This is a genomic window from Streptomyces sp. CS113, from assembly GCF_002188365.1.
Lineage (GTDB): Bacteria > Actinomycetota > Actinomycetes > Streptomycetales > Streptomycetaceae > Streptomyces > Streptomyces tendae.
Genome location: NZ_KZ195574.1, coordinates 2,607,837 through 2,664,951, shown reverse-complemented (window position 1 = coordinate 2,664,951; position 57,115 = coordinate 2,607,837). Strand labels below are relative to the sequence as shown.

Here is a 57,115-nt window from a genome sequence, read left to right as displayed (position 1 = left end):
GGCGGAACGCCCCGATCGACGTCCACCGCGCGACCGGCCCGAACCGCTCCTCCGCCCGCGCCGCCCGGGCCGCGGCCGAGGCCTCCGACCAGGCCGCCCCCAGGTCGGCGAGACCCGTGCGCGGCGCCGAGACACCGGCCGCGGCGCCCCCCGCCGCGCCCGAAGGCCCGTCCACGCCCAGGGCTCCCGCCCGCTCCAGCAGCCGCCCCGCCGCCGACGTCGCCGGGGTCTGCACCTCCACCGAGCGCAACCGGACCAGCAGCGCCAGCGACACGGCGGCGACCCCCCACGGCACCGTGCACAGCGCCGTCGCGCCCGGCACCGTACGGACCGAGGGCGCGTCGTCCGGGTCGGCCGAGGGCCAGGGCGCCACGCAGACCACCGCGTGCGGGGTGTCCGCCCGCGGTCCCAGGGCGCTGCGCAGTTCCGCCACGGCCATGTCCCGCTGCCAGTCCCGCTCGGCGGTCAGCACCGCCCGCAGCTCCCGGCTCAGGTCCGCGCCGTGCTGCGCCTCGTCGGCGAGCAGCGCGCCGATCCGCGCCGTGACCGCCATGGCCGCCGCCAGCTGCCGCTCGGTCGGCCCCGGGTCGGTGTCCAGGAGCCAGACATAGCCGAGGACCACCCCCCGATGGCGTACCGGCAGGCAGGTGCGTCCCCGGTACACGCCCGCCTCGGGGGTCGGCGGGATGCGGACCGGGCCGGTCGCCCGGGTGATGCCGAAGCTCTCGAACCAGGCCCGGACCGCCGCCGTGGAGCGCCGGGTGAGGATCGAGCGGGTGCGCACCGGGTCCAGGACGGAGGGATCGAGGTCGCCCTCGCTGTCGTAGGCGCCGAAGGCGATCAGCTCGAAGTCGCGGTTCTCCAGGGTGGCGGGCGCGCCCAGCAGCTCGGAGAGCTCGTCGATCAGCTCCTGGTAGTCACCGCGCGTACCACCGGCGCCTGCGGAACCTCGGGAATCGGACGTCACCCGGGCATTCTGCCGCATATGCGAGCGCCCTTCATACATGTGTCTGAGATCCGCGGCACGGATGCGTGACAGCTGTCGATGGCCGACGATCGGGTGGATCCTTAGATTTCACGGTGGTTCTCCGTGCCGTTCCCCCTTCGTCGGGCAGCGGCCCCTGTGTTGGTTGGTAAGTGGAGGTGCCCCGTGCTGGGTCCCGTGATTCTCGCCGCGTCGCGCAGCGACCGGATGCGTCGTCTGGTTTCGGCCGCGCCCGTGACCAAGCCGGTCGTCGACCGGTTCATCCCCGGCGAGACGGTCGACCAGATCGTGCCGATCGTCCGGGAGCTGACCGATCAGGGCCTGGAACTGACGATGGACGTCGTCGGCGAGGACATCACGACCCCCGCGCAGGCCGAGGCCGCCCGCGACGCGTACCTGGAGCTGATCGACCGGCTGAAGCCGCTCGAGCTCGGTACCCGCGCCGAGATGTCCGTGAAGCTCTCCATGTTCGGGCAGGCCCTCCCGTCGCCCACCACCGCCCTCAACGGAGGGTCCTCCGGACCCGCAGCCGCATTCCACGGCGGCCACGAGCTGGCCCTGAAGAACGTCCGCCCGGTCGTCGAGGCCGCCGCCGAGATCGGCACCACCGTCACGCTCGACGCCGAGGACCACACCACCCTCGACTCGATGTTCGCCATCCACGAGGAGCTGCGGAAGGACTTCCCGCAGACCGGCTGCGTCATCCAGGCGTACCTCTTCCGCACCGAGGCCGACGCGCGCCGGCTCGCCGACAGCGGCTCTCGCGTACGGTTGGTGAAGGGCGCCTACAAGGAGCCCGCCGAGGTCGCGTACCAGCAGCGCCACGAGATCGACAAGGCGTACGTCCGCATCCTGCGCACGCTGATGGAGGGCGAGGGCTACCCGATGATCGGGTCGCACGACCCGCGCCTGATCTCCATCGGCCAGGAGCTGGCCCGCACGGCCGGACGCAAGCTCGACGAGTACGAGTTCCAGATGCTGTACGGCATCCGGGGCGACGAGCACCTGCGACTGGCCGCCGAGGGCCACCGCATGCGCGTGTACACCGCGTACGGCACCGACTGGTACGGCTACTTCATGCGCCGTCTGGCGGAGAAGCCGGCGAACCTCCGGTTCTTCGCGCGGAGCGTGATCGGCCGTGGCTGATACGACCGGGCTGTGCCGCGGCTACTGCCGGGGGTCCGGGGGTCGCCCCCCGGGAAAGCACAGCATGCGCCGTCTGGCGGAGAAGCCGGCCAACCTCCGGTTCTTCGCCCGCTCGATGGTCAGCAAGGGCTGAGCCCACCCGCTCGCAAGACCGCTCAGTTAAAGGAGTTACGGAACCCATGGACGCTGTGACCCAGGTCCCCACCCCCGTCAACGAGCCGGTGCACGGCTACGCCCCCGGCTCGCCCGAGCGCGCCCGTCTGGAGGCCAAGCTCAAGGAGCTGGCCGACAACCCCGTCGACCTGCCCTGCACCATCGGCGGTGTGAAGCGGATGGGCGGCGGTGAGCGCTTCGACGTCGTGCAGCCGCACAACCACAAGGCGCGCCTGGGCACCTACGCCAACGCCACGCAGCAGGACGCCCAGGACGCGATCGACGCCGCCCTGGCCGCCGCCCCCGCGTGGCGCGCGATGTCCTTCGACGACCGCGCGGCGATCATCCTGCGCGCCGCCGAGCTGCTGTCCGGCCCGTGGCGCGAGACCATCGCGGCCTCCACCATGCTCGGCCAGTCCAAGACCGCCCAGCAGGCCGAGATCGACAGCCCCTGCGAGTTGATCGACTTCTGGCGCTTCAACGTGCACTACGCCCGCAACATCCTGGCCGAGCAGCCCCCGGCCAACTCCCAGGGCGTGTGGAACCGCATGGACCACCGCCCGCTGGAGGGCTTCGTCTACGCGATCACGCCGTTCAACTTCAGCGCGATCGCGGCCAACCTGCCCACCGCCCCGGCCCTCATGGGCAACGTGGTGGTCTGGAAGCCGTCCCCGACGCAGACCCACGCCGCCGTGCTGCTGATGCAGCTCCTGGAGGAGGCCGGGCTGCCCAAGGGCGTCATCAACCTGGTCACCGGCGACGGCATCGCGGTCTCCGAGGTCGCCCTGGAGCACCGGGACCTCGCGGGCATCCACTTCACCGGCTCGACCAAGACCTTCCAGCACCTGTGGAAGACGGTCGGCAACAACATCGAGAAGTACCGCACCTACCCGCGCCTGGTCGGCGAGACCGGCGGCAAGGACTTCCTCGTCGCCCACCCGTCGGCCGACCGCGCCGTCCTCAAGACGGCCCTGACCCGCGGTGCCTTCGAGTACCAGGGCCAGAAGTGCAGCGCCACCTCCCGCGCGTACATCCCGGCGTCCATCTGGAACGACGGGTTCAAGGAGGAGTTCGCCGCCGAGGTCGACTACCTCACCATGGGCGACGTCACCGACCTGTCGAACTTCCTCGGCGCCGTCATCGACGAGCGGTCCTTCGCCAAGAACAAGGCCGCCATCGACCGCGCCAAGGAGGACGAGACCTGCACCATCGTCGCGGGCGGCTCCTACGACGACTCGGTCGGCTACTTCGTCCGCCCGACCGTCGTCGAGTGCACCGACCCGGAGAACGAGGTCTTCCGCACCGAGTACTTCGGTCCCTTCCTCGCCGTGCACGTGTACGACGACAGCGCCGACGGCGCGTACGACGCGATGCTGACCCAGATGGAGTCGGTGTCGGACTACGCGCTCACCGGCTCGGTCATCTCCAACGACCGCGCGGCGGCCGCGTACACGATGGAGAAGCTGCGCTACGCGGCCGGCAACTTCTACATCAACGACAAGTCGACCGGCGCCGTGGTCGGCCAGCAGCCCTTCGGCGGCGGCCGTGCCTCCGGCACCAACGACAAGGCCGGCGCCCCGCAGAACCTGATGCGCTGGACGCTGACCCGCGCCATCAAGGAGACGCTGGTCGCGCCGACCGACTACACGTACCCGCACATGGGCTGACGCCCGCGCGCAAAGCGCCCGGCGGGCCAGGTCGACCGACCTGGCCCGCCGGGCGTTTTCGCAGGTGGGGGACGTGCGAGTCGAGGCGCCGTCTCAGATAGTAGGAAGTCCGAGTAATTGTGGAGACAGACGCTCCGCGCTCCCTTAACTTTGTAGGAGCCGAACGTCCCGCTCGATCGAGCGAATGGCGGTCGTGAGCCGTGCCCGCGCAGGCAACCCCTGCGGCATCGCGCTCCCCGTCCCTTCCGGCGTCGCTCCCCACCCTCGCTTTCCGCGCTCCCTTTGTGCCGAAGGAGTCGATTCCCATGGCCGAGACGACCGTCCGCCGCCGAGTCCGCCACCTCTCCCGTACCAGCGACTCCGACCGCAAGAACGCCGCGGCCGCCCTCCAGCGCTCCCTCGACCGCCGGGACAACGGCGGCGCCTCCGGCCACTGAGCCGCGCGGACGACAGGGCGTCCGCATGGCGGACGCCTCATGTCATCCCGTGGGACGAGCGATAGGGTGCCGTCATGTCTCGCAGCCTCAATCTCGCAGTGATTCCCGGTGACGGCATCGGCCAGGAGGTCGTGGCCGAGGGTCTCAAGGTCCTCTCCGCCGTCCTCCCGCAGGATGTGAAGCTGGAGACCAAGGAATTCGACTTCGGCGCCCGGCGCTACCACGCCACCGGTGAGACCCTCACCGACGCCGACCTCGACGCCCTCAAGGCGCACGACGCCATCCTGCTCGGCGCGATCGGCGACCCGTCCGTGCCGTCCGGCGTGCTGGAGCGCGGCTTCCTGCTCAAGCTCCGCTTCGCCTTCGACCACCACGTCAACCTGCGGCCGAGCAAGCTCCTGCCCGGCGTCGCCACCCCGCTCGCCGGTCAGCCCGAGATCGACTTCGTCGTCGTCCGCGAGGGCACCGAGGGCCCCTACACGGGCAACGGCGGCACCATCCGCAAGGGCACCGAGCACGAGGTCGCCACCGAGGTCTCCGTCAACACGGCCTACGGCGTCGAGCGCGTCGTCCGCGACGCCTTCGCCCGCGCCCAGGCCCGCCCCCGCAAGAAGCTCACGCTGGTCCACAAGAACAACGTGCTGACCTTCGCGGGCCACCTGTGGACCAACATCTTCAACAAGGTCGCGGCGGACTTCCCCGAGGTCACCACCGACTACATCCACGTCGACGCCGCGACCATCTTCCTGGTCACCGACCCGGCCCGGTTCGACGTGATCGTCACCGACAACCTCTTCGGCGACATCATCACCGACCTCGCCGCGGCCGTCTCCGGCGGCATCGGCGTCGCCGCCAGCGGGAACATCAACCCGTCCGGCGACTTCCCGTCGATGTTCGAGCCGGTGCACGGCTCCGCGCCGGACATCGCCGGCCAGGGCAAGGCCGACCCCACCGCCACGGTCCTGTCCGTCGCCCTGCTGCTGCGCCACCTCGGCCACGAGGACGAGGCCGCCCGGATCGAGGACGCCGTCTCCGCCGACCTCGGCGAGCGCGGCGGTCTGCCCGCCCGGAGCACCTCCGAGATCGGCGACGCGCTCGCCGTACGAGTAGCCGGCTGACCCCGGCGCACTCGAAATCCAATCTTTCGAAGCCGCCGGGTCCGAAAAACAAGGCACCCGGCGGCTTTCTCCTGCGTCCGCCAGGTGCGACCATCGAACCCTGGACCGCATTCACCCCGTTTCACCCGTCGCGGGCCGCGCGCGATAATCGAACGCGAAAGCCGCGACTTGAGGGAATGCTCGGACGTCCTAGCACCGGCCACCGGCCGTACGGGCGTGACCGCGGCCCGTCACAACACACACCGGTGAAGGACAGCCACCCATGACGACGCCCACGATCGAGCTCAAGCCCTCCGCCAACCCGCTCTCGGACTCCGAGCGCGCGGCGATTCTGGCCAACCCCGGGTTCGGCCGCCACTTCACCGACCACATGGTGACGATCAAGTGGACCGAGGGCCGCGGCTGGCACGACGGCCAGCTCGTGCCGTACGCCCCGCTCTCCCTCGACCCGGCCACCATGGTCCTGCACTACGCCCAGGAGATCTTCGAGGGACTCAAGGCCTACCGGCGGCCCGACGGCTCCGTCGCCACCTTCCGCCCGGAGAAGAACGGCGCCCGCTTCCAGGCGTCCGCGCGCCGCCTGGGCATGCCCGAGCTTCCGGTGGACACCTTCATCGAGGCCTGCGACGCGCTGGTCGCGCAGGACGAGAAGTGGGTCCCGGCGCACGGCGGCGAGGAGTCGCTCTATCTGCGCCCCTTCATGATCGCGACCGAGGTCGGCCTGGGCGTCAAGCCCGCCAACGAGTACCTCTTCCTCGTCATCGCCTCCCCGGCCGGCGCCTACTTCCCGGGCGGCGTCAAGCCCGTCTCCATCTGGGTCTCCGAGGACCGGGTCCGCGCCGTCCCCGGCGGCATGGGCGACGCCAAGACCGGCGGGAACTACGCGGCCTCGCTGCTGGCGCAGGCCGAGGCCGCCACCAAGGGCTGCGACCAGGTCTGCTACCTCGACGCCATCGAGCGCAAGTGGGTCGAGGAACTGGGCGGCATGAACCTGTACTTCGTGTACGGCAACAAGATCATCACGCCGACCCTCACCGGCTCCATCCTGGAGGGCGTCACCCGCGACTCCCTGCTCACCGTCGCCCGCGACCTCGGCTACGAGGCCGAGGAGGGCCGGGTCTCGGTCGACCAGTGGCAGCGCGACTCGGAGAACGGCACCCTCACCGAGGTCTTCGCCTGCGGGACCGCGGCCGTGATCACCCCGGTCGGCACGGTCAAGCGCACCGGGGCCCAGTGGCAGCAGAGCGGGGGCGAGCCGGGCGAGGTGACGCAGCGGCTGCGGGACGCGCTGCTCGACATCCAGCGGGGGACGGTCGCGGACGTGCACGGGTGGATGCACACGCTGGTCTGAGGCGCCCGGCGTGGGGGCGGACCTCGCCGGGGGCTCCGCCCCCGGACCCCCGGCCTATATCCGCCCACCACCCGTCTCGGTCGGACAAGAAGTGAGCAGCCCCTCCTCGGGAACCTCCGCCCCAGCGGCTCCCGGCGTGCACAGCACGTACACCACCCCGCCCACCAGCCCCGACAGCAGGAAGCTGCAATCCACCCCGCCGGTGAGGGACAGCAGCGGGCCCTCGTACGACGGCAGGGACACCGCGAGCACGCCGACCGCCGCGCCCACCGCCCAGGCCGCCGTCGCGGGGACGTTCCAGCCGGAGCGGTACCAGTAGATCCCGCCCCGGGCCCGGCGGTTGAAGACCTGGAGGGCGTCGGCGTCGTACACCCCGCCGCAGCGCACCGAGCCGATCATCGTGATGACCGCCCACGGGGTGCCGATCGCCGTCAGCAGCAGCACGAAGGACGTCATCGCCGACTGCGCCTCCCAGGCGTAGTGCCCGGCGAAGACGCAGGCCGTGGCGACGACGGCGACCGCGCAGGTGGCGCGGGCCCGGGAGGCGCGCGGCAGGATGGCGTCCAGGTCCAGGCCCATCGAGTAGAGCATCAGCCCCGCGTTGCCCACCGAGCCGGCCGAGGCGGCCAGCAGCAGCGGGACCAGGTACCAGGCGGGGGCGGCGTCGACCAGCGGCCCCGCGTAGTCCAGGGCGGCGCGGGCGGCGTACGCCGTGAAGGTGCCGAAGAGCTGCGGGACCAGCAGCCCCAGCGTCAGGCCCAGCCAGGTCGCGTGCAGCACCCGGCGGGAGGAGAAGCGGACCGGGGAGATGTAGCGGGTGTAGTCGCCGAGCAGCGTGATGAAGGCGATCGGCCCGGACAGTCCCGCGGCCACCGCGGCCAGCAGCCACGTCGGCCAGAACCCGCCCAGCAGATACCCGCCCGCCTCCGGCAGCGCGGCGGTCGTGAAGTCGGGCGCGTAGGCGATCACGCCCAGCGCCAGCAGCGCGGTCATGCCGTAGGCCAGCACCCGGGACATGGCGAGCAGCACCCGGTAGCCGTAGACCGCGCCCGCGACGGTCGCGGCGGCCAGCAGGCCGTAGACGACGGCGTACGTGGCACCGCCCTGCGGCACGCCGAGCAGCCGTCCGAGCACGCCCGTCATCACGTCCCCGCCGATCCACACGGTCAGCGCGGTGTAGCCGAGGGCCAGCAGCAGTCCGACCACCGAGCCCACCAGCCGCCCGCGCACGCCGAACTGGGCTCCGGAGGACGTGGACAGGTTGGTGCCGGTGCGCAGGGAGATCAGCGCCAGCGGGGCCGTGAACAGCGTGCCGACGACCGTCCCCGCGACCACCGAACTCACCGACGCCCACCAGCCGAGGCCGAAGGACGGCGGCAGCCAGCCGAAGACGATCACGCCCAGGCAGAGGTTGGACCCGAGCAGGATCGAGACGAGGTCCCGGGGCCCGCTGGTGCGTTCCGCTTCCGGGATGGTGTCGACTCCGCGCTGTTCTATCGGCATGGCTGGTCTCCTTCGACGGCCGCCAGAGGGGTGGAGCGATGTTAGAGCGACGTTCAATGTGACGTCTGCCCCTGCCGTCCGTCAACGGTTCCGTTGCTTGTAATTCCCGTCTAGGGTGAGGTTCTCGTTTAGAGCGACGCTCTAATGTCGGACAAGTGAGGAGGTGCCGTGACGTGCGACTGACCCCCACGGAACGGGACCGGCTGCTGCTGTTCGGGGCGGCGGAGCTGGCCCGCGCCCGCCGGGCCCGCGGGCTCAGGCTGAACGTGCCGGAGGCGACCGCGCTGATCGCGGACACCGTGTGCGAGGCCGCCCGCGACGGAGCCCGCCTCGCCGAGGCCGTCGAGCGCGCCCGGTCCGTCCTCGGCCCGGACGACGTCCTGCCCGGCGTCGCCGACGTGGTCACCGAGGTGCACGTGGAGGCCGTCTTCGACGACGGCTCCCGCCTCGCGGTCGTCACCGACCCCGTCGCGGGCGGCGGGCTCGGCGCCGACGCCCCCGGTGCTCTGCTGCCGGGACGCGCGCACGCCGAACCGGTGGCGGCGCTGCGGCTCCCGGTCACCAACACCGCGACCGTGCCCGTCTCCGTGACCTCCCACTTCCACTTCTTCGAGGCCAACCCGCGCCTGGACTTCGACCGTGAGCGGGCCTACGGCATGCGCCTGGCCGTGCCCGCCGGGTCCTCGGTCCGCTTCGGCCCCGGCGAGCGCGTCGAGGTGGGGCTCGTGCCGATCGGCGGCGCGCGCGTCGCCATCGGCTTCGCCGGGCTGGTCGACGGCCCGCTGGACGCACCGGGCGCCAGGGAAGAGGCCCTGCGGAGGGCCGCCGCCTGCGGATATCTGGGAGCAGACCGATGAGCACGGACATCGACCCGTACGCCTACGCCGCCACCCACGGCCCGCGCGCCGGTGACCGGTTCCGCCTCGGCGACTCGGGCCTGGTGGTCCGCGTCGAGTCCGACGCCCAGCGGTACGGCGACGAGTTCCTCGCCGGTTTCGGCAAGACGGCCCGCGACGGACTGCACCTCAAGGCCGCCGCCGTCCGCGACACCTGCGACGTCGTGATCAGCAACGTGGTCGTGATCGACGCCGTGCAGGGCATCCGGAAGGTGTCGATCGGCATCCGCGAGGGGCGCATCCACGCCATCGGCCGGGCCGGTAACCCCGACACCCTCGACGGCGTCGACGTCGTGGTCGGCACCGGCACCTCGATCGTGTCCGGCGAGGGCCTGGTCGCCACCGCCGGGGCCGTGGACACCCACGTCCACCTGCTCTCCCCGCGCATCATGGAGGCCTCGCTCGCGTCCGGCGTGACGACGATCATCGGCCAGGAGTTCGGCCCGGTGTGGGGCGTCGGCGTCAACTCGCCCTGGGCGCTGAAGCACGCGTTCGGCGCCTTCGACGCCTGGCCGGTCAACATCGGCTTCCTGGGCCGGGGTTCCTCCTCCCACGACGCCCCGCTGGTCGAGGCGCTGGCCGAGGGCGGGGCGTCCGGCTTCAAGGTGCACGAGGACATGGGCGCCCACACCCGCGCCCTCGACACCGCGCTGCGCGTCGCCGAGGAGCACGACGTCCAGGTCGCCCTGCACAGCGACGGCCTCAACGAGTGCCTCTCCGTGGAGGACACCCTGCGGGTCCTGGAGGGCCGCACCATCCACGCCTTCCACATCGAGGGCTGCGGCGGCGGACACGTCCCCAACGTGCTGAAGATGGCCGGCGTCCCGAACGTCATCGGCTCGTCCACCAACCCCACCCTGCCCTTCGGCCGGGACGCGGTCGCCGAGCACTACGGCATGATCGTCTCCGTCCACGACCTGAAGACCGACCTGCCGGGCGACGCCGCCATGGCCCGCGACCGCATCCGCGCCGGGACCATGGGCGCCGAGGACGTGCTGCACGACCTGGGTGCCATCGGCATCACCTCCTCCGACGCGCAGGGCATGGGCCGGGCCGGCGAGACCGTCCGCCGCACCTTCGCCATGGCCGGCAAGATGAAGGCCCAGTTCGGCGCGGACGGGGACGACGACAACGAGCGCGTCCTGCGGTACATCGCCAAGCTGACCGTCAACCCGGCCATCGCCCACGGCCTGTCCCACGAGGTCGGCTCCCTCGAGGTCGGCAAGCTCGCCGACATCGTGCTGTGGCGCCCGGAGTACTTCGGGGCCAAGCCGCAGCTGGTCCTCAAGTCGGGCTTCCCGGCGTACGGGGTGGTCGGCGACCCGAACGCGGCCACCGACACCTGCGAACCCCTGGTCCTCGGCCCCCAGTTCGGCGCGCACGGTGCCACGCCCGCCGAGATATCCGTGGCCTTCGTGGCGCAGGCCGCCGTCGACCAGGGGCACGACACGATGCCGACCCGCCGCCGCCGGGTCGCCGTACGCGGCACCCGCGGCATCGGCCCGGCCGACCTGCGCCGGAACTCCCGGACCGGCGCGGTCGACGTCGACCAGCGCACCGGCCTGGTCACCCTCGACGGCGACCCGCTGTGCTCCGAACCCGCCGAGTCGGTCCCGCTCAACCGCCTCTACTTCCTCTGACCTGTTCCTGACCCTTCCTGGCTCTCTCCTGGCCTTCGCCCGGCCTCCCTCCGACCTCCCCTCCGACCTCCTGGGACACCTCCATGACCTTCCGCATGCCTCCCGAGTGGGCTCCCCACGAACGCACCTGGATGGCCTGGCCCGGCCCCAACTCGACGTTCACCGACGACGAGGAGCTGGCCGGGGCCCGTGCGGCCTGGGCCCGCGTCGCCCGCGCGGTGCGTCGTTTCGAGCCGGTGACGATGGTGCACGGACCCGGCCAGGGCGCCACGGCGCGTGAGCTGCTCGGCCCGGACGTCGACCTGGTGGAGCGCGAGCTGGACGACGCCTGGATGCGGGACATCGGCCCGACCTTCGTGACGGACGGGCGGGGCCAACTGGTTGCCGTGGACTGGGTGTTCAACGGCTGGGGCGCCCAGGACTGGGCCCGCTGGGAGCACGACGCCAAGATCGCCCGCCACGTCGCGGACCTCGCCGGCGCCCCCGTGCTGAGCAGCACCCTCGTCAACGAGGGCGGCGCGATCCACGTCGACGGCGAGGGCACGGTCCTGCTGACCGACACCGTCCAGCTCGGGTCCGGCCGCAACCCCGGCCGGACCCGCGAGGAGGTCGAGGCGGAGATCCACGCCAGGCTCGGCACCACCAAGGCGATCTGGCTCCCGCACGGGCTGAGCGGCGACTACGGCAGGTACGGCACCCAGGGGCACGTCGACATCGTCGCGGCCTTCGCGCGGCCGGGCACCGTCCTCGTGCACAGCCAGCGCGACCCCCGGCACCCCGACCACGAGCGCTCACAGCTGTACCTGGAGCTCCTCCGCGGCCAGACCGACGCCAAGGGCCGCCGGCTCGAGGTGGTCGAGGTCCCCGCCCCGACGGTCCTCAAGGACGAGGAGGGCGACTGGGTCGACTACTCGTACATCAACCACTACCTGTGCAACGACGGCGTCGTCCTGTGCGCCTTCGGCGACCCGAACGACGAACGGGCGGCGGGCATCCTCCGCCGCCTGTTCCCCGACCGGACGGTGACCCTGGTGGACGCGCGTACGATCTTCGCGGGTGGCGGGGGCATCCACTGCATCACGCAGCAGCAGCCGAAGACCTAGGAGTGGAGATGGCCGGTGGTGGGCGCAGGCAGGCCCCGCCGCGCGAGGACGTGCTCGCCGCCGCCATGGAGATGATCGCCGAGCGCGGCCTGGAGAAGCTCACCATGGCGGCGCTCGGCCGCGAGGTCGGCATGAGCAGCGGCCACCTCCTGTACTACTTCGGTTCCAAGGACGAACTGCTGCTGCGCACCCTGGAGTGGAGCGAGGGCCGGCTCGGCGCCGAGCGCGGCCGCCTGCTCACCCGGCCCGGCACCGCCCGGGAACGCCTCGACGCCTACGTCGACCTGTACGTCCCGGACGGCCACCGCGACCCGCACTGGACGCTGTGGCTGGAGGTGTGGAACCGCTCGCAGAACGCCCCCGACGAGGCCCGCGACCGGCAGGCCGCCATCGAGGGCGCCTGGCACCGCGACCTGGTCGCCCTGCTCGCGGAGGGCATCTCGCGCGGCGAGTTCCGGCCGGTCGACCCCGACCGCTTCGCGTCGCGGCTGCGGGCCCTGCTCGACGGCTTCGCCATCCACGTGGCGATCGGCCTGCGCGGGACCGACCGGGCGCAGGTACTGGGCCACGCACGGGAGTTCCTCGCCGAGGGGCTCCTGGCGCGGTCCTGATCCGGACGCCCGTCGCTCGCATCCTGAGACGGGCGGTGGACAGGGGGACGGAATGTGCCAGACTGCCCCCGTGCTCTCGTTCGCCATGATTATTGGCAGCAGGCGCGCCGGTCCGCAGTGACCACCACGTACGACCAGGTACGGGTGGACACCGTCGTCCTCGACCCGCGCGCAGACCTCTCGCACCCGCGAGAGGTTTTTCGCTTTCCTGGCCCACCCCGAGCCGGGAAGAGAGCGCGAGGGATCATAGACGGACGGTGGAACCGGTCATTCCGGTAGACCGAGATCCCCAACAGGAGCCTTCAGATCATGACCGCAACCAGCGAACTCGACGATTCGTTCCACGTCTTCGACACCACCCTGCGCGACGGCGCGCAGCGCGAGGGCATCAACCTCACGGTCGCGGACAAGCTGGCCATCGCACGGCACCTGGACGACTTCGGCGTGGGCTTCATCGAGGGCGGCTGGCCCGGCGCCAACCCGCGGGACACCGAGTTCTTCGCCCGCGCCCGGGAGGAGATCGACTTCCGGCACGCCCGCCTGGTCGCCTTCGGCTCCACCCGCCGCGCGGGTGCCACCGCCGCCGAGGACCACCAGGTCAAGGCGCTGCTCGACTCCGGCGCCGAGGTGATCACCCTGGTCGCCAAGTCGCACGACCGGCACGTCGAACTGGCCCTGCGCACCACGCTGGACGAGAACCTGGCGATGGTCGCCGACACCGTCTCCCACCTCAAGGCGCAGGGGCGCCGGGTCTTCGTCGACTGCGAGCACTTCTTCGACGGCTACCGCGCCAACCCCGAGTACGCGAAGTCGGTCGTGCGCACCGCCGCCGAGGCCGGTGCCGACGTCGTCATCCTGTGCGACACCAACGGCGGCATGCTCCCGGCGCAGATCCAGGCCGTGGTCGCCACGGTGCTCGCCGACACCGGCGCCCGGCTCGGCATCCACGCCCAGGACGACACCGGCTGCGCGGTCGCCAACACCCTCGCCGCGGTCGACGCGGGCGCCACCCACGTCCAGTGCACGGCCAACGGCTACGGCGAGCGGGTCGGCAACGCCAACCTGTTCCCGGTCGTGGCCGCGCTGGAGCTGAAGTACGGCAAGCAGGTGCTGCCCGAGGGCCGGCTGCGGGAGATGACCCGCATCTCCCATGCCGTCGCCGAGGTCGTCAACCTCACCCCCTCCACCCACCAGCCCTACGTGGGTGTCTCCGCCTTCGCGCACAAGGCCGGCCTGCACGCCTCCGCGATCAAGGTCGACCCGGACCTCTACCAGCACATCGACCCCGAGCTGGTCGGCAACACCATGCGCATGCTGGTCTCCGACATGGCCGGACGCGCCTCCATCGAGCTGAAGGGCAAGGAACTCGGCATCGACCTCGGCGGCGACCGCGAACTGGTCGGCCGGGTCGTCGAGCGGGTCAAGGAGCGCGAGCTGGCGGGCTACACCTACGAGGCCGCCGACGCCAGCTTCGAACTGCTGCTGCGCGCCGAGGCGGAGGGCAGGCCGCTCAAGTACTTCGAGGTCGAGTCCTGGCGCGCGATCACCGAGGACCGCCCCGACGGCAGCCACGCCAACGAGGCCACCGTCAAGCTCTGGGCCAAGGGCGAGCGCATCGTCGCCACCGCCGAGGGCAACGGCCCGGTCAACGCCCTGGACCGGACGCTGCGCGTCGCCCTGGAGAAGATCTACCCCGAGCTGGCCAAGCTCGACCTGGTCGACTACAAGGTCCGCATCCTGGAGGGCGTGCACGGCACCCAGTCCACGACCAGGGTCCTCATCTCCACCTCGGACGGCACGGGGGAGTGGGCCACGGTGGGCGTCGCGGAGAACGTCATCGCCGCCTCCTGGCAGGCCCTGGAGGACGCCTACACGTACGGGCTGCTGCGGGCGGGGGTCACGCCCGCCGAGTGAGTCCGGCACATATGGCTTCACTCTTTATGTCTGATTGAGGCCCGTTCGGGTACGTTCGAACGTATGAAGGGCGTTCGTGCTCGGTTCCTCATACGCCTCCTGGTCGCGCCGGTCGTCGCCGCGCTGGCGGTGCTGCTCGCCGGTGCGCCCGGCGCACAGGCGGAGACCGGCGTCTCCGAGATCGGCGCGGCCCTGCGCGAGAGTCCGGTGTACGTCGACCCGGCCGCCTCCGACCTGCTGTCCGAGTCGGACGCGGACGCCCTCGCCGACAAGATCGAGGACGCGGGCGAGCCGGTCTTCGTGGCGGTCCTCCCGGCGGGCTACCCGACCGAGAACCTCTTCCAGAACCTGCGCACCCAGACCGGCATCACCGGCCTGTACGGCGTCCGCCTCGGCGACCGCTTCGACGCCCGGGCCGACAGCAGCGTGCTGAGCCGCCAGGGCGTGCAGAACCTGGTCACCGCCGTCCAGGGCGCGGGCGACCCCAAGGCCCAGCTGAACGACTTCGTCGACGACGCGCTGCGCAGCGTGCGCGGCTCCGCCCCCTCGTCCTGGGACTCCGGCGGCGGCTCCGCGCCCACGGGCGCCCTGATCACCGCGGGCGCGGTGGTGGTCATCGGCGGCGCGGGCGTCTACGCGGTCTCCCGGCGCAGCCGCCACCGCCGCGAGGCGGAGCAGCGGGCGGCGCTGGAGCGGCTGCGGGTGGTGGTCGACGAGGACATCACGGCGTTCGGCGAGGAGCTGGACCGCCTGGACTTCCACCCGGGGGAACCGGGTGCCGACGACGCGATGCGGGCGGACTACGAGCGCGCCCTCGACGCCTACGAGCAGGCGAAGACGTTCATGGCCGACGCCCGCAAACCCGAGGACGTGCGTGCCGTCACCCAGGCGGTGGAGGACGGCCGTTTCTCGCTCGCGCAGCTCGCCGCCCGCCGCGAGGGCAGGCCGCTGCCCGACCGCAGGCCGCCCTGCTTCTTCGACCCGCGACACGGCCCCTCCGTCGCCGACGCCACCTGGACCCCGCCGGGTGGCAGCACGCGCCAGGTCCCGGTCTGCGCGGCCGACCAGGCCCGGCTGTCCGACGGCCGGGACCCGATGATCCGCGAGGTGGACACCGACTACGGCCGCCGGCCCTACTGGGACGCGGGCCCGGCCTACGGCCCCTGGGCGGGCGGCTACTTCGGCGGCGGCATCCTGCCCGGGCTGCTGGTCGGCACCATGCTCGGCAGCATGATGGCGGGCCCCGCCTACGGAGCCGGGTACGGCGACTTCGGCGGCCATGAGGGCGGCGACGTGTCGGGCGGCGACTTCGACCCCGGGGACTTCGGGGGCGGCTTCGGCGGCGGTGACTTCGGCGGGGGCGGCGGCTTCGGCGGCGGAGGGGACTTCGGCGGTGGCTTCTGAGGCGCGCGGCCCGGGTCAGCGCCCGGCGGCCGTCCGTCCGGCCGCCGCCCGCCTCGGGTCCGCCGGACGGTCCGCGCCGGACCGCACGGGCCGCCGCCTCCGGTCCGCGCCGCCGCGCCGGACGACGACCACGGCCGCGAGGCCGACCGCCAGTCCGAGAGCGGTCTGCACGCCGAAGGGCTCACCGAACATGAGGGCACCCCACACCGCCGTGACCGGCGCCATGAGGAACATGAGGGTGTTGACCTCGGTGATGCCGGACCGGCGCAGGATCAGCCAGTACAGCCCGTAGCCGCCGAAGGTCGGCAGCACCACCAGCCAGGCGGTCGCCAGCCAGAACGAGGACCCGGCCGGCGGCGTCGCCGCCCCGGCGGCCAGGGCCAGGCCGGAGAAGAGGACGGCGCTGGTCGCACAGTGGATCGTCAGGCCGACCCGGGGCGCGACCGGCTCCCGCGTGCGGCTCTCCAGGAAGGTGGCCGCCACCAGCGACAGCATGCCGAGGAACGGGACCAGATACGCCCACCAGGCCACTCCCGCCCCCGCCGCCGCGGCGTCGGCGAGGGTCACCGTGACCACGCCCGAGAGTCCGAGCCACAGTCCGAGCCACTGCCTGCGGGAGACGTACTGCCGCAGCAGGGGACCCGCGAGCGCGCCGGCGACCAGGGGCTGGACGCCGTCGATCAGGGCGGTGGTGCCGCTGGAGACCCCCAGCTCGATGGCGTAGTAGACGCTGAGCAGATAGCCGCTCTGCGACAGGGTGCCGATGGCGATCTGCCGGCCGGCGCCGCGCAGGGTCAGGCCGCGCCAGGCCGTCCGGGAGACGGCCGCGGCGGCGATCAGGGCCACGGCGAGCGGCACAAAGCGCCACATCAGGAGGGTGGGCGTGGCCGCGGTCTCCGCACCGAGCTTGGCGCCGATGAAGCCGGAGCTCCAGCACAGCACGAAGGCGGCCGAGAGCAGGACGTTCATGTCGTCGACTCCGTCCAGAGTAGACAGATCGGTTTACTAGTCTCGGGTGCCCACTATACAGACCGGTATACTTGGTGACATGGGTCAGGAAGAGAAACCGCGCCGCGTCCGGCTGACGCCCGGCGCGCGACGGGTGCTGGAGGCCGCCGAGCGGCTGTTCTACGAGCACGGCATCCACGCCGTGGGGGTGGACCTCATCGCCGCCGAGGCCGGGGTGACCAAGAAGACGCTGTACGACCGGTTCGGCTCGAAGGAGCAGATCGTCGTGGAGTACCTGGCCGGGCGCGACGAGCGCTGGCGGGACCTGCTCGCCGGACGGCTGGAGGTGGCGGGGGAGGGGGCGGCCGGCCGGATCGAGGCGGTCTTCGAGGCCTCGCGCGCGTGGTCGGCGCGGTACGGCGCCAAGGGATGCAGCATGATCAACGCGCATGCGGAGATCAGCGACCCGGCCCATCCGGCCCACCCGGTCATCACCGGCCAGAAGCGGTGGATGCTCGACCTCTTCACCGGCCTGGCCCGGGAGATCGACGCGGCCGGCGCGGAGCGGCTGGCCCGGACCCTGATGCTGCTGCACGAGGGGGCGCTGGTCGCCCACGGGGTGGGCGTGGTCCCCGACCCCTTCGACACCGCCCTCGACCACGTGCGGGAGCTGCTGCGCGGGTGAAAACGGGCGGCGCACGGGCCGGACGCCCCGCTACGGTGGGCCCGTGCCGCCCACCACCGCGCTCCTCGTCATCGACATGCAGAACACCACGGTCGCCATGGCGCACCGGGCCGCCGAGACGGTCGCGGCGATCGCCGGACTGGGCGAGCGGGCCCGAGCGGCCGGGGTGCCGGTGGTGACCGTGCGGCAGCAGGACGCGGGCATGGTCCCCGGGACCGAGGGCTGGCGGGTCGTGCCCGAGCTGGCGCCGCGGGAGGGGGAGCCGGTCGTGGACAAGACCACCCCGGACAGCTTCCTGGGCACCGACCTCGACGCGGTCCTGACGGCGCGCGGTGTCACCGAGGTGATCGTGACCGGGTTCGCCACGGAGGTCTGCGTGGACACCACGGCGCGGCAGGCGCTGAGCCGGGGCTACGACCTGGTCGTCGTCGCCGACGGGCACACCACGTCGGTGCGGACCGGGGCGGACACCGACCTCGTCCCGGCGGACCGCTCGATCGCGCAGTACAACGCGGTCTACCGCACGATCGGCTGGCCCGGCCGCCGTATCCGGGTCCGGGCCGCCGCCGACGTGGACTTCGGTGCCCCCGAGGGGGCGCGGGGCGTCAGGCCTGCCTGATCGCCGAGATGTCGAAGTTCAGCTTGATCTTGTCGGAGACCAGTACGCCGCCCGTCTCCAGGGCCGCGTTCCAGGTCAGCCCCCACTCCGAGCGCTTGATCTCCGCCTTGCCCTCGAAGCCGACGCGCTCGGCGCCGAACGGGTCCTTGGCGGCGCCGTTGAACTCCAGGTCGATGGTGATCGGCCTGGTCGTGCCGAGGATCGACAGGTCACCGGTGATGCGGTAGTCGTCGCCGCCCAGGGACTCCGCCTTGGTGGAGCGGAAGGTCATCGTCGGGTGCTCGTCCGTGTTGAAGAAGTCCGAGCCCTTCAGGTGCCCGTCACGGTCGGCGGAGCCCGTGTCGATGCTGTCCATCGTGATGTCCAGGGACGCCGTGGAACGGGACGGGTCGGTGCCGTCCAGGTGCAGCGTGCCGGTGAAGTCCCGGAACTTGCCCTTGACGTTCGTGACCATGGCGTGGCGCGCCGTGAAGCCGATCGTCGTGTGGGCGGGGTCGACGGTGTAGTCGCCGGTCAGCGTGGAGAGGTCGGGGGTGGTGGTCATGGTGTCCTCCGGGGAAGGTCCTTGATGTTGAATGTTCAACCAGTTCAACGAGTTCGACTCTAGAGCTATTCCGCGCCGTCATCAACCACCCGCGCCGCACGTGTTGCGGCACCGTTCCCCTCTCCGCCCCCGTCGTGATAGACGGCATGAGCATGACCCCACAGCGCCCCGCCGCCCCCACCCGCCGCGCGGTCCTGCTCGCCGCGGCCGCGGCCGCCGCCCTCACCGCCGCCCCCCGCGTCGCGGCCGCCGCGGCCGACCCCTACGACGACCTCCGCCGACGCTGGCTGGAGATCGCCCTCGGCACCGGCTACGACCCGGCCGCCGAGCCGTACGCCTCCCGCCTCGCCGAGACCGGCGCACGCGCCCGCGGCCACCGCGCCACCATGGCCCCCACCTCCTCCTCCCTGTGGCCCGGCCACCCCTTCGACCCGCCGGCCGGCATCACCTTCGCCTACGGCCGCCTGTGGACGATGACCGAGGCGTACGTCCAGGAGGGCACCGGCTCCACCGGTGACTCCGCCCTCCTCGCCGACATCCTGCGCGGCCTCGACCACCTCTCGGCCACCGTCTACAACCCCGCCACCACCCGCTACGGCAACTGGTGGGAATGGCAGATCGGCAGCCCCCGGCTCCTGATGGACATCACGGCCGCCCTGTACGACCATCTGGGCACCGATCGCGTTACATCCGCCTGCGCCGCGGTCGACCACTTCGTCCCCGACACGATGCTCGGCGACTACACCGGCACCTCCACCGGCGCCAACCGCGTCGACCTGTGCCGCTCCGTCGCCCTGCGCGGCGTCCTGGGCCGGGCCCCCGCCAAGCTCGCCCTGGCCCGCGACGCCCTCTCGCCGGTCTTCCCCTACGTCACCGAGGGGGACGGGCTCTACGCCGACGGCTCCTTCGTCCAGCACACCTGGGTCGCGTACTCGGGGACGTACGGCCAGGTCATGCTGGACGGCCTCGGCCGGCTGTTCACCCTGCTGGCCGGCTCCGAGTGGGAGGTGAAGGACCCCGGCAGGCAGATCGTCCTCGACAGCGTCGAACACGCCTACGCGCCCCTGATCCACGACGGACTGGTCATGGACATCGTCAACGGGCGGGCCATCAGCCGGGGGTACCTCCAGAGCGACGACCTGCACGTCATGCGCAGCGACCACTTCCACGGCCAGCAGATCATCGCTGCCATGGCGGTCCTCGCGGGCGGTGCGAGCGACGCCGAGCGCGAGCGCTGGTACGCCCGGATCAAGGGCTGGATCGAACGGGACACCGTCACCCCGCTCCTCACCGCGCCCCAGTTCCCGGTCGCCGACCTGGCCCGGCTGCACGCGATCGCCGACGCCCCGGGCGAGGCCGCCCCCGAACCCGCCGGGCACCACCTCTTCGCCGCCATGGACCGCGCCGTCCACCGCCGCCCCGCCTTCACCGCGGGCCTCGCGATGGCCAGTAACCGCATCGCCCACTACGAGTGCGGCAACGGCGAGAACCCCCGCGGCTGGCACACCGGCGCGGGGATGCTCACCTGGTGGGCGAACGGGACCGAGTCCGACCGGCCCGGTCAGTCCGACCGGTCCGGTCAGTACACAGACTGGTTCTGGCCCACCGTCGACTGGTACCGGCTGCCCGGCACCACCGTCTCCACCAAGCGCCTGCCCGACCGCGCGGGCGGCGAATGGGGCGCCCCCAAACCCGACGTGCGCTGGGTCGGCGGCACGACCGACGGCGAGTACGCGGCCGTGGGGCAGCACCTCAAGGGCCTGGGCTCGACCCTGGAGGCCCGCAAGTCCTGGTTCTTCCTCGACGACTCCGTGGTCTGCCTGGGCGCCGGCATCACCTGCGCGGACGGTGTCCCGGTCGAGACGGTCGTGGACAACCGCAATCTGGGGGAGGGCGGCGACCAGGTCCTCGCCCGCGGCCGGAACTGGGCCCACCTGGAGGGGCACGGCGGCTGGATCGTGCCCGGGGGCGGCCTGCGGACCCTGCGCGAGGACCGCACCGGCGCCTGGTCCGACATCAACACCACCAGCACGACCGAGCGCCGCACCCGTCGCCGGCAGACCCTCTGGCTCGACCACGGCACCGACCCGGCCGACGCCGGCTACGTCTACACCGTCATGCCGGGTGCCTCCCGGGCGGCCGTCGCCCGCCGCGCCGCCGACCAGCGCCGGGTCACGGTCCTCGCCAACGACGGCCGCCGCCAGGCGGTGACGGTCCCCGCCCTCGGTCTCACGGCCGCCAACTTCTGGCAGGCCGGCACGGCGGGCCCGCTCACCGCGACGGCCGGGGCGAGCGTGCTGGTCCGCCGCCGGGGCCGTACCGCTACGCTCTGCGTGAGCGAACCGCCGCGCACGGGAGAACCCCTGGAGATCATCTGGGACCACCCGGTGAGAGCGGTGTCGCGGGCCGACGAGACGGTGGAGATCCTCACGACGGGCCGCCGACTGCACCTCCGCGTCACCCCAGGGGTGGTATGTACCACCCATGAATGTGAGGTGACTCTCAGCTGACGGCTTTGTGCGACCTCTACAAGCAGGAGCCCCTCTGAGCAGTCGAAAAGGCTGCATGCGATGGGGGTTCTGTTCGGTGCTACCAGGAAAACGGGCCGGAGACTGTACGGAGTCGACGGCTCGCAATCCTTGGTCGGGTTCGTAGAGTCGCTACATGACCGTTTTGGACGAGGCGCCGGGTGAGCCGACGGACGCGCGCGGGCGAGTGGCCGAGCTGCACGAGATCCGTGCGCAGGCGCTGGCCGGGCCGAGCGAGAAGGCTACGGCGGCGCAGCACGCCAAGGGCAAGCTGACGGCGCGTGAGCGGATCGAGCTGCTCCTGGACCCGGGCTCCTTCCGCGAGGTCGAGCAGCTGCGCCGGCACCGGGCGACCGGGTTCGGCCTGGAGGCCAAGAAGCCGCACACCGACGGTGTCGTCACCGGCTGGGGCACGGTCGAGGGCCGCACGGTCTTCGTCTACGCCCACGACTTCCGGATCTTCGGCGGTGCGCTGGGCGAGGCCCACGCCACGAAGATCCACAAAATCATGGACATGGCCATCGCGGCCGGTGCCCCGCTGGTGTCGCTGAACGACGGCGCCGGCGCCCGTATCCAGGAGGGCGTCAGCGCGCTCGCCGGGTACGGCGGCATCTTCCAGCGCAACACCAGGGCGTCCGGCGTCATCCCGCAGATCAGCGTGATGCTCGGCCCGTGCGCGGGCGGCGCGGCCTACAGCCCCGCCCTGACCGACTTCGTCTTCATGGTCCGCGACACCTCGCAGATGTTCATCACGGGCCCGGACGTCGTCAAGGCGGTCACCGGCGAGGAGATCACGCAGAACGGCCTGGGCGGCGCCGACGTGCACGCCGAGACGTCCGGTGTCTGCCACTTCGCCTACGACGACGAGGAGACCTGCCTCGCCGAGGTCCGCTACCTCCTCTCCCTCCTCCCGCAGAACAACCGGGAGAACCCGCCCCGCGCCGAGTCCTCGGACCCCGTCGACCGCCGCTCGGACACGCTCCTCGACCTGGTCCCGGCGGACGGCAACCGCCCCTACGACATGGCCAAGGTCATCGAGGAACTCGTCGACGAGGGCGAGTACCTGGAGGTCCACGAGCGCTGGGCCCGCAACATCATCTGCGCGCTGGCCCGCCTCGACGGACAGGTCGTCGGCATCGTCGCCAACCAGCCGCAGGCCCTGGCCGGCGTCCTGGACATCGAGGCGTCGGAGAAGGCCGCCCGCTTCGTCCAGATGTGCGACGCCTTCAACATCCCGATCGTCACCCTTCTGGACGTACCCGGCTTCCTGCCCGGCGTCGACCAGGAGCACGGCGGCATCATCCGCCACGGCGCCAAGCTCCTCTACGCCTACTGCAACGCGACCGTGCCCCGGATCTCGCTCATCCTGCGCAAGGCGTACGGAGGTGCTTACATCGTCATGGACAGCCAGTCCATCGGCGCCGACCTCACCTACGCCTGGCCGACCAACGAGATCGCCGTCATGGGCGCGGAGGGTGCCGCCAACGTCATCTTCCGCCGGCAGATCGCCGGGGCCGAGGACCCCGAGGCCATGCGGGCCCGCATGGTCAAGGAGTACAAGTCCGAGCTGATGCACCCCTACTACGCGGCCGAGCGCGGCCTGGTCGACGACGTCATCGACCCCGCCGAGACCCGCGAGGTGCTGATCAAGTCCCTGGCGATGCTCCACACCAAGCACGCCGACCTGCCCTCCCGCAAGCACGGCAACCCGCCGCAGTGACCCGAGGAGCCACTTCCATGTCCACTCCCGACATCCGCGTCGAGAAGGGCCACGCCGAACCCGAGGAAGTCGCCGCCATCACGGCCCTCCTCCTGGCCCGCGCCGCCGCCCGCCCCGCCGAGATCGCCCCGACCCACGGCGGCGGCCGCGCCCGCGCGGGCTGGCGCCGCCTGGAACGCGAGCCGGGCTTCCGCGCCCCGCACAGCTGGCGCTGACCTGAATATGCGAGCAGGGCCCCTCCGTGAGGAGGGGCCCTGCTCGCATATTCAGGGGCGCGGGGAACTGCGCGACAAGCCACGAACTGCCCGCACCCGGCAACGAAACCGCCCCCGGCAGCCCGGTGGCCGCAGGGGGCGTATCGCAGCCCGGCGTAGCGGGGTGCCGCCTGCGCCCACCCTCCCCCACTCTCGGCTTCGCTCGAGCGGGGGGACCCCCATCGCCCCAGCGGCACGACTGCCCGCAGGCTGAGCGGCTAGCGCAACCGCGCCATCAGGGCGTGCTCCACGAGCGTGATGAGCGCGGACTTCGCGTCGGCCCGATGCCGCGCGTCCGTCGTGATGATCGGCGTGTCCGGGCCGATTTGCAGCGCCTCCCGGACCTCGTCCGGGTTGTACGGCTGCTGGCCGTCGAAGCCGTTGAGCGCGATCACGAACGGCAGGCCGCTGTTCTCGAAGTAGTCGACGGCCGGGAAGCAGTCGGCCAGACGCCTCGTGTCGACCAGGACGATCGCCCCGATGGCGCCGCGCACCAGGTCGTCCCACATGAACCAGAACCGGTCCTGGCCGGGCGTACCGAAGAGGTACAGGATCAGGTCCTGGTCGAGCGTGATGCGGCCGAAGTCCATGGCGACCGTCGTGGTCGTCTTGTCCCCGGTGTGGGTGAGGTCGTCGATGCCCGCGGACGCGGATGTCATCACGGCCTCGGTGCGCAGCGGATTGATCTCCGAGACAGCGCCGACGAACGTGGTCTTGCCCACGCCGAAGCCGCCCGCCACCACGATCTTCGCGGAAGTGGTGGAGCGGGAAGGACCGCCGCTAGAGCTTGCGAAGTCCACTGAGCACCCTTTCGAGCAGTGTCACGTCTGGCTGGCCGCCGGCGCTCTCGTCGCCGCCGGGCTGATGGATGGCGACCAGTCCCGCCTCCGCCAAGTCGGCGACGAGGATCCTGGCCACGCCGAGAGGGATCGTCAGGAGGGCCGAGACCTCGGCCACCGACTTGATCTCCCGGCAGAGGTTGCAGATCCGCTGATGCTCGGGCAACTGGCCCTGCATCTGGTGCGGCTGCGCGGTGGTGTGCACCAGCGCCTCGATGGCGAGCTGGTACCGGGGCCTGGTGCGGCCGCCCGTCATGGCGTACGGGCGCACCAGGGGGTTGTTCGACGCCCCGGCGGGCGCCGGCTCAGGGGTGCGGCGCTGCGGCTGCACGGGCTGGATGCGCGGAGCGTGCGGCTGGTCGTACGGCGAAGGGCCGGGGCCCTGCGGCGCGTACGGCTGCCGGTGGTTCGGCACGGAGGGGTAGCCGTACCCGTTCGCCGAGCCGTCGCCTTGGCCCTGACCGGAGCCGTACGACCAGTTGCCCGATGACGGACCGCCTGGGGGTGTTGCCACTTTTTCCTCCTCCGACTGTGCCTGGCACCCATCACTGTGGAGCCGCGTCCCGAAACTTTACGGCCACGGGACGCCAAAACGCACCGTCTGTCCTTTAGTTGAGAAGGCTCCCTTGGAGCTCAGCCCGCAGATCGGGGGTCAAAACCGTGCCGGCACGGTCCACCAGAAGGGCCATCTCGTACCCAATGAGACCGATGTCCGCCTCCGGGTGTGCGAGAACCGCGAGGGACGAGCCGTCGGAGATGGACATGATGAAGAGGAATCCGCGCTCCATCTCCACAACCGTCTGGTTCACGCTGCCGCCCTCGAAGATGCGCGAGGCGCCGGCGGTCAGCGAGGTCAGGCCGGAGGCGACGGCCGCGAGCTGATCGGCTCGGTCGCGGGGGAACCCTTCGGACATCGCCAGAAGGAGTCCGTCGGCGGAGACCACCACCGTGTGGGACACCCCCGGGGTGTTGTCCACGAAGTTGGTGATCAACCAGTTCAGGTTCTGCGCCGCCTGGCTCATCGGGCTCACACTAACGCTCCTGGTTGTAGGTGCTGTCAGGACCACGGTGTTCATTCCTTGTGTCCTGGCCGTTCGTTTCACTGCCTGCGTTGCGGCCTCGCTCGACGCCGCGCCGCAGGTTGCTCAGCCTGCCCCGGACGTCCTCCGGAGCGCGGGAGACCTGGGGGCCTCCCTGTGGAGTGGTCTCGGCCGCGCCCTCGACCAGGTTGGCCTTGGGCACCCGCCGCGGCAGACCCGAGGAGGTCACCCCGCCCGCCTTGGGCTTGCGCAGCGCCGAGGCCTGCTGCCAGCGGTCGTCGTTGGCCGACCGCCAGGTGTCCTCGCCGCCCGCCCCCGGTGCGGCGGCCGGCGTCTCCTGGCCCACGTGCTCCGCATCGCCCGCGCCGCTCGCGGTGGATCCGCGGCGGGGAAGACCGGCGTCGGTCAGCTCGTGGGCGGCGGAGGGGGCCGGCCCCGGACGGTCGAAGCCTACGCGGTCCGGCTCGGTCACGTCAGCGGCCTGGGCGGATTGCGCCTGCGGGGCACCCGCGGAGTACTGGTCCGGATATCCGTTCTGGTATCCGTCCTGCTGCGGCCAGTCGTCCTGGTGGCGCCGCTGCTCGAAGGGGGAGTAGCCCCCGTTCTCCTGCGGGCCGCCGTTCGGCGCGTAGTACTGCTCGTCGTACGACGCCTGCTGCGGTTCCTGGTAGGCCTGCTGCGGGTCCGCGTACGCCGACTGCTGGTCGTACCCGGCGCTCGCCGGCTCCTGGTACGCGCCGTTCTGCTGCTGGTAGCCGTCGAGGGGCTGGTCGTAGCCCGGCTGCTGTCCGTCGTAGCCCGGCTGCCGGCCGGTGAACTGGTCCTGGAACCCGGTGGCGTCGGTGCTCCCGCCGTCACCCCGGTCCACCGGACCCGGCAGCTCGGGGTGCGACTGGGCCTCCAGCGCGGCGCGGCGCTCCTCGCGCATCAGCGAGCGGCCGACCGGGTCCAGCTCGCGTATGTCGTCGGGGATCTCGGCGTACCGGCTGTCGTCGAAGCCCAGCTCGGCGGCGGTCCGCATGGGCTGGCCGACCTGGCCCACCTGGCCGAGGTTCTCGCCCTGGAAGTTCTGCTCCGGGATGATCTGCGACACGGTGAACTCGTCGCGCTGCTGCTGCTGCTCGCCACCGCCACCGTGGGTGATGGCGTCCGGGAGCATGACCAGCGAGGTGGTGCCCGCCTGCTCCCCGGAGGGGCGCAGCTGCACGCGGATGCCGTGCCGGTCGGACAGCCGGCCGACCACGAACAGGCCCATGCGCTGCGAGATCGCGGCGTCCACGGTCGGCGGGTTGGCCAGCTTGTGGTTGATGTCCGCGAAGTCCTCGGCGGTCAGGCCGATGCCCTTGTCGTGGATCTCGACCATCACGCGGCCGTCGGGCAGCCGGGTCGCGGTGACGCGGACCTTGGTCTGCGGCGAGGAGAACGTGGTGGCGTTCTCGAGCAGCTCGGCGAGCAGGTGCACGAGGTCGGTCACGGCGCGGCCGTGGATCTCGGCCTCGGGGACGCCCGACAGCTCGATGCGCTCGTACTGCTCCACCTCGGAGGAGGCGGCGCGCAGCACGTCGACCAGCGGAACCGGCTGGTCCCAGCGGCGGCCGGGCTCCTCGCCGGCGAGGACCAGGAGGTTCTCGCCGTTGCGGCGCATACGGGTGGCGAGGTGGTCCAGCCGGAAGAGGTTCTCCAGCTGGTCGGGGTCGGCCTCGTTGTTCTCCAGGTCGGTGATCAGGCTCAGCTGGCCCTCGATCAGCGACTGGTTGCGGCGCGACAGGTTGGTGAAGATCGCGTTGATGTTGCCCCGCAGCAGCGCCTGCTCGGCGGCGAGCCGGACCGCCTCGCGGTGCACCTGGTCGAAGGCGCGGGCGACTTCGCCGATCTCGTCGGTCGAGGTGATCGGGATCGGCTGCACCCGGGTGTCGACCCGGCCGGGGTCGGTGCGGGAGAGCTGGTCGACCAGCATCGGCAGCCGCTGCTCGGCGATGCCGAAGGCGGCGTTGCGCAGCTGGCGCATGGAGCGGCTCATCCCGCGGGCCACCATGCCGGCCAGGATGAACGCGGCGAGCAGCGCGATGACGATCGCGGCACCCGTGATGTAGGCGTCGCGCTCGGCGTCGTCGGCGATCGCGGACGCCTCGGACACCGCCTTGTCGGCCAGGTCCGACTCGATCTTCTGGTACGCGTCGAACTTGAGGGTGTTGACCGCCCACCAGTTTTCCGGCGTGATGCCCTGCTGGGCGAGCTCCGCCCGCGCGCCGGTGTCCGTGGAGGCGAGCTGGGCCAGCTCCGAGATCATGGTGGTCGGGTCGGACGGCGGCGGCACGTAGTCCGGGTCCTTGGCCTTGGCCTCCTTGGCCATGGCCGCGCCGTCCTCCTTGAGCTTCGCCTCGGCGTCCTCGAGCTTCTGCGCGTCAGCCTCGGTGCCGCCGCCGATGTACTCCTCGATCGCGATGCGCTCCAGGTACGCGTACGAGGAGAGCGCGACGCGCTGGCTGGCGAGGTGGCTGGGCTCCGGACCCGGCTTGACCAGCATGTGCATGCCGATGGAGCGCTCCAGGGAGAGCGCGGCCTTGGTCAGGGAGATGGCGTAGACGGTGCGGCCGTAGGAGGTGATGTTGCCGGTGCCCAGACCGAGCTCGTTGGCGAACTCCATCAGGGGATGGGCGACGCCGGTGTAGCCCTCCTCGGTCTCCACGCCCTTCAGCTTGGCGGTGTACGCGGCCGCCCGCAGCGTCTGGAGCTTGGGCTCCTGCTCGCGGAACACCTTCAGCCGGCGCTCCAGGCCGGCCTTGCCGGGCATGCCCTGGGCCGCCTCGTCGAAGGTGTCGGCCGCCTCGTCGGTGGCCTGGCGGGCCTTGGCGACGGTGGCGTCCTTTTCGCCCTTGCCTTGCAGCAGGGGGGCCGCCGTGATGTCGCGCTCGTTGTAGAGGGCGTTGGCGTAGCCGAGGGAGGCACGCACCAGACGCGCGGTGCTCTCGGCGTCCTCGGCGTCCTGCCAGGTGTCGATCGAGCTCTTCACCTGGAAGCCGCCCATGACGAGGCCGACCAGCACGGGTATGAGCAGGATCGCGTTCAGCCGGGTGGTCACCCGCCAGTTGCGCGGCGTGAAACGGCCACCGCTCGGCGCGGGCGGCTCGGCCTTCTGTTCCGCGGCCGGGGCGGGGGCGGGCGCCGCTGTGCGCGGCGGCGGGGTGAAGTTGCCCCGGGCCGATGGCTCGGGACTGTTCTTGCTTCGCCTCACTCGACCAACAACCTCTCGGCGGTCGGCACCTGTGTCGTGCCGCGGTGTCTCAGAACCCACTCCGTCAGTCATCGAGTACGCGCTACTGCTGAGTACGTCTTCGACCATGGGGCAGTTCTGGCATTCCAGCACGGCGACCAGCGCTCTTCCAAACAGTGGAACGCGGGGGTTACACGTGATGTAAGCCCCGCGTAAAACGGTCATAAAGAGCGAGGTCCGTCAAAAGACGGGGCGTTCGTGCGCGCAGCGAGACCAGTTGACCGCGTCGCGTGTCGGTACCACCCGATTCCTCTGCCGAAACGTTATGAACAGCGGAGCCGACCGTGTCAAAGGACACAGTCGGCTCCGACCCGTCTACGACAAGTGCCGTAGATGCCTGCCGACTTGGCTGCGGCGGTTGGCGGACCCGCCGTGGTGGCCTACCGCAGGCGGGCCATCAGCGCGTGCTCGACCAGCGTGATCAGTGCCGACTTCGCGTCGGCGCGGTGCCGGGCGTCGGTCGTGATGATCGGGGTGTCCGGACCGATTTGCAGCGCCTCGCGCACCTCGTCGGGGGAGTAGGGCTGCTGGCCGTCGAAGCCGTTGAGCGCGACGACGAACGGCAGGCCGCTGTTCTCGAAGTAGTCGACGGCCGGGAAGCAGTCGGCCAGCCGACGGGTGTCGCACAGCACGACCGCGCCGATGGCGCCGCGCACCAGGTCGTCCCACATGAACCAGAACCGGTCCTGGCCGGGCGTGCCGAACAGGTACAGGATCAGGTCCTGGTCGAGCGTGATGCGGCCGAAGTCCATGGCGACCGTGGTGGTCGTCTTGTCCCCGGCGTGCGTGAGGTCGTCGATCCCGGCGCTGGCCGAGGTCATCACGGCCTCGGTGCGCAGGGGGTTGATCTCGGAGACGGCGCCCACGAACGTGGTCTTGCCGACGCCGAAGCCGCCGGCGACCACGATCTTCGCGGAGGTGGTCGCCCGCCCTCCGTCAGAGCTTTCGAAGTCCACTGAGCACCCTTTCGAGCAGTGTCACGTCAGGCGCACCGCCGTTGTTCTCGTCTCCGCCGGGCTGGTGAATGGCGACGAGCCCGGCCTCCGCGAGGTCCGCGACCAGGATTCGCGCCACGCCGAGCGGCATCGCCAGCAGGGCCGACACCTCGGCCACCGATTTCACCTCGCGGCACAGGTGGCAGATCCGCTGGTGCTCGGGGAGCAGTCCCATGAGCGCTGCCGGGTCGGCCGTCGTACTGATCAGCGCCTCGATGGCGAGCTGGTAGCGCGGCCTGGTCCGGCCACCGGTCATCGCGTAGGGACGGACCAGCGGCTGGTCGCCCTCGTCCTCGTACGGCTCCGCGTACGGATCATGAGAGGCGGTGGGCGGGGTCATGAATCCTCCGGGCGGGACAGCAAGTCGGTCAGTCAAGCCGTCTGACGAGGCCGGTGGGGGGATTGTGGCGGCCGGACGGTGATTTGGTAACACGGGTGGTGCCGGGGCCGATCAGTGGAGCAGACTGCCTTGTAGTTCAGCGCGCAGGTCGGGTGTGAGGACCGCGCCCGCGCGGTCGACCAGGAGCGCCATCTCGTAGCCGACGAGGCCGATGTCGCATTCCGGGTGCGCGAGGACGGCCAGGGACGAGCCGTCCGAGACGGACATGAGGAAGAGGAACCCCCGCTCCATCTCCACGACCGTCTGCGCGACGTTGCCGCCCTCGAAGATCCGGGACGCCCCGGCGGTCAGCGAGGTCAGCCCCGAGGCGACGGCCGCGAGCTGGTCCGCGCGGTCGCGGGGGAAGCCCTCCGACATCGCCAGGAGGAGTCCGTCGGCGGACACGACGACGGTGTGGGACACCCCTGGGGTGTTGTCCACGAAATTCGTGATCAACCAGTTGAGGTTCTGTGCCGCCTGGCTCATCGGGCTCAACTAACGCTCCTGCTGGTGAGTGGGCCGCGGGTAGCTGCCGGTCTGGTTGGTACCGGCCTGACGGCCCTGTGCGATTCCCCGACGGAGATTGGTCAGCCGGCCGCGCACGTCGTCGGGCGCACGCGAAACCGCGGGACCGCTCTGGTGCGACTGCTGCTGAGCCGTTCCCGGGACGAGGTTGGCCCGGGGGACCCGGCGCGGGAGGCCGGAGGTGGTGACCCCGCCCGCGGCCGGCTGCCTGACGCGCTCCGCCTGCCGGACGAGATCGTCGTTCGGCGAGCTGCGCCAGGCCGAGGTGGCCGGCCGCTGGGGGGCCGCCGGGGTCTGGGGCTGGGCGGCCTGCGGCTCCGGGGACGCGGCCGGGGCGGCCTGCGGCGCCCTCGCCTCGCGGTCCCCGTGGAACCAGTTGGTCTCCAGCGTGTCGTACAGCGGCGTGCGTCCGTCACCGGGACCGGTGGCCGGGGGCAGGGCCCATCCGTCCTGGGGCCGCTGCGGGGGAGTTCCGTTGGTGTTCTGGCCCACCGGCTCCGGTGCGACCGGCCGCTGCGGGGCCGGCGGACGCGGGGCGCCGAAGTCGTTCCCGCCCTGCGTGCCGCCCGTCTGCGGACGCTCGAACTGGCCGGTGGCCGCCGGGTTCTGACGGACCGGCAGGTCGTGCTGCCCGGTCGAGCCGTTGTCGTAGCCCTGGGCACCGGCGAACCGGTCCGCCGGTGCCGAGCCGTTCGGGGCCGACGGGGCGGGCTGCCCGCCGAAGACGTCCGAGCGGACGAAGGAACCGCCGCCCTGCTGCGGCGCGGCCGGCTCGGGACGCGCGAACTGGTCGTTCCGCGGCGCGTCCTGGCCGAACCCGCTCCGGTCGTACTGGTCCTGGCCCGGCCGGCCCTGACCGTACTGGCCGGACCCGTACTGGTCCTGCCCGTACTGGTCCTGCCCGTACTGGTCCTGCCCGTACTGATCCTGCCCGTACTGGTTCTGGTCGTCGTGCTGCGGGTACTGGCTGCGGCCGTCGTACTGGTTCTGGCCGTCGTACTGGTTCTGCGCGGGCTGGGCGAACTGGCCCGTGTCCTGCGGCTCGTCCCGCCGGGGGGCCGGGGCGTCGAAGTCGGGGCGGGGGAACTCGGCCGTGGCGGCGGGGGACTGGGGCTCGCCGAACCGGGGCACGGCCGGCATCTCGGCGGTCGAGCCGGGACCCTGCCGTTCGTCGGCGCGGGAGCCGCCCGGCTCGTCGTGGCCGCGCGGCGCGTCCAGCGAGGCACGCGGCACGGGCGGCTGCGCGTTCTCGTCGCTCCAGCTGGGCACCCGCGGCTGCGGGTTGCCGCCGGGCAGCTCGGCCCGCGGACCGCCGCGCGGCGGCAGCTGGGGACGGCGGCCCTGCTCGGCGTCGCCGTTGCCACCGCGCTTGGCACGCTGCGGGGGCGCCGAGGGAGTGCGGGAGCCGCCGAACATGTCCTGGCCCTGCGAGGCGTTGTTCGCCGGCGCGTTGCCCTGCGGCGCGTTCATGCCCGCGGCCTGTAGCCCCTGCGGAGCACCCGGCGCCTGACCGGCACCTGCACCGGCACCGGCACCTGCTCCCGCCCCGGCCGGAGCCGGACGGTTCTGCTGGCCCGGGGCACCGGGGGACTGGGGCCCGCGCGCGCCACCCGGCGCACCCGGGCGGCCGCCCGCGTCGCGCCCGGGCAGTGCGGCCCGCGGTCCCTGGCCGGCACCGAGCCGGCCGCCCGGCGCACCGGCGCCGAGGGCACCGCCGCCACTTCCACCGCCGAAGGCACCGCCGCCCGCGAGGGCACCGCCGCCCGGTCCGCCGCGGCGGGCCGCGGCGACACCGGCGGCGGCCTGCGCGGCGGCCGGACCGCCGCTGCCCGCGCCGGGCTGACCGGGCTTGGGCTGCGGCTTGCGGCCGCCCTGGGCGACGTCGACGGGCAGCATGACCAGCGCGGTCGTACCGCCCGAGTCGGACGGGCGCAGCTGGATGCGGATGCCGTGGCGCTGCGAGAGGCGGCCGACCACGAACAGACCCATGCGGCGGGAGACGGAGACGTCCACGGTGGGCGGCGAGGCGAGCCGCTCGTTGATCGCGGCCAGGTCCTCCGGCGAGAGGCCGATACCGGTGTCGTGGATCTCGATCAGCACCCGGCCGTCGGGCAGCGCGTGACCGGTGACCTTGACCTTGGTCTGCGGGGAGGAGAACGAGGTCGCGTTCTCCAGCAGCTCGGCGAGCAGGTGCACGAGGTCGTTGACCACGCGGCCGGCGACCTCGGTGCTCGGCACGGAGGCCAGCTCGATGCGCTCGTACTGCTCCACCTCGGAGGCGGCGGCACGGAGCACGTCGACCAGCGGGACCGGACGGGTCCAGCGCCGGCCCGGCTCCTCACCGGCGAGGACGAGGAGGTTCTCACCGTTACGGCGCATACGCGTGGCGAGGTGGTCGAGCTTGAACAGCGAGGACAGCTGGTCCGGGTCGGCCTCGCGGGACTCCAGTTCGGAGATGAGCGAGAGCTGACGCTGGATGAGGCCCTGGGAGCGGCGCGAGAGGTTGGTGAACATCGCGTTGACGTTGCCCCGCAGCAGGGCCTGCTCGGCGGCGAGGCGGACCGCCTCGCGGTGCACGTCGTCGAAGGCCGCGGCCACTCGGCCGATCTCGTCCCGGGAGTGCACGCCGACCGACTCCACCGAGGTGTCGACGTCCTGCGGGTCGGTCTCGGAGAGCTGCTTGACCAGCTCGGGCAGGCGGTCCTGGGCGACCTTGGTCGCGGTGTCCTCCAGCCGGCGCAGCGAGCGGATCATGGACCGCGCCACGACGAACGCGCCGACCAGCGAGACGCCGAGCACGAGCAGGATGAGGACACCGGAGATGATGGCCTCTTGCTCGGACTCGTTGCGCAGCTCGCGGGCCTGCTGCTCCATGTCCTCCAGCAGCTTCAGCTCGATGTTCTTCATCTGCTGGATCTTGGTGGAGCTGTCGTCCAGCCAGTCCTGGTAGGACCGCGACTTCAGGCCCGCCAGACCGCCGGTCTTGGCGAGGGCGCGGCCCGCGTACTGGTCGGACGCCTCGATCACCGGGTTGCCCTCGGAGATCGGCTTGAGCAGGTCCTCGGCACCCTCGCCGTAGATGCTGGTGAAGCTGCGGATCTCGGAGGTCTGGCTCTGTAGCGCGGACTGGGCGTACAGCCGGTCGTTCTCGGCGAGGTCGCCCTTGTCCCTGTTGTTCGCCGGGAGTGCCGCCGCGAGGACCGCGCGCTGGATGGACGCGTACTCCTTGGCCGAGGAGAAGGCCGACAGGGCGCGGGTGCGCTGGATCATGTCGGGGTTGCTGGTCGCCTCCGCCATGTCCTGCGAGAGGTCGAGCAGGTGGGTGATCAGGCGGTGGTAGGCCTCGACCGTCTGGGTCGAGTTGTCGTTGGCCGTGTACGCCGCGCTGCGGATCTTGGTCAGGTCGTTCAGGTCGCTCGCGATGCCGACGAGGCTGTCCCGGACGCCGACGAGCTTGCCGTCCTTGCTCGCCGCGTCGATCTGCTCGGACTTGTCGAGGAAGTTCTTCAGGGCCCGGTCGGTCTGCTCGCGGTCGCCCTTGACGGCGATCGCGCTGGACTTCGAGCCGTGGGCCAGCGGACCGGCGGACTGGTCGCGCTCCTCCTGGAGCGCGGCGGCCAGTTCCGTGGCCTGCTTGGTCATCTCGGTCAGCAGCTTCATGTTCTCGAGCTGCTGGATGTCGTCCATCGACTGGTTGATGCGCAGTGCGCCCAGCGAGGTCGCCGCGACCACCGGGAGCGCCAGCAGCGACACCAGACGGGTGGAGATCCGCCAGTTGCGCAGGGCTATTCGCGGGCCGGGGCCGGTCGAGCCCTTGGCCGGCTTGGTGGGCGACTGCTGGCCGGAAGCCGACGGGCCCGTCGCCTGACCGGCGCGCTCCCCGCCGTCACCGGGCTGGGTCTGGCCCGGGTTCTGGGCGTGCTGGGGCGAGGAGCTGACGGCCTTGGGGCCAGTCCCGCCCTGCGGCTCCGGCTCCGCCGAAGCGCTGCCATCCCTCTTGAAACGTCCCTGCACTAGCGTCGCAACCTCTGGACCAGGCGCCCTGCCGCGTGAACGGTCGGGCACGGTGTCGGCGTCAAAGGGGCGCCCTGAATACGCCCCTGTGTTGGTCGTGAGTGACCGGCGCTGGCTCCCCCTTCTCACCGCCGCTCGGCGCTGGTGTGCGCCCCCTGTGCGCCGGGTCGATCCTGCGGCGGTCCGTGGAATTCCAGCACAGTGCAGGATCTCCAACAAGGCCCGTGGGGCAGGCCGTGAGATACGTGACACCACGTGAGGGCCGGGTCACCAGCCGTAGAAGATGATCACCCGTAAACCGGACGTATGCACGCGAGTCGTCGAGGCTTGGCGGGTGTCCCAGTCGCCATGATCAGCAGCGGAATGATGCCTTCAGATGTGCAATGTCGGTTTAGTCGGAGTGGCGGCGGCGTCGCAATTGACCGGTTTGACCCTTGATAAGTGAGCAAACTCACACCCGGAACGTGGACTCCCCCACGGCTGGTGGGGAATCGCGTGTTTAGCCTGACGCTTTACAGAGAAGGCAAAACCGACAACCCGCGCCCTCGCAGGGGCTTTCACCGCCCCTCGGGCGCCCGGACACGACAGGGCCTCGTACAACCGTGAAGACGACGATGATGTTCCACAAGATCGCCAACCCGCGACGCACGACGCTGGCGCACCTCACAGACGCCGACGGACCGCAGACGCCGGAGCAGCCGGAGCACGCCGTCGAGCTCCCCGCCCAGACCGCCAACCCCCGCCGCACGATCCTCATGGAGGCCCCGGTCGCGGCGTCGGTCGCAGAGTAGTACGGCACCCGGCCGCGGACCGTTCAGCGGCCACTCGGGCAGGCCCGCCGCGTTAGCCTGGAGCGTCAGACTCCAGCCAGCTCAGTCAAGGGGCCAAGCAACCCGTGCGCATCGCCAGGTTCTCCATCGACGGGAACGTCGCCTTCGGCGCGGTCGAGGGCGACCAGCCGGACCAGCTCGTCCTCGACATCATCAAGGGCATCCCGTTCGCGGACTTCGAGCTCTCCGGCACCAAGGTGCCCCTGAGCAAGGTGCGGCTCCTGCCGCCGGTACTCCCCAGCAAGGTCGTCGCCTTCGGCCGCAACTACGCCGAGCACGCCCGCGAACTCGGCAACGAGGTGCCCGACGCCCCGTTCGCCTTCTTCAAGCCGTCCACCTCCGTGATCGGCCCCGGCGACGCCATCCAGTACCCCTCCTTCACCGAGGAACTGCACCACGAGGCCGAACTGGCCGTCGTCATCGGCCGCATGTGCCGCGAGGTCCCGCGCGAACGCGTCCAGGACGTGATCTTCGGCTACACCTGCGCCAACGACATCACCGCCCGCGACGTGCAGCGCCGTGAGAAGCAGTGGGCCAGGGCCAAGGGCTTCGACTCCTCCTGTCCGCTCGGCCCCTGGGTGGAGACGGACCTCGACATCCCGACCGCGAGCGACCTGACCATCCAGCTCACGGTCAACGGCGGCCAGCGGCAGCTCGGCCGCACCAGCGAGATGATCCACTCCATCGAGGATCTGATCGTCAACATCTCCGAGGCGATGACGCTGCTCCCCGGCGACGTGATTCTCACGGGCACCCCGGCCGGCGTCGGCCCCCTCAACGTCGGCGACGAGGTCGCCGTCACCATCGAAGGCATCGGCACTCTCACCAACAAGGTTGTCAAGCGTGGCTAGCGCATCCGGCTCCTCCGTACGCGTCCGTTTCTGTCCGTCCCCCACCGGCAACCCCCACGTGGGCCTGGTCCGCACCGCCCTGTTCAACTGGGCCTTCGCGCGCCACCACCAGGGCACGCTGGTCTTCCGCATCGAGGACACCGACGCGGCCCGCGACTCCGAGGAGTCGTACGACCAGCTCCTCGACGCGATGCGGTGGCTGGGCTTCGACTGGGACGAGGGCCCCGAGGTCGGCGGCCCGCACGCGCCGTACCGCCAGTCGCAGCGCATGGACATCTACCGGGACGTCGCGCAGAAGCTCCTGGACGCCGGCCACGCCTACCGCTGCTACTGCTCCCAGGACGAGCTGGACACCCGCCGTGAGGCGGCCCGCGCCGCCGGCAAGCCCTCCGGGTACGACGGCCACTGCCGCGAGCTGACCGACGCCCAGGTCGAGGAGTACGTGTCGCAGGGCCGCGAGCCCATCGTCCGCTTCCGGATGCCCGACGAGGCGATCACCTTCACGGACCTGGTCCGCGGCGAGATCACCTACCTCCCGGAGAACGTCCCGGACTACGGCATCGTCCGAGCCAACGGCGTCCCGCTCTACACGCTCGTCAACCCGGTCGACGACGCCCTGATGGAGATCACCCACGTCCTGCGCGGCGAGGACCTGCTCTCCTCCACCCCGCGCCAGATCGCCCTGTACAAGGCGCTCATCGAACTGGGCGTCGCCAAGGAGATCCCCGCCTTCGGCCACCTGCCGTACGTCATGGGCGAGGGCAACAAGAAGCTGTCCAAGCGCGACCCGCAGTCGAGCCTCAACCTCTACCGCGAGCGCGGCTTCCTCCCCGAGGGCCTGCTCAACTACCTCTCCCTCCTCGGCTGGTCGCTCTCCGCCGACCAGGACATCTTCACGATCGAGGAGATGGTCGCGGCCTTCGACGTCTCCGACGTACAGCCCAACCCGGCACGCTTCGACCTGAAGAAGTGCGAGGCGATCAACGCCGACCACATCCGGCTCCTGGAGATCAAGGACTTCGCCGAGCGCTGCCGCCCCTGGCTGAAGGCCCCCGTCGCCCCCTGGGCGCCGGAGGACTTCGACGAGGCCAAGTGGCAGGCGATCGCGCCGCACGCGCAGACCCGCCTCAAGGTCCTCTCCGAGATCACCGACAACGTCGACTTCCTGTTCCTGCCGGAGCCGGTCTTCGACGAGGCGAGCTGGACCAAGGCCATGAAGGAGGGCTCGGACGCGCTCCTGACCACGGCACGCGAGAAGCTCGACGCCGCCGACTGGGCGTCCCCCGAGTCCCTCAAGGAGGCCGTCCTGGCCGCCGGTGAGGCCCACGGCCTCAAGCTCGGCAAGGCCCAGGCCCCCGTCCGCGTCGCCGTCACCGGCCGCACGGTCGGCCTGCCCCTCTTCGAGTCCCTGGAGGTCCTGGGCAAGGAGAAGGCACTGGCCAGGATCGACGCGGCGCTGGCGCGGCTCGCCGCGTAAACCGGCAGCACGTGTGAAGGGCGGCGTCCGCATGGGCGCCGCCCTTTTCCGTTACCCCGCCCGGGTGCTCCGACCGGCGCCGCCGCCCCGGCCCCCGCAGACTGGCGGCATGCGCCGCGAGGACATCGACCCACGCTTCTTCGGAGACCGGCTCGCCTACAACCGGGCCGTACTCGTCGAACAGCCCCGGCGCTGGCTCGTGGTCGCCGGCCACGAGGCCCGCGACGACGAGGGCGGCATCGCCGCCGTGGGCGACGTCCGCGGCCAGCTCCGGCTGACCTTCCGGCGCCTGGAGGAGACCCTGGACAAGGCCGGGTTCGCCCTGAGCGACCTCGTCCAGATCCGGATCCTCACCGTCGACATCGAGGCGGTGACGGCCCACTACGACGCCGTACTGGCCGAACTGGCCGCCGCCGACTGCCGCCCGGCCAGCCTGCTCGCCGAGGTACGGGCCCTGTCCGACCCGCGGATGCTGGTCGAGATCGAGGGCCTGGCCGCGCAGTAGCCCGGGCCACCGCCACTCCAGCGGCCTAGGCTGGCCCCATGCCGATCAAAGCCGTGGTCTGGGACGTCGACGACACACTCTTCGACTACACCACCGCCGACCGCGAGGGCATGCGTGCCCATCTGGTCGCCGAGGGACTGCTCGCCGGGTACGGGTCGGCCGAGGAGGCCCTCGTGCGCTGGCGGGAGATCACCGACCAGCAGTGGGCGCGCTTCGCGGCGGGCGAGGTGGACTTCGTCACACAGCGGCGCGACCGCACCCGGGTCTTCCTCGGCCGGCCGGAGCTGACGGACGCCGAGGCCGACGACTGGTTCCGGCGGTACGTCACGCACTACGAGGCCGCCTGGTCCCTCTTCCCGGACGTGATGCCCGTGCTCGACGCGCTCGCCGACAGCCACCGGCACGCCGTGCTCTCCAACTCCAGCCTCACCGTCCAGGACCGCAAACTGCGCGTCCTCGGCGTGCACGACCGCTTCGAGGCCATCCTGTGCGCCGCCGAGCTGGGCGTCTCCAAGCCGGAGGCCGGGGCCTTCCTCGCGGCCTGCGACGCCCTCGGGCTCGGCCCGGCCGAGGTCGCCTACGTCGGCGACCACCCGGAGATCGACGGACGCGGCGCCGCCGACGCCGGGCTGCTCTCGGTCTGGATCGACCGCGGCGGCGTCTACGCGACGGTCGACCCGCCGGCCGGGCCCCGCCGCATCGCCTCGCTCTCCGAACTTCCGGCGCTGCTCGGCGCCGATACCCGTTTTGGAGCCCCGTCCACCTTCGGGTAATGTTCTTCCTGCGCCGCCGGAGAGCGGGCCGAAGGGCCGGGAACCGGAAGCGCAACGCTAGAACAAGAACCCCTCGGGGCTTGCGTTCCAGTGGCCTATGGTGTAATTGGCAGCACGACTGATTCTGGTTCAGTTAGTCTAGGTTCGAGTCCTGGTAGGCCAGCTCGCAGAGCTTATCTGCGCCGCGGAGCACATCCGCAAGGCCCCCGTTGTGTAGCGGCCTAGCACGCCGCCCTCTCAAGGCGGTAGCGCCGGTTCGAATCCGGTCGGGGGTACAGATCCTTCCCGCGAGGGCAGCCGGGTAGCTCCCACTGTTCTCGATGCAGGATCGCTAGGGCCCCCGTTGTGTAGCGGCCTAGCACGCCGCCCTCTCAAGGCGGTAGCGCCGGTTCGAATCCGGTCGGGGGTACGAACTGGTCTAAACCACATTGGTCTATGGTGTAATTGGCAGCACGACTGATTCTGGTTCAGTTAGTCTAGGTTCGAGTCCTGGTAGACCAGCTCGGATCTGCGGCGATGCAGTAGTCAGCGCCCGCAAGATCCACGCCCCCGTTGTGTAGCGGCCTAGCACGCCGCCCTCTCAAGGCGGTAGCGCCGGTTCGAATCCGGTCGGGGGTACGTGAGTCCCAAGGGGGCTTCCGCTGAGGCGGGAGCCCCCTTCGGCATTCCTCCGGCGTTCACCCGATGCCGTACCGCCGCGCCGACTCCTCCTCCGAGGCGTGGGTCTCCATGAAGTCGAGGTCCCCGTCGGGCCACCTCCGTCATCAACTCGCCGTAGGCCGCCGGGGAAAGCGCGGAGCGGCGGGTCGTCGCCCCGGGGAAGGCCGCGGACGGGGCCTGGGAACGGCGCCGGGCCCGCCGCGGCGTTGAGGCGGGCCCGTGACCGGTCAGAGGTGTCCGGGGGCGGTCAGCCGTTGCGGCGCAGTGCCTCGGAGAGGCGGCCGGCGGCGTCGATGATGGCCTGCGCGTGCATGCGGCCGGGGTGGCGGGTCAGGCGCTCGATGGGCCCGGAGACGGACACGGCGGCCACCACGCGGTTGGAGGGGCCGCGCACCGGCGCGGAGACGGACGCGACGCCGGGCTCCCGCTCGCCGATGGACTGGGCCCAGCCGCGGCGGCGCACGCCGGACAGGGCCGTCGCCGTGAAGCGGGCGCCCTGGAGGCCGCGGTGCAGGCGCTCGGGCTCCTCCCAGGCCATGAGGATCTGCGCCGAGGAGCCGGCTTTCATGGTGAGCGTGGAACCGACCGGGACCGTGTCCCGAAGGCCCGACAGGCGCTCGGCCGCGGCCACGCAGATGCGCATGTCGCCCTGGCGGCGGTAGAGCTGGGCGCTCTCGCCGGTGACGTCGCGCAGGTGGGTGAGGACCGGGCCCGCCGTGGCGAGCAGGCGGTCCTCGCCGGCCGCCGCGGCCAGTTCGGCCAGGCGCGGGCCGAGGATGAAGCGGCCCTGCATGTCGCGCGCCACCATACGGTGGTGTTCCAGCGCCACGGCCAGGCGGTGGGCCGTGGGTCGTGCCAGTCCGGTCGCACCGACCAACCCCGCGAGGGTGGCCGGACCGGACTCCAGAGCGCTCAGGACGAGGGCCGCCTTGTCCAGAACGCCGACGCCGCTACTGTTGTCCATGCAACGATACTCCCGTCTCACTCTGTGAAACGCAAGTTCAATTTTCCGTGGAACCCGCCACTCTGGAAGGCACGTAGTCACAACGGCCCGTGACGCATGGGCCTGGTGGCGGTTGCCCGGAATCACAGGGGTGCGGGCACCGCTTCCCCAAGATCACTAGTTGGGTCGGCGCTGCGTCGCCGACCGAAGGGAAAGCGATGGGTAGGACACTCGCGGAGAAGGTCTGGGACGACCACGTCGTCCGGCGCGCCGAGGGCGAGCCCGACCTCCTCTTCATCGATCTGCACCTGCTGCACGAGGTGACCAGCCCGCAGGCCTTCGACGGCCTCCGCAAGAGCGGCCGCCCGGTGCGGCGGCTCGACCTGACCATCGCCACCGAGGACCACAACACCCCGACGCTCGACATCGACAAGCCCATCGCGGACCCGGTCTCCCGGGCCCAGCTGGAGACGCTGCGCAAGAACTGCGCGGAGTTCGGCGTCCGGCTGCACCCGCTGGGCGACGTCGAGCAGGGCGTCGTGCACGTCGTCGGCCCCCAGCTCGGCCTGACCCAGCCCGGCACCACCGTGGTCTGCGGCGACTCGCACACCTCGACGCACGGCGCCTTCGGCGCGCTGGCGTTCGGCATCGGCACCTCCCAGGTCGAGCACGTGCTGGCCACCCAGACGCTGCCCATGGCCCGCCCGAAGACCATGGCGATCACGATCAACGGCGCACTGCCCGAGGGCGTCACGGCCAAGGACCTGATCCTGGCGATCATCGCGAGGATCGGCACCGGCGGCGGCCAGGGCTACATCCTGGAGTACCGGGGCGAGGCCATCGAGAAGCTCTCGATGGAGGCCCGCATGACCATCTGCAACATGTCGATCGAGGCCGGCGCCCGCGCGGGCATGATCGCCCCCGACGAGACCACCTTCGCCTACCTCCAGGGCCGCCCGCACGCCCCCGAGGGCGCGGACTGGGACGCGGCGGTGGAGTACTGGAAGACGCTGCGTACGGACGACGACGCCGAGTTCGACGCCGAGGTGGTCATCGAGGCCGCCGAGCTGGCGCCGTTCGTCACCTGGGGCACCAACCCCGGCCAGGGCGCGCCGCTTTCCGCCGCCGTCCCCGACCCGGCTTCGTACGAAGACGCCTCGGAGCGCTTCGCCGCCGAAAAGGCCCTGGAGTACATGGGCTTGGCGGCCGGGCAGCCGCTGCGCTCCATCAAGGTGGACACCGTCTTCGTAGGTTCCTGCACCAACGGCCGCATCGAGGACCTGCGTGCCGCCGCCGAGATCGTCCGGGACCGCAAAGTCGCCGACGGCGTACGCATGCTGGTCGTCCCGGGCTCCGCGCGGGTCGGTCTGCAGGCCGTCTCCGAGGGCCTGGACGTGGTCTTCAAGGAGGCCGGCGCCGAATGGCGGCACGCGGGCTGCTCGATGTGCCTGGGCATGAACCCGGACCAGCTGGCCCCCGGCGAGCGCTCCGCGTCCACCTCCAACCGCAACTTCGAGGGGCGCCAGGGCAAGGGCGGCCGCACCCACCTGGTGTCGCCGCAGGTCGCGGCCGCGACGGCGGTCCTGGGCCACCTGGCCTCCCCGGCCGACCTGTCCGCCGCCGACGTCCCCACGCCCGCTGGAGTCTGAGAGTCATGGAAGCGTTCACCAAGCACACCGGCCGGGCCGTCCCGCTGCGCCGCAGCAACGTCGACACCGACCAGATCATCCCGGCCCACTGGCTCAAGAAGGTGACCCGGGACGGGTTCGAGGACGGGCTCTTCGAGGCCTGGCGCAAGGACCCCGAGTTCGTGCTCAACCGGCCCGAGCGCGCGGGCGCCACCGTCCTGGTCGCCGGTCCCGACTTCGGCACCGGCTCCTCGCGCGAGCACGCCGTCTGGGCCTTGCAGAACTACGGCTTCAAGACCGTGATCTCCTCCCGCTTCGCCGACATCTTCCGCGGCAACTCGCTGAAGAACGGCCTGCTCACGGTGGTCCTCGACCAGAAGACCGTGGACGCGCTGTGGGAGCTGGTGGAGCAGGACCCGCAGGCCGAGATCACCGTCGACCTGGAGGCCCGCGAGGTCCGCGCCGAGGGCGTCACCGCCTCCTTCGAGCTGGACGAGAACTCCCGCTGGCGGCTGCTGAACGGGCTGGACGACATCTCGATCACCCTCCAGAACGAGGCGGACATCGCCGCGTACGAGGCGAAGCGCCCTTCGTTCAAGCCGCAGACCGTCCAGGTCTGATCACCCGGAGCCCGCACACGCCTCCCCGGGGGCTCCGCAAGGTCGAGTTTCGGCCACCCGACATCGCCGCCGTACCCCCGATCAGCCCGATCGGGGGTACGGCCGTTTCTGGATCCGTCCGCGCCCGCCCGTGACGGGCGTGACGCACAACTTCCCACGTTAGAGGCGTGGTTGCCGGGGTACGCAGGTGGTGGAGGACCGGCTTCCGACTGCGCCAGGAAGGCCGTTCGGGGCGGCAGTTGCCCCCTGCGCAGGCGACAACTCGCCCCAGATGGCACAATCTGTGCATGGAACACGACGGCCAACTCGAGCTCTATACGGCGGTCGCGGTCCGGCTCAAGGAAGCGCACACAAGAGTGCGCGCACTGCAAGTCCCGGAGGGCGTACGGATGGCGCTGACCCGGAAGCTGCTGGTCATTACGGCCGCGGCCAAACACGATCTCGCCGGTGCGGCAAGGCGCCTGGATCGGTTCACCGCCGACCTCGACGCGGGTCGATTCCCCGAAGAGGAAGGCTGAACCGGCCAGGGCGGCCCGAGTCCGTTGCGGCACAAGGGTGATTAGCCCGTTTCGTGTTTGATTTGCGGTATATATCTGCCTAACGTGCGAAAAAGCTTGAACACATTCGTTCTGGCGATGTCTCCGAAGGGGAAGACGTGAACAAGGCGCAGCTCGTAGAAGCGATTGCCGACAAGCTGGGCGGCCGGCAGCAGGCCGCCGACGCTGTCGACGCGGTCCTGGACGCCCTCGTCCGTGCCGTCGTCGCGGGCGACCGGGTCTCGGTCACCGGCTTCGGTTCCTTCGAGAAGGTCGACCGCCCGGCCCGCTACGCCCGCAACCCGCAGACCGGCGAGCGGGTTCGGGTCAAGAAGACCTCCGTGCCGCGCTTCCGCGCGGGTCAGGGCTTCAAGGACCTGGTGAGCGGCTCGAAGAAGCTTCCGAAGAACGACATCGCGGTCAAGAAGGCCCCCAAGGGCAGCCTGTCAGGACCGCCGCCCACCATCTCCAAGGCCGCGGGCAAGAAGGCCGCCGCCAAGAAGGCCACGGGCGCCGCGAAGAAGGCCACGGGCGCGGCCAAGAAGACCTCCGCGGCGGCGAAGAAGACGACCGCGAAGAAGACCACCGGAGCGGCGAAGACCACGGCGAAGAAGACCACCGCCAAGAAGTCCGCGGCCAAGAGCACCACGGCGGCGGCGAAGAAGACCGCGGCGAAGAAGGCCCCCGCGAAGAAGGCGACCGCCAAGAAGGCCCCGGCCAAGAAGTCGACGGCCCGCAAGACCACCGCCAAGAAGGCCACCGCCCGCAAGAAGTAGGAGCAGGCGGAACCCGCGGCAGCGGGCGAAGGGGCACAGGGCACTCACGCGCCGGGCCGGACTCCCTCGGGAGTCCGGCCCGCGGCGTGTCCGGGGCCCGGCGGGGCCCCACGGATCAGAACGTTTGCAGCGTCACCAGCGTGATCCGGCGGCCCGAGCCGGCCTCCGGGTCCGAGCCGGATTCCGGGCCCGCGTCAGTCCCCGTGTCCTCGGTCTCGATCCGCACCCGCTGCCCGGGCCGCAGCAGCCTGAGGCCCCCCGCGTCGAACGCCGCCGCGTCGAAGGGCACGGGCGTGCCGTCGTCGAGCAGCACCTGCCCGCTGCGGCTCTCGGGGTCGTACGTGTACGCGGTCGCCTGCATGCCGGCAGCCTACTGCCCGGCGATCAGCAGCCGCGCCGCCACCGCGGCCGTCCGGGGCCCCACCCCGAGCGCCAGTGCGGAGCGCAGGTCACCACCGGTGTCGACGTCCTGCCGTACGGAATCCACCGCGCCGAGACGCAGTTCCACCGCGCCGGACGCCCGGTGCCGGGCCCGTGAATCCGTACCGAATGCCGGGGCCAATTCACGACCCGGCGCCGCGGCCAGCACGGTGGTGCCGATTCCGGCCGCGTCCGGGAGAAAAGCGCGCGGGAATTGTGTGGCCGCGGTCAGTACCCGCGCCAATTCGGCCGGCCGCAGTGCGGGGAGATCGGCGTTGAGTGCGGCCACCGGGCATTCCGGCCTGGCCGCCCGCACCACGGCCGCCCCGTGCGCCAGCGCGGCGTTCAGACCGCCGCCCGGCTCGCCCACGACGATGTCCGCGCCGAGCGCCGCCAGCGCCCGCCCCGCCCGCGGGTCGTCCGTGACGACTGCCACATCCGCGACCGCCGGGCAGGCCAGCGCGGCCGCCACGGTGTCCTGTGCGAACGCCAGCGCGAGCCCCGGCCGCACCCCGTCGTCCGCGGTGTCGGACAGCCTGCTCTTGGCCCGGGCGAGGGGCTTCACGGGTACGACCAAGGTCCACTGCACGAGCGTTCCGTCCTTCTCTCGTCGCCGTCATTGTCACCTGCGAGACCTGGCGGTTCACTCTTCGGGGCGTACGGTGTTCTCGACAGACGGGCGGCCCGGGGCGACACTTGTCCGGCCCCAGGCCCTGGAGGAAAGGTGTCAGCGTGCCCCGCCGCAGAATCGGCTTCTGGTACCGCCTGGCCGCGGTGATCTGCAAACCGCCGCTGGTGGTTCTGATCAAGCGGGACTGGCGGGGAATGGAGAACATTCCGGCCGACGGCGGATTTATCACCGCCGTGAACCACAATTCGCACGTGGACCCCTTCGCGTACGCGCACTACCAGTACAACACCGGGCGCGTGCCCCGATTCCTGGCGAAGAGCGGCCTTTTCAAGAAGGGCTTCGTCGGCGCCGCGATGCGCGGGACCGGACAGATCCCCGTCTACCGCGAGAGCACCGACGCGCTGAGCGCCTTCCGGGCCGCGATCGACGCCGTCGAGCGCGGCGAGTGCGTCGCGTTCTACCCCGAGGGCACCCTCACCCGCGACCCGGACGGCTGGCCGATGACCGCCAAGACCGGTGCCGCTCGCGTCGCCCTACAGACCAAGTGCCCGGTGATCCCGGTCGCCCAGTGGGGCTGCAACGAACTGCTGCCGCCGTACGCCAAGAAGCCGAACCTCCTGCCGCGCAAGACCCACCAGGTGCTGGCCGGCCCGCCGGTCGACCTGTCGCGGTTCTACGGCAGGGAGATGACCACGGAGCTGCTGAAGGAGGCCACCGAGGTCATCATGGCCGCCGTCACCCGCCAGCTGGAGGAGATCCGCGGCGAGAAGGCGCCCGAGACCCCCTACGACCCGCGCCGTGAGCGGATCGAGCAGCGGCGCCGCACCCAGCAGGCGAAGTCGCAGGCGGCGCCGCCGCGCACGCACGGACCACAGGCAGAAGGGCAGAGCACGTGAGCAAGCCGGTCAAGGCGGCCGTCTTCGGCACCGGATCCTGGGGCACCGCGTTCGGCACGGTCCTCGCCGACGCGGGCTGCGAGGTCACCCTGTGGGGACGCCGCGCCGCACTGGCCGACGCCGTCAACTCCACCCGCACCAACCCGGACTACCTGCCCGGCGTGCAGCTCCCGGAGAACCTGCGGGCCACCACCGACGCCGCCGAGGCCGCGCGGGACGCCGACTTCACCGTCCTCGCCGTCCCCTCCCAGACCCTGCGCGCGGGACTCGCCGACTGGACGCCGCTGCTGGCGCCCGGCACCGTCCTGGTGTCGCTGATGAAGGGCGTCGAACTCGGCTCCGCGATGCGGATGAGCGAGGTGATCGGGGACGTCGCCGAGGTCGGCGCCGAGCGCATCGCCGTGGTCACCGGACCCAACCTGGCGCGGGAGATCGCCGCCCGCATGCCGGCCGCCGCCGTGGTCGCCTGCCCCGACGAGTCCGTCGCCCAGCGCCTCCAGACCGCCTGCCACACGCCGTACTTCCGCCCCTACACCAACACCGACGTCGTCGGCTGCGAGCTGGGCGGCGCCGTGAAGAACGTGATCGGTCTGGCCGTCGGCATCGCGGACGGCATGGGCCTCGGCGACAACGCCAAGGGTTCCCTGATCACCCGGGGCCTCGCCGAGACCACCCGCCTGGGAGTCGCCCTCGGCGCCGACCCGCTGACCTTCTCCGGACTGGCCGGACTCGGCGACCTGGTGGCGACCTGCTCCTCGCCGCTGTCCCGCAACCACACCTTCGGCACCAACCTCGGCAAGGGCATGACCCTGGAGGAGACCATCGCGGTCACCAAGCAGACCGCCGAGGGCGTCAAGTCCTGCGAGTCGGTGCTGGACCTGGCCCGCAGGCACGGCGTCGACATGCCGATCACCGAGACGGTCGTCGCCATCGTGCACGAGGGCAAGTCCCCGGTGGTCGCCGTGAAGGAACTGATGTCGCGCAGCGCGAAGCCCGAACGACGCTGAGCGACGCCGGGCGAAGCCCTCCCCGGAGCGGAGCGGAACCCGCGCGCCACGCGGCCCGCCGACGCTGTCTCGAGGCACCGCGGGCGGGTACTCTCAACGCGATATGAGCACCGAGAACCTCCCCCAGAGCCCTGAGCAGAGCCCTCAGCGGCCGCCGCGCAAGCCGCGGGTGGCCGTGGTGTTCGGCGGGCGTAGCTCCGAACACGGGATCTCCGTGGTCACCGCCGGCGCCGTCCTCGCGGCCATCGACCGGACGCGCTACGACGTCCTGCCGATCGGCATCACCAGGGACGGCCGCTGGGCCCTCACCGCCGACGAACCGGAACGCATGGCGATCACCGAACGCCGGACGCCGGACGTCGAGGACCTGGCCGAGTCGACCGAGGGCGGCGTACTGCTGCCCGTCGACCCCGCCAACCGCGAGGTCGTCTACAGCGAACCGGGCTCGGTGCCCAAGGCGCTCGGCGAGGTCGACGTCGTCTTCCCCGTGCTGCACGGCCCGTACGGCGAGGACGGCACCCTCCAGGGCCTGCTGGAGCTGTCCGGTGTGCCCTACGTCGGCGCGGGCGTGCTCGCCTCCGCCGTCGGCCAGGACAAGGAGTACATGAAGGCGGTCTTCACCTCCTACGGGCTGAAGGTCGGCCCGTACGCGGTGATCCGGCCCCGCGAGTGGGAGCAGGACCGTTCCGGCGCCCGCAAGAAGATCGTCGACTTCGCCGGGGAGCACGGCTGGCCGCTGTTCGTGAAGCCCGCGCGCGCGGGTTCCTCGATCGGCATCACCAAGGTCGACGACCTCTCCGGCCTCGACGAGGCGATCGAGGAGGCCCGGCGCCACGACCCGAAGATCCTCGTCGAGGCGGCGCTGCGGGGCCGGGAGATCGAGTGCGGGGTGCTGGAGTTCGAGGACGGCCCCCGGGCCTCCGTCCCCGCCGAGATCCCGCCGCCCTCCGAGCACGCGTACTACGACTTCGAGGCCAAGTACATCGACTCCACCCCCGGCATCGTGCCCGCCCCGCTCACCGCCGAGGAGACCGCCGAGATCCAGCGCTTGGCCGTGGCGGCGTTCGACGCGGCCTCCTGCGAGGGGCTGGTGCGCGCGGACTTCTTCCTCACCGAGGACGACGAGTTCGTGATCAACGAGATCAACACCATGCCCGGCTTCACGCCGATCTCCATGTACCCGCAGATGTGGCAGGCGAGCGGCGTGAGCTACCCGGAGCTGGTGGACCGGCTGGTCCAGGCGGCGCTGCGGCGGCCCACGGGACTGCGCTGACGTTTTCCGCGCCGTGACCACAGAGAAGGCGACTCCCTCGGGGGTCGCCTTCTCGCAGTATGATCAGCGGGTTTCCTGTCCGCTCCGGGAACCGTCATCGACTTGCCGTCGTCTGCTGAGGAACAGCACGCGGCGGCGATCAACAGGACGGGACCGAGCGGCGGAGAGGGGGCAGGGGCTAGAGATGGACGACCGGACAGGTCAGGGTGCGGGTGATGCCGTCCACCTGCTGGACCTTGGCGACCACCATGCGACCCAGTTCGTCGACGGTGTCGGACTGGGCGCGGACGATGACGTCGTAAGGTCCTGTCACGTCCTCTGCCTGGATCACCCCAGGGAGCTTGCTGATCGTCTCGGCGACGGTCGACGCCTTGCCGACCTCCGTCTGGATCAGGATGTACGCCTGTACCACGGAACCTCCAGAGCGGCCACGAGGATCATGTGGGGAAAAGGAACGCCACGGTATCGCGTAGCCGCTCTCCGCGGGGAGACCCGCGGGCCGCGGACCTCGCGCGTCGGGGTGCCCGAGGGACACGAGTTGACGATCACGCCGACCGTGGCGACGGTCCATTCGACCGTAACGAGGACAGAGATGACGCGCGACCGGGCACGGACACGGACAGGGACGGAAGGGGAGCCAAGGCGATGAAGGGCACTGTTGGTGAGCTGGGGGAGTTCGGGCTCATCAGGGAGCTCACCTCCCGTCTCACCACCACCCCCGCGGTCCGGGTCGGACCCGGCGACGACGCCGCGGTGGTGGCCGCGCCCGACCGCAGGGTGGTGGCCAGCACCGACATCCTCGTCGAGGGACGGCACTTCCGCCGCGACTGGTCCACCGCGTACGACGTGGGCCGCAAGGCGGCGGCACAGAACCTGGCCGACATCGCCGCCATGGGCGCCGTGCCGACCGCGCTGCTGCTCGGCCTGGTCGTGCCCGCCGAACTGCCGGTGACCTGGCCGACCGAGCTGATGGACGGGCTGCGCGACGAGTGCCAGGTCGCGGGTGCCTCCGTGGTCGGCGGCGACGTGGTGCGCGGCGACACCATCACCGTCTCCATCACCGCCCTCGGCGACCTGCGCAACCAGGAGCCCGTCACCCGGGGCGGAGCCCAGCCCGGTGACCTCGTCGCGGTGACCGGCTGGCTGGGCTGGTCCGCCGCCGGATTCGCCGTCCTCTCCCGCGGTTTCCGCTCGCCGCGCGCCTTCGTCGAGGCCCACCGCCGCCCCGAGCCGCCGTACCACGCGGGTCCGGCCGCGGCCGGCCTGGGCGCCACCGCCATGTGCGACGTGAGCGACGGACTGATCGCCGACCTGGGGCACATCGCCGAGGCCAGCAAGGTCAGGATCGACGTGCGCTCCGGGCAGATCGACATCCCCTCCCAGATGAACGACATCGGGCAGGCCGTCGGCGTCGACCCCATGCAGTGGGTGCTCACCGGGGGCGAGGACCACGCGATCGTGGCGACCTTCCCGCCGGACGTGAAGCTGCCCGCCCGCTGGAAGGTCATCGGCGAGGTCCTCAACCCCTCGGCGCTGCCCCAGGTGACGGTCGACGGCGCCCCATGGACCAGCAAGGGCGGCTGGGACCACTTCGGCGGGGACGTGGAGTCGTGACGGCACTGCCCCTGGTCCTCACCGTGGCGGGCTCCGACTCCGGCGGCGGCGCCGGTATCCAGGCCGACCTGAAGACGATGCTCGCGCTCGGCACCCACGGCATGAGCGTGCTCACCGCGGTCACCGCGCAGAACTCCCGCGGTGTGCAGGGCGCCTGGGAACTGCCCGTGGAGGCGGTGCGCGCCCAGTACCGCAGCGTCGTGGACGACATCGGTGTGCAGGCGGTCAAGACCGGGATGCTCTCCTCCGCCGAACTCGTCGAGACCGTCGCCGAGTTGCTCGACGGCACGGACGCCCCGGCCGTGATCGATCCGGTCGGCGTCTCCAAGCACGGGGACGCGCTGCTCGCCGCCTCCGCGCTGGACGCGGTGCGCACCCGGCTGCTCCCGGTCGCCACCGTCGCCACGCCCAACCTCGACGAGGTCGCCCAACTCACCGGCGTACGCGTCGAGTCCGACGCCGATCTGCGCCGGGCCGCGGCCGCCGTCCTCGCGTTCGGACCGCGCTGGGTGCTGATCAAGGGCGGCCATCTGGCCGGTGACGCCGTCGACCTGCTCACCGACGGCTCCGAGGAGCACTGGCTGCGCGCCCCCCGCCTCGACAACCGGCACACGCACGGCACCGGCTGCACGCTCGCCTCGGCCGTGGCCTGCGGACTGGCGAAGGGGCAGTCGGTGCCGGAGGCGGTGGGCGCGGCCAAGGAGTACGTCACCGGGGCGATCGCGGCCGGGTTCCCGCTCGGCGGCGGCATCGGACCGGTGGACCACGGCTGGGCGTTCAGGCGGGATACTCCCTGAGTTCGATGCCGGTGGCCGCCTTCTCCGTGAGCCGCTTGAAGAAGCTCGCCATCAGGCGGTGGCTGAGCAGCCGGTACATGCGGTCGCGGCTGCGGATACGGCGCTCGGTGGGCGGGGCGAAGAACGGGCCCGCGTTGCCGGAGATCTTCTGGCAGCCCTTGGCGAAGTCCCGGATCCGCGTCTCGTACTCGGCGAACGCGGTGCGGTGGTCGCCCCCGGCCAGGGCGAGTTCCCCGGCCAGGACGTGTGCGCCGACGATCGCCACGCCCGTGCCCATGCCGCCCATGGTGGCGCCGTACCCGGCGTCGCCGAGCAGGGCCACCCGCCCCTTGGTGAGCCGGTCGACGTGGATCTGCGCGATCGCGTCGAAGTACAGGTCGTCGGCCTCCTCCAGCGCCTTCAGCACGCTCGGCGCCTCCCAGCCCATCCCCGCGAACCGCTCCCGCAGGATCCGCTTCTGCGCGGCCACGTCCCCGCGGTCGTACGCCAGCCGCTCCGAGCGGAACACCAGGAGGGCGCCCGCCCGCTCCGGATCGCCGTCGTAGTTGCCGACGCAGACCGCGCGGCCGGGCTCGCTGTACAGGCGGCCGGTGCGGTCGAGGCCCAGGTGGTTGGGGATGCCGAAGCCGGCCACGTAATGGTCCTGGAAGCGCAGGTACCGGGACTCGTCGCCGAAGACCAGGCGGCGGGTGCGCGAGTGCAACCCGTCCGCGCCGACCACGAGGTCGAAGCGGCGGGGCGCGCCGCGCTCGAAGGTGACGTCCACTGCGTCCCCGGTGTCGGTGAGCGTGTCGACCGAGTCGTGGAAGACGTACTCGACGGTGTCCACGGTGCGTTCGTGGAGGATCCTCGCCAGTTCGCCGCGGAAGATCTCCACGTCCCCGCTCATCATCTCGGCCGGCAGGTCGACGCGCGGGGTGCCGTCGGCGCCGACGACGGTCTGCCGGCCCATGTGGGTCTGCCGGGCGCGGACCTCGTCCCAGACGCCCATGGCGGTGAGCACCCTCCGGTGCACATGGCCCCGGAAGTCGACGGCGAAGCCGTCCCGGCGCAGCGCGGGCGCCTTCTCGACGACGGTGACCCGGGCGCCGTACCGGGCGAGGCAGAGGGCGAGGGCGGGCCCGGCGACGCCGGCGCCGGAGACGAGGACGGAGAGGTGGCCGAGGCGGTGTGTGTGCGTCATGGCATCGAGCCTCGACGCCCCCGCTGACCGTTCGCCCACCGTCCGCCTACCGGGGGCTGACGGTTGCTGACCGGGGCTGACCGCACGGCCGCGGGGGCGGACCGCGGGGGTGCGCCTCGCGGGGCGCGCCCCCGCGCTCGCGGGGTGCGCCGCAGGGTGGTCGCGGGTGTGCGGGGTGGTGGTCGGCACCCAGGCGTGGGCGGGGCCGGGTGTTCCGGGGGCATCCGGGGTGTTCCGGTGTCTGCGGCGGTCGTTGACGTCGGTCCGGGGTCGGGGCGAGGGCGTGGCGGGTGTGTCCCGGGGGCGGTCGCCGCCGCCCGTCACGCACCGCCCGCCGCCCACCGCTCGCTCATCGCCGCCGCCCGCCGTTCCCGTCCCCGCTCGAAGGCACGCTCGTACGCCTCGGGGGTGAGCCGGGCGCGGACCTCCCGCTCGGCGCGGGCGGCGTCCGGATCGCCGGGGGCCGGGGCGCCCCGCAGCCCCGTGGCGGCGCCGAGGAGTTCGGCGGCACGCGCCGGGGCCGGGGTGACGACGGCCAGGGACTCGGCGACCTCCGCCAGGGCGAGCACGTCGGGGGAGTCGAGGGCGAGCACCCGGGCCTGTTCCAGCCAGTCGGCGGCGGTCTCCGCGTCGCCCTCCGCGGCGGCCGTGCGGCCCAGACCCACCAGGATGCGGACCGACTCGCCGGTGCTGAACCAGTTGTCGGCACACAACCGCAGCGCGTCCTCGTACTCCACGCGTGCGCGTGCGGTGTCGCCGGAGAACCGGGCCACGTCGCCGAGACCCCGCCGGGCGCTCGCCACCTTGTCGCCGGCCCCCACCGAGCGGGCGAGCGCCGCGGAGTGCGTGAAGTGCCCGGCGGCCTCCTCGGCCCGGCCCCGGTGCAGCAGCACGAGTGCGCGCGAGCGCAGCAGGTCGGCGGTCTCCTCGGGCGCCTCCAGCTCACGGACGTGGACCAAGCCCTCGTCGAGCAGCTCCAGCGCCCGGTCGTAGGCGCCGCGCCGGTTGGCGAAACCGCCCAGCGGGTCGAGGCAGTTGGCCATGCCCCAGCGGTCACCGGTGGCCCGGAACCCCTCCAGGGAGCGGGTGAAGGCGGCCTCCGCCTCGGCTGCCCGGCCCGCGAACAGCTCCTGGTAGCCGATGCCCATGTCCAGCAGGGCCAGCCCCCAGGGGCCCTGGCCGACCTGGACCCGCGGCACGGCGTCCGCCACGAGCATCGGCCCGCAGGTGAGGGAGTGCAGGACGACCGCGAACGGCAGCCGCAGAGGCCGGTCCAGCGACTCCATCAGCGCCGACACCCGCGCGACCCGTCCGGTCCCGGCCGGAGTGCCGTCCCCGTTGCCGGTCTCCTTTCCGGCCTCATCCTCACCCCCGTTCCCGTCCTCACCCCCGTCCCCGTCCCGGTCCGAGGAGACCGCGTTCATCACGCACAGCGCGTACTCCTCGACCAGTCCCTCGGGCGGCTCGTCGCCGACGGCCGCCAGCAGCGCGCGGGCCCGCGGCACCTGCTCGCCGTGCAGGCCGCGCAGCCAGTGGAACCAGGTCAGCGCGGCCATGAGCCGCAGGGCGTCGCGCGGGTCGGTCTCCGTGAGGTGCCGCTGGGCCGTGTCCAGGTTGCCCAGCTCGGCGGCGAGCCGGGACAGCCAGGGCAGCTGGCCGCCGGTGCGCAGGTGCGGCTCCGCCCGTTCGGCCAGGTCCAGGAAGTACGCGGCGTGCGCATCCCGCAGCGCCTGCCGGCCGGTCAGGTCTTCGGCCGCGAACGCGCGGAGGGTCTCCAGCATCCGGTAGCGGCCATCGGGCAGGTGCTCCAGGAGCGACTTCTCCACCAGCGAGGCGAGCAGGTCCTCCGGGTGCGGCACCCCGCACACCGCCTCCACGGCCTCCAGCGTGGCGCCCCCGGTGAAGACCGTGAACCGCCGGGCCAGCTCCCGCTCCTCGTCGTCCAGCAGCTCCCAGCTCCACTCGACGACGGCGCGCAGCGTGCGGTGGCGCGGCGCCTTGGCACGGTCGCCCCGGCTGAGCAGCCGGAAGCGGTCGTCCAGGCGGTCGGCCAGCTCGTTGGGGGCGAGGGTGCGCAGCCGGGCCGCGGCCAGCTCGATGGCCAGCGGCAGCCCGTCCAGCGCCGCGCAGATCTCCGGCACGCGCGCGTGGCCGTCGAAACCGGGGCGCACCGCACGGGCGCGCTCCAGGAACAGCTCGACCGACGGGCGCGGCGACAGCGGTGGCACCGGCACCAGGGCCTCGCCGGTGATCTGGAGGCTCTCCCGGCTGGTGGCGAGGATCCGCACGCCCCGGCAGGTCCCCAGCAGCAGTGCCGCCAGCGCGGCGGCCGCGTCGACCAGGTGCTCGCAGTTGTCGAGCACGAGCAGCGCCTCGCGGTCCTCCAGGGCGGTCAGCAGCCGCTCGGTGGCGTCGACGCCCGTGGTGCGGAAGCCCTCGCGCACCCCGAGCGCGGTGAGCACGGCGTACGGGATCTGCCCGCCGTCGGTCAGGGGCGCCAGCTCGACGAAGCAGACGTCCGCGGGGGAGACCTGAGTCTCGCACCGGCTCGCCGCCTCGATCGCGAGCCGGGTCTTGCCGGTGCCGCCGGGCCCGGTGAGCGTGACCAGGCGCGCGTCGCCGAACAGGGCGGAGATGCGGTCCAGCTCGGCGTCCCGGCCGATGCAGCGGGTCAGCTGGGCGGGCGGCCGGGACCGGCGCGGGGCGGCGGCGGTGTGGCCCCGGAGGAGTTCACCGTGGAGGGCGGACAGCTCGGGCGACGGGTCGGCGCCGAGCCGCTCGGCCAGTGTGCGCCGCGCCTCCTCGTACACCGTCAGTGCCTCGGCGGGCCGCCCGCTCGCGTGCAGGGCCCGCATCAGCTGCCCGTACAGCCGCTCGCCCAAGGGATGCGCGGACGACAGCGCCCGCAGCTCGGGCACCAGCTCGGGGCCGGCCCCGAGCGCCAGATCCGCCTCGATCCGGTCCTGTACGGCGGTCAGCCGCAGCTCCGCGAGCCGGTCGGCCTCGGCGGGCACCTCCGGCAGGTCGGGCAGCGCGGGCCCGCGCCACAGCGCGAGCGCCGCACGCAACCCGGCCGCCGCGCGCGCGTGGTCACCGGCGGCGAGAGCGGCACGCCCCTCCCCGCACAGGCGTTCGAATACGTGGCTGTCGACGGACTCGGTCGGCGTGAGCACGCGGTAGCCGGCGCCGCCGGCCTCGACGGCCGTGTGCGGGGCCAGCCGCCCGCGAAGGCGCGAGATCTGCGACTGGAGGGCGTTCGCGGCACCGGCGGGCGGTTCGCTGCCGTACAGGCCGTCGATCAGCCGGGCCGCGGGGACCGTGCGGCCGGCGTCGAGGAGCAGGAGGGTCAGCAGCGCTCGGGGCCGGGGACCGCCGGGGTCGACGGGGGTGCCGTCGTCGGTACGGATGTCCAGGGGGCCGAGAATCCCGAAGCGCATTCCCGGGATTCTGGCACGGCGGAAAATGCGGGGGATCTTGGCAGGGGGAATCCGGGCACGGCAAAAAGCCGGCCCACACGAGGTGGACCGGCTCCATGCAGCGGACCAGGCAGTGGCCGCGCGCTCAGCTGATGCGTCAGCGCGAGACCTTGCCGGCCTTGATGCACGAGGTGCAAGCGTTCACGCGCTTCGGCGTCCCGCTCACCACGGTACGCACACGCTGGATGTTCGGGTTCCAGCGACGGGACGTACGGCGGTGCGAGTGCGAGATGTTGTTGCCGAAGCCCGGCCCCTTGCCGCAGACGTCGCAGTTGGCAGCCACGGGTCACTCCAAAGACTTCAGATGCACTTACGGTTGATCCCGGCATGCCGGGATCAAGCTCTCGGACTCGCGAACGGTCCGGGATCTGAGTGGCGGTGCCAGGGGGAGAGCCCGATCGGGATCGGGCAACCGGAGCAGCATACAACGGCTGCTCCCGTAGAACGAAACTACCACGGCAGCTCAGGGGCCCGTCCCGGCCCTCTTCCCGTGGGCCGGGTCCCCAAGGTCTACGCTGCCAGCCACGTCCGCAGCTCAGGGAGGCGCAGGTGGCGCAGGTACCGCAGAGGTTCTTCGACGCTCTGGCGGTGCGTACCTGGTGCGGTCTGTCGCTGCGCGCGCTGGGCCGGGCGCGCGAGGAGATCGACGCGATCAACGTCTATCCCGTCGCCGACGGGGACACCGGCACGAACCTCTACCTGACCGTCGAGTCGGCCGCCGGCGCCGTGGAGGCCGTCTTCGCGGCGCACGAGGTGGACGAGGGGCTCCGGGACCCGAGCCGGACGCGCGGCCACACGGCCGACGGGCCCTCGCTGGCGGACGCCGTGGGCGCCATGGCGCACGGCGCGCTGATCGGCGCGCGGGGCAACTCCGGCACGATCCTCGCCCAGCTGCTGCGCGGCATGGCCGAGGTGCTGGCCGCACGGGGTGACTCCGACCACACCGGGGGCCCCGGGCTGCGGCTGGCCCTGCGGCACGCGGCCGCGTCCGCCCGGCAGGCCGTGGCCCACCCGGTCGAGGGCACCGTCCTGACCGTCGCCTCCGCCGCCGCGGACGCGGCCGACGGCGCCGGGGGCGACTGCGCCGAGGTGGCGCGCGCCGCCTACGAGGGCGCCCGCGCGGCGCTCGCCGCCACCCCCGGTCAACTGGCCGTCCTGGAGCGCGCCGGAGTGGTCGACGCGGGCGGGCACGGACTGGTGACGGTCCTCGCGGCCCTGGTGGAGACGTTCACCGGCCGGGCGCCGGCCGCGGTAGCGACGCCCCAAGCGCGCGTGGACCGTGCCGTGGAGGGGGAGTGCGCAGCGGAGGGGCGGTGCGCCGCGGAGGAGGGCGACGAGAGCGGGCCCGCCTTCGAGGTGATCTACCTCCTGGAGGCCGAGGACGCGGCCGTGGCCCGGCTGCGGCAGCGGCTCGACACCCTCGGGGACTCGCTCGTCGTGGTCGGCGGCGACGGGCTGTGGAACGTCCACGTGCACGTCGACGACGCGGGCGCCGCCGTGGAGGCCGGTGTCGAGGCCGGGCGGCCGTACCGGATCCGCATCACCCACTTCGGGCACGGCGACGCGCACACCACCAAGGCCGAACGTCCGCCCCGGGAGCGGGCCCAGCGCGCCGTGGTGGCCGTCGTACCGGGGGAGGGGCTGGCGGCGCTGTACACCGAGGCCGGCGCGACCACCCTGCTCGCGCGCCCCGGGGAGCCGCCCGCGAGCGGCGAACTGGTCCAGGCCGTCCGGCGGGCACACGCGCGCGAGGTGGTGCTGCTGCCCAACGACGCCGAGCTGCGCCACACCGCCGCCGCGGCGGCCGAGCAGGCCCGCACCGAGGGCGTCCGGGTCGCCCTCATCCCGACCCGCTCCGCGGTCCAGGGCATCGCCGCGCTCGCCGTGCACGAGTCCGAGCGCCGCTTCGACGAGGACGTGGTGGCGA

Annotated in this window: 50 protein-coding genes and 5 tRNA genes (2 of these 55 only partly in view); 36 read left to right on the top strand and 19 right to left on the bottom strand. The window is 72.0% G+C overall.

Translation table 11 applies throughout. The annotated features are described in order from the left end of the window. A protein-coding gene (locus B9W62_RS11450; RefSeq protein WP_087807076.1) for a PucR family transcriptional regulator crosses the window boundary here: on the bottom strand, positions 1 to 985 show its 5' portion. The gene continues 263 nt to the left of window position 1, outside the view; 985 of the gene's 1,248 nt are visible here — the first part of the coding sequence; it begins with the start codon at positions 983 to 985; the stop codon falls past the left edge of the window. Between the two features lie 165 nt (positions 986 to 1,150). Here B9W62_RS11450 and B9W62_RS11445 point away from each other — a divergent pair, with 165 nt between their 5' ends. The 5 genes from B9W62_RS11445 (at position 1,151) to B9W62_RS11425 (ending at position 6,857) form a co-directional block, all read left to right on the top strand. Then, positions 1,151 to 2,131, top strand: a complete 981-nt coding sequence (locus tag B9W62_RS11445) for a proline dehydrogenase family protein (RefSeq protein WP_087807075.1) — start codon at positions 1,151 to 1,153, stop codon at positions 2,129 to 2,131. Positions 2,132 to 2,310: 179 nt separating this feature from the next. After that, positions 2,311 to 3,951 (top strand): L-glutamate gamma-semialdehyde dehydrogenase, encoded by a 1,641-nt coding sequence (gene pruA / locus B9W62_RS11440; RefSeq protein ID WP_087807074.1) that lies wholly within the window; start codon positions 2,311 to 2,313, stop codon positions 3,949 to 3,951. A 305-nt stretch (positions 3,952 to 4,256) separates the two neighbouring features. Further along, entirely contained in the window at positions 4,257 to 4,388 is a 132-nt protein-coding gene (locus B9W62_RS40680) for a hypothetical protein (RefSeq protein WP_087807073.1), read from the top strand. Positions 4,389 to 4,462: 74 nt separating this feature from the next. Further along, entirely contained in the window at positions 4,463 to 5,506 is a 1,044-nt protein-coding gene (locus tag B9W62_RS11430) for a 3-isopropylmalate dehydrogenase (protein ID WP_087807072.1), read from the top strand. Positions 5,507 to 5,768: 262 nt separating this feature from the next. After that, a complete protein-coding gene (locus tag B9W62_RS11425; RefSeq protein ID WP_087807071.1) occupies positions 5,769 to 6,857 on the top strand; it encodes a branched-chain amino acid aminotransferase in 1,089 nt (362 codons plus the stop codon). A 54-nt stretch (positions 6,858 to 6,911) separates the two neighbouring features. On the opposite strand, the gene B9W62_RS11420 is transcribed toward B9W62_RS11425, so the two are convergent. Then, on the bottom strand, positions 6,912 to 8,360 hold the full coding sequence (locus B9W62_RS11420; RefSeq protein ID WP_087807070.1) for a cytosine permease: 1,449 nt from the start codon (positions 8,358 to 8,360) through the stop codon (positions 6,912 to 6,914). Between the two features lie 173 nt (positions 8,361 to 8,533). On the opposite strand from B9W62_RS11420, the gene ureA reads away from it, so the two are divergent. The 6 genes from ureA (at position 8,534) to B9W62_RS11390 (ending at position 15,928) form a co-directional block, all read left to right on the top strand. Further along, a complete protein-coding gene (gene ureA / locus B9W62_RS11415; RefSeq protein ID WP_087807069.1) occupies positions 8,534 to 9,217 on the top strand; it encodes an urease subunit gamma in 684 nt (227 codons plus the stop codon). Further along, positions 9,214 to 10,896 carry an urease subunit alpha gene (locus B9W62_RS11410; RefSeq protein ID WP_087807068.1) on the top strand — a complete coding sequence of 561 codons (1,683 nt, stop codon included), beginning with the start codon at positions 9,214 to 9,216 and terminating at the stop codon, positions 10,894 to 10,896. The genes ureA and B9W62_RS11410 overlap by 4 nt, the downstream gene beginning before the upstream one ends. Positions 10,897 to 10,979: 83 nt before the next feature. After that, a complete protein-coding gene (locus tag B9W62_RS11405) occupies positions 10,980 to 11,999 on the top strand; it encodes an agmatine deiminase family protein (RefSeq protein WP_087807067.1) in 1,020 nt (339 codons plus the stop codon). Between the two features lie 8 nt (positions 12,000 to 12,007). Further along, the gene (locus B9W62_RS11400) at positions 12,008 to 12,610 is read left to right on the top strand and encodes a TetR/AcrR family transcriptional regulator (RefSeq protein WP_087807066.1); all 603 of its coding nucleotides are present in this window, start codon (positions 12,008 to 12,010) and stop codon (positions 12,608 to 12,610) included. A 309-nt stretch (positions 12,611 to 12,919) separates the two neighbouring features. Then, on the top strand, positions 12,920 to 14,524 hold the full coding sequence (gene cimA, locus B9W62_RS11395; protein WP_087807065.1) for a citramalate synthase: 1,605 nt from the start codon (positions 12,920 to 12,922) through the stop codon (positions 14,522 to 14,524). Positions 14,525 to 14,587: 63 nt separating this feature from the next. Then, a complete protein-coding gene (locus B9W62_RS11390; protein ID WP_087807064.1) occupies positions 14,588 to 15,928 on the top strand; it encodes a hypothetical protein in 1,341 nt (446 codons plus the stop codon). A gap of 15 nt (positions 15,929 to 15,943) precedes the next feature. On the opposite strand, the gene B9W62_RS11385 is transcribed toward B9W62_RS11390, so the two are convergent. After that, on the bottom strand, positions 15,944 to 16,897 hold the full coding sequence (locus B9W62_RS11385; RefSeq protein WP_087807063.1) for a DMT family transporter: 954 nt from the start codon (positions 16,895 to 16,897) through the stop codon (positions 15,944 to 15,946). 79 nt (positions 16,898 to 16,976) lie between these two features. Between B9W62_RS11385 and B9W62_RS11380 the strand changes: the two genes are divergently transcribed. After that, positions 16,977 to 17,561: a TetR/AcrR family transcriptional regulator gene (locus tag B9W62_RS11380; RefSeq protein ID WP_087807062.1), complete on the top strand. Its 585-nt coding sequence runs from the start codon at positions 16,977 to 16,979 to the stop codon at positions 17,559 to 17,561. 43 nt (positions 17,562 to 17,604) lie between these two features. After that, the gene (locus B9W62_RS11375) at positions 17,605 to 18,180 is read left to right on the top strand and encodes a cysteine hydrolase family protein (RefSeq protein WP_087807061.1); all 576 of its coding nucleotides are present in this window, start codon (positions 17,605 to 17,607) and stop codon (positions 18,178 to 18,180) included. On the opposite strand, the gene B9W62_RS11370 is transcribed toward B9W62_RS11375, so the two are convergent. Then, entirely contained in the window at positions 18,167 to 18,724 is a 558-nt protein-coding gene (locus B9W62_RS11370; RefSeq protein ID WP_087807060.1) for a YceI family protein, read from the bottom strand. The genes B9W62_RS11375 and B9W62_RS11370 overlap by 14 nt on opposite strands. A gap of 152 nt (positions 18,725 to 18,876) precedes the next feature. On the opposite strand from B9W62_RS11370, the gene B9W62_RS11365 reads away from it, so the two are divergent. From B9W62_RS11365 to B9W62_RS11355, 3 genes are all read left to right on the top strand, one after another. Further along, entirely contained in the window at positions 18,877 to 21,234 is a 2,358-nt protein-coding gene (locus tag B9W62_RS11365) for a polysaccharide lyase 8 family protein (RefSeq protein ID WP_087807059.1), read from the top strand. A gap of 154 nt (positions 21,235 to 21,388) precedes the next feature. Beyond that, on the top strand, positions 21,389 to 22,972 hold the full coding sequence (locus tag B9W62_RS11360) for an acyl-CoA carboxylase subunit beta (RefSeq protein ID WP_087807058.1): 1,584 nt from the start codon (positions 21,389 to 21,391) through the stop codon (positions 22,970 to 22,972). Positions 22,973 to 22,989: 17 nt separating this feature from the next. Continuing rightward, positions 22,990 to 23,187 (top strand): acyl-CoA carboxylase epsilon subunit, encoded by a 198-nt coding sequence (locus B9W62_RS11355; protein WP_059302326.1) that lies wholly within the window; start codon positions 22,990 to 22,992, stop codon positions 23,185 to 23,187. 257 nt (positions 23,188 to 23,444) lie between these two features. On the opposite strand, the gene B9W62_RS11350 is transcribed toward B9W62_RS11355, so the two are convergent. From B9W62_RS11350 to B9W62_RS11315, 8 genes are all read right to left on the bottom strand, one after another. After that, positions 23,445 to 24,026 (bottom strand): GTP-binding protein, encoded by a 582-nt coding sequence (locus B9W62_RS11350; protein WP_009314218.1) that lies wholly within the window; start codon positions 24,024 to 24,026, stop codon positions 23,445 to 23,447. Then, positions 24,007 to 24,579 (bottom strand): DUF742 domain-containing protein, encoded by a 573-nt coding sequence (locus B9W62_RS11345; protein WP_087807057.1) that lies wholly within the window; start codon positions 24,577 to 24,579, stop codon positions 24,007 to 24,009. The genes B9W62_RS11350 and B9W62_RS11345 overlap by 20 nt, the downstream gene beginning before the upstream one ends. Before the next feature lie 94 nt (positions 24,580 to 24,673). Continuing rightward, positions 24,674 to 25,087 carry a roadblock/LC7 domain-containing protein gene (locus tag B9W62_RS11340; RefSeq protein ID WP_004983065.1) on the bottom strand — a complete coding sequence of 138 codons (414 nt, stop codon included), beginning with the start codon at positions 25,085 to 25,087 and terminating at the stop codon, positions 24,674 to 24,676. A 10-nt stretch (positions 25,088 to 25,097) separates the two neighbouring features. Further along, positions 25,098 to 28,340, bottom strand: a complete 3,243-nt coding sequence (locus tag B9W62_RS11335) for a sensor histidine kinase (RefSeq protein WP_179235430.1) — start codon at positions 28,338 to 28,340, stop codon at positions 25,098 to 25,100. A gap of 419 nt (positions 28,341 to 28,759) precedes the next feature. Further along, positions 28,760 to 29,335: a GTP-binding protein gene (locus tag B9W62_RS11330; protein WP_003973455.1), complete on the bottom strand. Its 576-nt coding sequence runs from the start codon at positions 29,333 to 29,335 to the stop codon at positions 28,760 to 28,762. After that, positions 29,316 to 29,714 carry a DUF742 domain-containing protein gene (locus tag B9W62_RS11325; protein WP_003973454.1) on the bottom strand — a complete coding sequence of 133 codons (399 nt, stop codon included), beginning with the start codon at positions 29,712 to 29,714 and terminating at the stop codon, positions 29,316 to 29,318. The genes B9W62_RS11330 and B9W62_RS11325 overlap by 20 nt, the downstream gene beginning before the upstream one ends. Before the next feature lie 111 nt (positions 29,715 to 29,825). After that, positions 29,826 to 30,239: a roadblock/LC7 domain-containing protein gene (locus B9W62_RS11320; RefSeq protein WP_003973453.1), complete on the bottom strand. Its 414-nt coding sequence runs from the start codon at positions 30,237 to 30,239 to the stop codon at positions 29,826 to 29,828. Between the two features lie 9 nt (positions 30,240 to 30,248). Beyond that, a complete protein-coding gene (locus B9W62_RS11315) occupies positions 30,249 to 34,292 on the bottom strand; it encodes a sensor histidine kinase (protein ID WP_087807056.1) in 4,044 nt (1,347 codons plus the stop codon). 602 nt (positions 34,293 to 34,894) lie between these two features. On the opposite strand from B9W62_RS11315, the gene B9W62_RS11310 reads away from it, so the two are divergent. From B9W62_RS11310 to B9W62_RS11265, 10 genes are all read left to right on the top strand, one after another. Beyond that, complete coding sequence (locus tag B9W62_RS11310; RefSeq protein WP_179235279.1) at positions 34,895 to 35,083, top strand: hypothetical protein; 189 nt, start codon at positions 34,895 to 34,897, stop codon at positions 35,081 to 35,083. 104 nt (positions 35,084 to 35,187) lie between these two features. Further along, entirely contained in the window at positions 35,188 to 35,973 is a 786-nt protein-coding gene (locus B9W62_RS11305) for a fumarylacetoacetate hydrolase family protein (protein ID WP_087807055.1), read from the top strand. Next, complete coding sequence (gltX, locus tag B9W62_RS11300; RefSeq protein ID WP_087807054.1) at positions 35,966 to 37,450, top strand: glutamate--tRNA ligase; 1,485 nt, start codon at positions 35,966 to 35,968, stop codon at positions 37,448 to 37,450. Before B9W62_RS11305 ends, gltX begins: the two co-directional genes overlap by 8 nt. 109 nt (positions 37,451 to 37,559) lie before the next feature. Then, complete coding sequence (locus B9W62_RS11295; RefSeq protein ID WP_087807053.1) at positions 37,560 to 37,955, top strand: RidA family protein; 396 nt, start codon at positions 37,560 to 37,562, stop codon at positions 37,953 to 37,955. Positions 37,956 to 37,993: 38 nt separating this feature from the next. Then, positions 37,994 to 38,728 carry an HAD family hydrolase gene (locus B9W62_RS11290; protein WP_087807052.1) on the top strand — a complete coding sequence of 245 codons (735 nt, stop codon included), beginning with the start codon at positions 37,994 to 37,996 and terminating at the stop codon, positions 38,726 to 38,728. A 91-nt stretch (positions 38,729 to 38,819) separates the two neighbouring features. After that, positions 38,820 to 38,891 (top strand) — tRNA-Gln (locus tag B9W62_RS11285). Positions 38,892 to 38,930: 39 nt separating this feature from the next. Beyond that, positions 38,931 to 39,003: transfer RNA gene (locus B9W62_RS11280), tRNA-Glu, on the top strand. A 61-nt stretch (positions 39,004 to 39,064) separates the two neighbouring features. After that, a tRNA-Glu gene (locus tag B9W62_RS11275) sits at positions 39,065 to 39,137 on the top strand. 20 nt (positions 39,138 to 39,157) lie between these two features. Then, positions 39,158 to 39,229 (top strand) — tRNA-Gln (locus B9W62_RS11270). A 44-nt stretch (positions 39,230 to 39,273) separates the two neighbouring features. Next, positions 39,274 to 39,346: transfer RNA gene (locus B9W62_RS11265), tRNA-Glu, on the top strand. A 289-nt stretch (positions 39,347 to 39,635) separates the two neighbouring features. Here the strand turns inward: B9W62_RS11265 and ndgR are convergent. Then, on the bottom strand, positions 39,636 to 40,352 hold the full coding sequence (gene ndgR, locus B9W62_RS11260; protein WP_011030305.1) for an IclR family transcriptional regulator NdgR: 717 nt from the start codon (positions 40,350 to 40,352) through the stop codon (positions 39,636 to 39,638). A 197-nt stretch (positions 40,353 to 40,549) separates the two neighbouring features. Here ndgR and leuC point away from each other — a divergent pair, with 197 nt between their 5' ends. The 4 genes from leuC to B9W62_RS11240 all read left to right on the top strand — a co-directional run bounded on the left by leuC (position 40,550) and on the right by B9W62_RS11240 (position 43,891). Further along, a complete protein-coding gene (gene leuC / locus B9W62_RS11255) occupies positions 40,550 to 41,980 on the top strand; it encodes a 3-isopropylmalate dehydratase large subunit (protein WP_087807051.1) in 1,431 nt (476 codons plus the stop codon). A gap of 5 nt (positions 41,981 to 41,985) precedes the next feature. After that, a complete protein-coding gene (gene leuD / locus B9W62_RS11250) occupies positions 41,986 to 42,579 on the top strand; it encodes a 3-isopropylmalate dehydratase small subunit (protein WP_087807050.1) in 594 nt (197 codons plus the stop codon). Positions 42,580 to 42,866: 287 nt separating this feature from the next. Next, positions 42,867 to 43,097: an SCO5555 family protein gene (locus B9W62_RS11245; RefSeq protein ID WP_052838413.1), complete on the top strand. Its 231-nt coding sequence runs from the start codon at positions 42,867 to 42,869 to the stop codon at positions 43,095 to 43,097. Between the two features lie 137 nt (positions 43,098 to 43,234). Then, entirely contained in the window at positions 43,235 to 43,891 is a 657-nt protein-coding gene (locus B9W62_RS11240; RefSeq protein ID WP_087807049.1) for an HU family DNA-binding protein, read from the top strand. A gap of 115 nt (positions 43,892 to 44,006) precedes the next feature. On the opposite strand, the gene B9W62_RS11235 is transcribed toward B9W62_RS11240, so the two are convergent. Together B9W62_RS11235 and cofC are read right to left on the bottom strand one after the other, a co-directional pair. Continuing rightward, complete coding sequence (locus B9W62_RS11235) at positions 44,007 to 44,252, bottom strand: hypothetical protein (protein WP_087807048.1); 246 nt, start codon at positions 44,250 to 44,252, stop codon at positions 44,007 to 44,009. Between the two features lie 9 nt (positions 44,253 to 44,261). Continuing rightward, positions 44,262 to 44,900, bottom strand: a complete 639-nt coding sequence (gene cofC, locus B9W62_RS11230; protein WP_087807047.1) for a 2-phospho-L-lactate guanylyltransferase — start codon at positions 44,898 to 44,900, stop codon at positions 44,262 to 44,264. A 143-nt stretch (positions 44,901 to 45,043) separates the two neighbouring features. On the opposite strand from cofC, the gene B9W62_RS11225 reads away from it, so the two are divergent. The 3 genes from B9W62_RS11225 (at position 45,044) to B9W62_RS11215 (ending at position 48,118) form a co-directional block, all read left to right on the top strand. Next, positions 45,044 to 45,838 carry a lysophospholipid acyltransferase family protein gene (locus B9W62_RS11225; protein ID WP_087807046.1) on the top strand — a complete coding sequence of 265 codons (795 nt, stop codon included), beginning with the start codon at positions 45,044 to 45,046 and terminating at the stop codon, positions 45,836 to 45,838. Then, a complete protein-coding gene (locus tag B9W62_RS11220; RefSeq protein WP_087807045.1) occupies positions 45,835 to 46,845 on the top strand; it encodes an NAD(P)H-dependent glycerol-3-phosphate dehydrogenase in 1,011 nt (336 codons plus the stop codon). Before B9W62_RS11225 ends, B9W62_RS11220 begins: the two co-directional genes overlap by 4 nt. Before the next feature lie 103 nt (positions 46,846 to 46,948). Next, positions 46,949 to 48,118: a D-alanine--D-alanine ligase family protein gene (locus tag B9W62_RS11215; protein WP_087807044.1), complete on the top strand. Its 1,170-nt coding sequence runs from the start codon at positions 46,949 to 46,951 to the stop codon at positions 48,116 to 48,118. 178 nt (positions 48,119 to 48,296) lie between these two features. On the opposite strand, the gene B9W62_RS11210 is transcribed toward B9W62_RS11215, so the two are convergent. Beyond that, positions 48,297 to 48,530, bottom strand: a complete 234-nt coding sequence (locus B9W62_RS11210; RefSeq protein ID WP_003973433.1) for an Lrp/AsnC family transcriptional regulator — start codon at positions 48,528 to 48,530, stop codon at positions 48,297 to 48,299. Positions 48,531 to 48,763: 233 nt separating this feature from the next. On the opposite strand from B9W62_RS11210, the gene B9W62_RS11205 reads away from it, so the two are divergent. Continuing rightward, positions 48,764 to 49,732: a thiamine-phosphate kinase gene (locus tag B9W62_RS11205; RefSeq protein WP_052838407.1), complete on the top strand. Its 969-nt coding sequence runs from the start codon at positions 48,764 to 48,766 to the stop codon at positions 49,730 to 49,732. Next, entirely contained in the window at positions 49,681 to 50,529 is an 849-nt protein-coding gene (thiD, locus tag B9W62_RS11200; protein ID WP_087807043.1) for a bifunctional hydroxymethylpyrimidine kinase/phosphomethylpyrimidine kinase, read from the top strand. Before B9W62_RS11205 ends, thiD begins: the two co-directional genes overlap by 52 nt. On the opposite strand, the gene B9W62_RS11195 is transcribed toward thiD, so the two are convergent. The 3 genes from B9W62_RS11195 to rpmB all read right to left on the bottom strand — a co-directional run bounded on the left by B9W62_RS11195 (position 50,510) and on the right by rpmB (position 55,471). Beyond that, complete coding sequence (locus B9W62_RS11195; protein ID WP_087807042.1) at positions 50,510 to 51,712, bottom strand: FAD-dependent monooxygenase; 1,203 nt, start codon at positions 51,710 to 51,712, stop codon at positions 50,510 to 50,512. The two genes, thiD and B9W62_RS11195, sit on opposite strands and share 20 nt — an antisense overlap. 320 nt (positions 51,713 to 52,032) lie before the next feature. Continuing rightward, positions 52,033 to 55,149 carry an ATP-binding protein gene (locus B9W62_RS11190; protein ID WP_087807041.1) on the bottom strand — a complete coding sequence of 1,039 codons (3,117 nt, stop codon included), beginning with the start codon at positions 55,147 to 55,149 and terminating at the stop codon, positions 52,033 to 52,035. Positions 55,150 to 55,285: 136 nt separating this feature from the next. Beyond that, positions 55,286 to 55,471, bottom strand: coding sequence for a 50S ribosomal protein L28 (gene rpmB, locus B9W62_RS11185; protein ID WP_003973430.1), 186 nt, complete (start codon positions 55,469 to 55,471; stop codon positions 55,286 to 55,288). A gap of 266 nt (positions 55,472 to 55,737) precedes the next feature. On the opposite strand from rpmB, the gene B9W62_RS11180 reads away from it, so the two are divergent. Next, positions 55,738 to 57,115 carry the 5' portion of a DAK2 domain-containing protein gene (locus B9W62_RS11180; protein WP_087807040.1) on the top strand. It continues 338 nt past the right edge of the window, so only the first 1,378 of its 1,716 coding nucleotides appear in the window; it begins with the start codon at positions 55,738 to 55,740; the stop codon falls past the right edge of the window.

Coding starts and splice junctions, on each gene's coding strand:
- pruA (WP_087807074.1), top strand. CDS start 2,311: ATGGACGCTGTGACCCAGGTCCCCACCCCCGTCAACGAGCCGGTGCAC.
- B9W62_RS40680 (WP_087807073.1), top strand. CDS start 4,257: ATGGCCGAGACGACCGTCCGCCGCCGAGTCCGCCACCTCTCCCGTACC.
- B9W62_RS11430 (WP_087807072.1), top strand. CDS start 4,463: ATGTCTCGCAGCCTCAATCTCGCAGTGATTCCCGGTGACGGCATCGGC.
- B9W62_RS11425 (WP_087807071.1), top strand. CDS start 5,769: ATGACGACGCCCACGATCGAGCTCAAGCCCTCCGCCAACCCGCTCTCG.
- B9W62_RS11420 (WP_087807070.1), bottom strand. CDS start 8,360: ATGCCGATAGAACAGCGCGGAGTCGACACCATCCCGGAAGCGGAACGC.
- B9W62_RS11410 (WP_087807068.1), top strand. CDS start 9,214: ATGAGCACGGACATCGACCCGTACGCCTACGCCGCCACCCACGGCCCG.
- B9W62_RS11405 (WP_087807067.1), top strand. CDS start 10,980: ATGACCTTCCGCATGCCTCCCGAGTGGGCTCCCCACGAACGCACCTGG.
- B9W62_RS11400 (WP_087807066.1), top strand. CDS start 12,008: ATGGCCGGTGGTGGGCGCAGGCAGGCCCCGCCGCGCGAGGACGTGCTC.
- cimA (WP_087807065.1), top strand. CDS start 12,920: ATGACCGCAACCAGCGAACTCGACGATTCGTTCCACGTCTTCGACACC.
- B9W62_RS11390 (WP_087807064.1), top strand. CDS start 14,588: ATGAAGGGCGTTCGTGCTCGGTTCCTCATACGCCTCCTGGTCGCGCCG.
- B9W62_RS11385 (WP_087807063.1), bottom strand. CDS start 16,897: ATGAACGTCCTGCTCTCGGCCGCCTTCGTGCTGTGCTGGAGCTCCGGC.
- B9W62_RS11380 (WP_087807062.1), top strand. CDS start 16,977: ATGGGTCAGGAAGAGAAACCGCGCCGCGTCCGGCTGACGCCCGGCGCG.
- B9W62_RS11370 (WP_087807060.1), bottom strand. CDS start 18,724: ATGACCACCACCCCCGACCTCTCCACGCTGACCGGCGACTACACCGTC.
- B9W62_RS11365 (WP_087807059.1), top strand. CDS start 18,877: ATGACCCCACAGCGCCCCGCCGCCCCCACCCGCCGCGCGGTCCTGCTC.
- B9W62_RS11360 (WP_087807058.1), top strand. CDS start 21,389: ATGACCGTTTTGGACGAGGCGCCGGGTGAGCCGACGGACGCGCGCGGG.
- B9W62_RS11355 (WP_059302326.1), top strand. CDS start 22,990: ATGTCCACTCCCGACATCCGCGTCGAGAAGGGCCACGCCGAACCCGAG.
- B9W62_RS11340 (WP_004983065.1), bottom strand. CDS start 25,087: ATGAGCCAGGCGGCGCAGAACCTGAACTGGTTGATCACCAACTTCGTG.
- B9W62_RS11325 (WP_003973454.1), bottom strand. CDS start 29,714: ATGACCCCGCCCACCGCCTCTCATGATCCGTACGCGGAGCCGTACGAG.
- B9W62_RS11320 (WP_003973453.1), bottom strand. CDS start 30,239: ATGAGCCAGGCGGCACAGAACCTCAACTGGTTGATCACGAATTTCGTG.
- B9W62_RS11295 (WP_087807053.1), top strand. CDS start 37,560: ATGCGCCGCGAGGACATCGACCCACGCTTCTTCGGAGACCGGCTCGCC.
- B9W62_RS11290 (WP_087807052.1), top strand. CDS start 37,994: ATGCCGATCAAAGCCGTGGTCTGGGACGTCGACGACACACTCTTCGAC.
- ndgR (WP_011030305.1), bottom strand. CDS start 40,352: ATGGACAACAGTAGCGGCGTCGGCGTTCTGGACAAGGCGGCCCTCGTC.
- leuC (WP_087807051.1), top strand. CDS start 40,550: ATGGGTAGGACACTCGCGGAGAAGGTCTGGGACGACCACGTCGTCCGG.
- leuD (WP_087807050.1), top strand. CDS start 41,986: ATGGAAGCGTTCACCAAGCACACCGGCCGGGCCGTCCCGCTGCGCCGC.
- B9W62_RS11245 (WP_052838413.1), top strand. CDS start 42,867: ATGGAACACGACGGCCAACTCGAGCTCTATACGGCGGTCGCGGTCCGG.
- B9W62_RS11235 (WP_087807048.1), bottom strand. CDS start 44,252: ATGCAGGCGACCGCGTACACGTACGACCCCGAGAGCCGCAGCGGGCAG.
- B9W62_RS11215 (WP_087807044.1), top strand. CDS start 46,949: ATGAGCACCGAGAACCTCCCCCAGAGCCCTGAGCAGAGCCCTCAGCGG.
- B9W62_RS11205 (WP_052838407.1), top strand. CDS start 48,764: ATGAAGGGCACTGTTGGTGAGCTGGGGGAGTTCGGGCTCATCAGGGAG.
- thiD (WP_087807043.1), top strand. CDS start 49,681: ATGGACCAGCAAGGGCGGCTGGGACCACTTCGGCGGGGACGTGGAGTC.
- B9W62_RS11195 (WP_087807042.1), bottom strand. CDS start 51,712: ATGACGCACACACACCGCCTCGGCCACCTCTCCGTCCTCGTCTCCGGC.
- B9W62_RS11190 (WP_087807041.1), bottom strand. CDS start 55,149: ATGCGCTTCGGGATTCTCGGCCCCCTGGACATCCGTACCGACGACGGC.